This is a genomic window from Candidatus Nanopelagicales bacterium (assembly GCA_041393815.1).
Classification (GTDB): Bacteria; Actinomycetota; Actinomycetes; order S36-B12; family JAWKJK01; genus JAWKJK01.
Window position 1 is genome coordinate 56665 of record JAWKJK010000007.1, and the last position, 57671, is coordinate 114335.

Sequence of the window (57671 nt, forward strand, 5' to 3'; positions counted from 1 at the left end):
TCGTCCAGCCACGCCATCATCGGCGGTCTGGTCGGTGCCGGTATCGCCGCGGGCGGCTTCGCCGCGATCTCGTGGGAGAGCGTCGAGAAGGCCCTGATCGGCATCCTCGCCTCACCCGCGGTGGCGTTCAGCATCGCGTTCGCCGCGATGTTCGTCGTCGGCGGCCTTCAGAAGCTGTTCAAGATGCGCGACGAGCACCCCGTCTTCAAGGGCCTGCAGCTGGTGTCCGCGGCCGGGGTGTCCTTCGGCCACGGTGCCAACGACGCGCAGAAGACGATGGGCGTCATCGCCGCGCTGATGCTGGGCGCCGGCTACACGACGATGGCCGAGGACGGCAAGACGATCGTGGTTCCGGAGTGGGTGGCGCTGTCGGCCTACGCCGCCATCGCGCTGGGCACCCTGTGGGGCGGCTGGAAGATCATCGAGACCATGGGCCTGAGGCTCACGACACTGCACGCCAGCTCCGGGGTCGCGGCCAACATCGGTGCGACGACCGCGATCTTCGGTGCCACCAGCATCGGCATGCCGATCTCCACCACGCACGCCGCCGCCTCGTCGATCGTGGGCGCGGGTGTCGGCTCCGGCCGGGGAGCCAACTGGAAGGTCATCGGGGAGATGGTGGTGGCCTGGGCCATCACCATCCCGGCGGCGGCCATCGTCTCGTTCATCATGTTCCGGTTCACCCAGTTGCCGACCGCCTTCGCCATCATCACGGTGGGCTCGGTCGTGCTGGCCTTCGGTATCTGGGCCGGCTGGGCGATGCGGCACACGATCCACGCGGCCGACGTCGAGGCCGAGATCCCGTCCGAGGAGAAGCTCGACGAGCACGTGCCGGTGCACCCGCACCTGCAGGGCAAGGGTCCGGTGGAGTAGCCGAACCCGTCACGCGCGACGCCCTCGGGGGCCGGGTCACACCCGGCCCCCGAGGCGTGTCCGGGCCCGTTGCCGTCCGCGTCCCGTGCGGCGTCCTCGGCCCCTACAGTCGGCCGCATGCCCGACCTGCGCCTCGGCGGCCTCGTCGACCCGGCCGCCCACCAGCGGACCGGCACCGACGCCGTCCTGCGTTCCGCCGACCTGACGACGCACGGCGTGATCGTCGGGATGACCGGGTCGGGCAAGACCGGCCTCGGGGTCGTCCTGGTCGAGGAGTGTCTTGCCGCCGGCGTCCCGGCGATCGTGGTCGACCCGAAGGGCGACCTGACGAACCTGTGCCTGCTGTTCCCCGAGCTCAGCGCGGCGCAGTTCCGGCCCTGGGTCGACGAGGGCGCGGCAGTCGCCACCGGGATGACCCCCGACGCGTACGCCGAGGACCAGGCCACGCGCTGGCGGGAGGGCCTGGCCGGCTGGGACCTCGGCCGCGCCGACGTCGCCCGGCTGTCGGAGACGGTGCCGCGCACCGTCTACACGCCCGGGTCGACCGCCGGGGTGCCGCTCAACGTGGTCGGCTCGCTGGTGGCCCCCGCGGACCGCTCCGACGAGGAAGCGGTGCAGGACGAGATCGCCGCGTACGTCTCCTCGCTGCTCGGCCTGCTGGGCGTCGACGCCGACCCGCTGACGTCCCGCGAACACGTGCTGCTAGCGAACCTGGTCTGGCACGCCTGGTCCGGCGGCCAGGACCTGGACCTGCCCACGCTGGTCGCGTGGGTCGCGCAGCCCCCGATCCGCAAGGTCGGGGTGCTGGAGCTGGACCAGTTCTTCCCGCCGGCGGACCGGCAGGCCTTCGTGCTGCGGCTGAACAACCTGCTGGCCTCGCCGGGGTTCGCGGCCTGGTTGCAGGGGCCGCCGATCGACGTGGACGCACTGGTCCGGGGCGCGGACGGCGGTCCGCGCTGCGCGATCGTGACGACCTCGCATCTCGACGACAGCGAGCGGCAGGCGGTGACCGCCCTCGTCCTGGCCGAGGTCGTGGCCTGGATGCGGCGTCAGCCCGGCACCGCGGACCTGCGGCTGCTGCTGTACCTGGACGAGGTCGCCGGCCTGGTCCCGCCCACCGCCAACCCGCCCACCAAGCCGCCGCTGCTCACCCTGATGAAGCAGGCCCGGGCGTACGGCGTCGGTGTCGTCCTGGCGACCCAGAACCCGGTCGACGTCGACTACAAGGCGCTGTCCAACGCGGGCACCTGGCTGATCGGCCGGCTGCAGACCGAGCGGGACAAGGCCCGGCTGCTGGACGGGCTGACCAGCGCGGCCGGGACCGTCGACGTGGCTGCGCTGGGCGACACCGTGTCGGGGCTGGCGAAGCGGGAGTTCGTGCTGCGGCGCGCCGGCTCCGACCGGCCGGAGACCATGACGACGCGCTGGGCGATGAGCTACCTGCGCGGCCCGCTGACCCGCGAGCAGATCGCGCGACTGGCCGCGGACCAGCCGGCCGCGGCGGCGCCACCCGCGGAGCTGGCGCCTCCGTCGATGCCGGCCGCCCCCGACGGCGCCCCGGTCCCCATGCCGCCACCCTCCGGCGATCCCGGGCCGGCCGCTGCGGGGGCGCCCGTGTCGAGCACTGCGGACGTGACGCCGGTGATGCCGGCAGTGGCTGCGGGCATCCCGGTGTCGTACCTCGACCCGGCCGCAGCCTGGGCGGGGGTGGTCGGCGCCGTGCCGGGGACGCGGCTTCGCGCGGCCGCGGTGGCGCGGGTCCGGCTGCGCTACGACGAGACCCGGGCCGACCTGGTCCACGACGAGGAGTACGAGGCGGTGCTGTGCCCGCTGCCTGACGTGCCGGACGCGGTCGGGTTCGTCGCCGTGGACTACGACGACCGTGACCTGCTGCCCCAGCCCGTCGGCGCCGTGACGTACGAGTTCGTCGCCGCCGCGGTGTCCTCGAAGACCTGGTGGTCGGGGCTGCGGGCGGCGCTGACCGACCACCTGGTCCGGTCCCGCGTGCTGGAGGTCCCGGTCAACCGCGAGCTGAAGCTGTACGGACGGGTGGGGGAGACCGCCGAGCAGTTCGCCGGGCGGTGCGCCGCGGAGGCCGACTCCCGTGCCGACGCGGCGACGGCCGCGCTGCGGACCAAGTACGAGGCCAAGGTCCGGGCGCTGCAGGACCGCATCGACACCGCGGTGGCGGCGGTGCAGCGGCAGGAGGCGTCGCAGCAGGCCGCCTACGCCGATGCCGCCACCTCGGTCGCGTCGTCGGTGCTCGGTGGCCTCTTCGGCGGACGCCGGTCGCGGGCCTCGGTGTCGGCGCAGGCGCGGCGCATCTCCGGCGCCGCCGCCCGCGTCGACCAGGCGCGCGCGAAGGTGGACTCCCTCGCCGCCGGGCTGGCGCAGCTGGACGCCGAGCTCGCCGACGAGGTGGCGGGCATCGACCGGGAGTGGACGGAGCGCGCCGCGGCCGTCAGCACCGTTGCCGTCCCGCTGGAGCGGACCGACGTGCGGGTCGCCGACCTCCGGCTGGTCTGGGTCCCCGTCGGCTGACGCCCGCCACGCCAGCGCCCCGACCTCCCCCCGCACGCCCTGGCTCCACCCCCGCTTCTCTCTCGACGGAATGAGTCCCCACGTCGCTTGCGGGCCGATTCCGGGGCGTCAAGCAACGCCGGGACTCATTCCGTCGCCAAGGGGTGGGTGCGGGGGATGCGGTGCGGGGGCAGTGCGCGGGGTCAGCGAGGGGTCGGCTCGTCGAACAGGGCGAGCAGATGCGGCAGCGCGACCGCGACCGGGCCGAACAGCGGCACCCGGGCCAGGTCGGCGACGGTGAACCAGTCGGCCGCGTCGTTCTCCACCGACAGGGTGCGGTGGTACGCCGGCGCCTCGGCGACGTCGGCGCAGCAGGTGGTGTAGGACCAGCGCCCCGGCAGCGCGTCGTCGACGAAGTCGCCCACGCGCACCAGTCCGTCCGGCAGCCGCCCGATCTCCTCGTCGAACTCCCGCAGCGCCGCGTCCCAGGCCGACTCGTGCCGGTCCCGCGCGCCGCCCGGGATCGCCCACTGCCCGTGGCCGCGGTGCACCCACGCGGCCCGCTGCGCGAGCAGGAACCGGGACGGCCCGGTGTCGGGCCGGTGCCGCAGCAGCAGGCCGGCGGCGCCGTACACGCCCCAGAACGACCGGCCGTCGTCGGCGCGCACCCACCCGTCGCCGTTGCCCCTCACCCCGGCATCCTCCCCCGCGGACCCGGGACACGCGACGGCCGGCCACCCGGATGACGGGTGACCGGCCGAGGCTCGGGGACGGTGCTCAGATGAAGATGACCTGGGCCCCGTCGGTCATCTCGATGAAGTCCGAGGCATTGATGATGCCCTCGAGGTCGTCGCGCAGGTCGCTCTCGTCGACGTGGTTCATGTCGGCGGACAGCCGGCAGGCCCACAGCTTGCCGCCGGCGGCGACGATCTGGTCCAGGAAGTCCGGGACCTCCGGGACGCCGAGGTCGGCGATCTGCTTCTTCAGCATCTTGGTCGCCATCGGCTGCATGCCCGGCATCGGCGCGAGCGCCTGCGGGATGCGCACGTCACCGATCGGCATGTGCATCGCGGTGTTGCCGGTAGGGGTGAACTTCAGGTCGTTCATCCGGGACTTCATGATCATGTCGAAGCCCCAGAAGGTGAAGAAGATGTCGCACTGGACGCCCTCGCCCAGGGCGGCGTTGGCCAGGATCAGGGCCGGGTAGGCCATGTCCAGGTTGCCCTTGGAGCAGATGAAGGCGATCTTGCGGTCGGACTCCTCGTCGTCGCCGAAGTTGGGGACGATCGGTGCGTCGCTCATGTCAGTCGTTTCCGTCCCGCGTCTCAGACGCAACCGTGGGGCTTCGGCACGCCCGCGATGTAGGCGCTCTTCTTGGCCGGCTTCTTGGGGAAGAGCTGGAACTGCAGCTTGGTGGGGATCCCGCCGGCGGTGTCCACGCGCCGCGTGGTCGGGGTCTCGCCGTTGGCCTTGAAGTCCTCACGCAGGAAGTTGATCATCTTCCAGTGGTCGTCGGTGAGGTCGATGCCGATGTTGGCGGCGAGGGTCTTGGCCAGGTCCTGGTCCCACTCGTCGTACTCGGTGAGGAAGCCCTCGTCGTCGACGTGGACCTCGCGGCCGTTGATCGTGGTCACGGGCATTGCGGTGTTCCTTCCTACTTCTGGGTGATCTGATCCGGCCGGCTCTCGAGGCCGATGGACCTGAGCATGTGGAGCGTACGCGCGAGCCCGCGGCGCACGTCCGGGTCCCGCATCTCGCGCAGCAGCGCGAAGGTGCCGGGCGGCTTGACGTCGGTGAGCTGGTCCTCCTGGACCGTCACCATGGTGCGGCGCAGCATGGTCATGATCTCCGGCTGCGTCATCTGCTTGACCGTGTTGAGGATGAGGACGACGTTGTCGCCGAGGGCCTCGATGTCGTCCTCGTCGAACGAGGTGACGACCTTGTCGGCGATCGCCATCCCGCCCTGGGCGAAGGTGAAGTAGCCCTTCTTCTCCGCCTGGTCGAGGGCGTCGGACACCTTCGCCATCATCGCGCCGGACAGCTTGGTGGCCTCCGAGCCGAGCTCGGTCATGGTCTCCAGCTGCGCCAGCAGCCGCTCCATCTGGGGCAGCGCCCGCGCCGCGGTCCGGGCGAAGCGGATGGCGTCCTCGATCGTGACGTCCTCGCTGAGGTCCTCCATCTCCCGGGAGACGGAGTCGAAGGCGGCCCGGGTGACGGGAACCATGACCTCGTTGAGCTCCGCCCAGCGCTCGCGTGCCTCGCGCTGCGCCTGCAGCTCGGCGTACATGTCCTCGACCAGCAGCGTCAGGCGGTCCAGACGCTGCTCGAGGTTCGCCTCCGGAACGACGGCGGTCATCCGAGGTCCTCCGTGTCCTTGCCCGCCATCGACATCAGCGCCGGGAGCGGGAGCTCCTTGCCAGGCAGCAGCAGGTTCCAGTACATCCAGCGGAACATGACCTTGCCCCAGTGGTTCATCTCGGTCTCCTTCAGCAGGCTGAAGGGGCCGATCCCGGGCAGCGGGTACTTGCCGGGCAGGGGCTCGGTCTCGTAGTTGAAGTCGATGAGCAGGCCCTTGCCGTGGCCGGTCTCGATGAAGCAGTTGGCGTGCCCGTCGAACTTCTCCGTCATCTGCCGACCGGCGATGTGGTTCATGAAGTTGTCGGGGAACAGGTCCATCGCGAAGTGGGCGACCGAACCGGCCTTCGAGGCGGGGATGTTGGACGCGTCGCCGATGGCGAAGATGTTGTCGTACTTGGTCGACAGCAGTGTCTCCTTGTCGACCGGCACGTAGTTCAGCTCGTCGCCGAGGCCGGAGCGGGCGATGTACTCCGCGCCCATGTTGAGCGGCACGGTCACCAGCAGGTCGAACGGGACCTCGCGCTCGTCGTACGACACGATCTTCTTGTTCTCGTCGTCGACCTCCATGATCATGAAGTCCGACTCGAGCGCGATCTCGCGGTCCTCGAGCATCGAGCCGAGGTACTTCGACGCCACCGGCTTGGTGAACGCGCCGGGCAGCGGGGTCACGTAGGTCATCTCGACCTTGTCGCGGATGCCCTGCTCCTCGAAGAACGCGTCCGCGAGGAAGGTGAACTCCAGCGGCGCCACCGGGCACTTGATCGGCATCTCGGTGACGTGCACGACCAGCTTGCCGCCGTCCCACTCCTTGAGCTTCTCGGCCAGGGCCACGGCGCCGTCGTACGTGTAGAACTCGTGCACGCTCTGGCGCCACTCGCCGCCGTCCATCCCGGGGGTCTGGTCCGGCCGCGGCGAGGTGCCGGTGGCGATCACCAGGTAGTCGTACGGCAACTCCTTGCCGTCCGCCAGCACGACCTTGTTCTCCTCGGGGAGGACGCGGTCGATCTCGGCCTCGACCAGGTCGACGCCGCTGGGGATGTACCGCTTGCGGGGCTTGGTCACCTCGTCGGGCCGGTAGATCCCGAACGGGATGAACAGGTAGCCGGGCTGGTAGAAGTGGGTGTCGCTCTGGTCGACGACGGTGATCTTCCACTCGTCACGCGGCAGCCGCGGACGCAGCTTGTTCACGGCCATCGTCCCGGCAGTACCGCCACCGAGCACGAGCAGTCGCTTCATCTAGTCGATCTCCTTCAGCTGGCCGGGCTCGCGACGGATGCGTCGTCCCGGGAGTCGATGGTGGCGACCCGCGACAGGGTCACCGCGACCTTGCGCAGCGAGGCGAGCACCTCGGTGCGCCGGTCGGAGGTCAGGTGGTACAGGTCGTCGCCGGCGAGCTCGGGCTCCGGCGCGATGCCGCCGACGAGCACCATCCCGACCAGCTCGCTGCCGCTGCGGACGAAGGCACGGGCGCACTCGAAGCCGAGGTGCCCGGCGGCGAACCGCGGCTCGAAGTCGAGGTCCTCGGCCAGCTCCCGCCACTCCTCGGCGCACGCGGTGATCACGTCCGGGTCGGCGGCGTGCTCGGCGAAGCGGGGGCACGGGTTGGCCACGTGCGTGACGGGACGACCGGCCATGTCCGTGACCACCATCATCACGCCGAGCAGGTCGGCGGCGGCGTCGACGACGGGCTGCGCGATCTCGGTGCGCAGCCGCGGCTGGGTCGGTGCGCCGACGGCGGCCGGGGCGGGCCCGCGGCCGGGCGTCGGGCTGGGCCCGGGAATGGCGCTGTGGGGGGCCGCGTCCGGCCCCGGCACGGTCGGAATGGGGCCGGTGTCGCCGTCGAGCAGGGCGGAGATCCGGTCGGCCCGGAAGCGCCACTGGCGGCCGATCTTGACCGCGGGCAGCCGGCCGTCGGCGGCCATCCGGTAGACGGTGGAGGCGTCCACGCCGAGCAGGTCCTGGACCTGCTGCGAGGTCAGCAGCCGGGCGGTGCCGACCTCGGGGGACTGCCGTTCCTGCATGTCATGCAGCCTATGCCTGCTCCTGCGGCTCATGCCGATCCGAATGACCCGATTCTCCGGGCCCTCGGACGGGATGTGGGCCGTCGCGACCCGGGTCCAAGGTCCCGATCCCGGCATCCGCCGGCGCCCGCGGGTGACCCCCGTCACGCCCGAGGCGGGCGAGTCAGCCGTCGGCGCCGACCGGTGACCGCCACGGCAGCGGCAGCTCCTCGGCGGCCCGCGGCCGGGTGGCCAGATAGCCCTGGAACCCGTCGCAGCCGGCGGCCGCGACCGCGTCGAGCTGCTCCCGGGTCTCGACCCCCTCCGCCACCACCGGGATCTGCAGCGCGTGCCCGAGGGCGACGACCGCCCGGACCAGGGCCGCGGCACGGGGCCGGCGGTCCACCCGGGCGGTCAGCCGCCGGTCGACCTTCACCATCCGCACCGGCAGCTCCTCCAGGTGCGCCAGCGACGACAGCCCGGTGCCGAAGTCGTCCACGACCAGGCCCACGCCCATCGCGGCCAGCCGGCTGAGGGCGGCGAAGGCCTGCTCCGGGTCGTCGAGCAGGGCATCCTCGGTGATCTCCAGGTGCAGCCGCTCCGGCTCCAGCCCGGACCGGTCCAGCGCGTCGCTCACCAGGTCCACCAGGCCGGGGTCGGCCAGCTGCCGTGGGGACAGGTTCACCGCCACCGGCCGTCCCTCCAGCGCCGCGCCCCAGGCGACGGTCTGCGTCACCGCGTGGTCCAGCACCCAGGCGCCGACCCCCACGATCGCCCCGCTCTCCTCCGCGGCGTCCAGGAAGGCGTCCGGCCGCAGCAGTCCCTGCCCCGGCGCCCGCCAGCGCACGAACGCCTCCCACTGCAGCACCCGACCGTCCATCGCGACGACCGGCTGGTAGACCAGCTCGAGCTCGTCGCCCTCCACCGCCCGCCGCAGCGCCGAGGCGAGGGCCAGCCGGGCGCGCACCCGCTCCCGCATCTCGGCCCGGAACACCGTGACCCGGTTGCGGCCCTCGTCCTTCGCCCGGTACATCGCCGCGTCGGCCTCGCTCAGCAGCTCGTCGACCGCCTCCGGACCGCTCCCGCCCTCCGACAGGGCGGCCCCGACGCTCAGCCCCAGCACGGCGTCGACGGGCCCGATCCGGACCGGGTCCCGCAGCGCCCCGAGCACGCGCTGCCCCAGGGCCAGTGCCCCCGCCTCGTCGTCGACGTCCTCGGCGACCACGACGAACTCGTCGCCCCCGAAGCGCGCCACCAGGTCGTGGTCCCGGCAGGCGGACCGGATCCGGCCGGCCACCTCGCGCAGCACCGAGTCGCCCCGTTCGTGGCCGTACGAGTCGTTGATGTCCTTGAATCGGTCCAGGTCGCAGAACAGGACCGCGACCCGGGTGCCCCGGCGTGCGGCCCGGCTCAGGGCCCGGCCCACCTCGAGCTCCAGGTGCGCCCGGTTGGGCAGCCCGGTGAGCGCGTCGTGCTGTGCCCGGTGCGCCAGCTGGCGCTCCAGTGCCCTTCGGTGGGTGATGTCGAGGATCGCCAGGACGACGCCGTACGGCTCCTCCGCCAGGGGAGCGACCTGGACGTGGAAGGACCGCGGGGCACCGCTGGGATCGATCAGGTCGATGTCGACGTCGCCGCGCTCGACCCGGCCGGACCGGACGTCGGCCAGCAGGTCCAGCACCTGCTGCGTCCCGGTGGGCAGCTGCTCGAGGTCCGCCAGTGCCTCCCGCAGCGTCCGCCCGGGCGACAGGTCCATCCCGAGGGCGGCGGCCGCCCCGCGGCTGTCCTCGCTGACCGCGGACACCGTCCCGTCCGGCGTGACCAGCAGGGTGTAGGCGGGGGAGGCGTCCAGCACCGCCTGGGTGAGCCGGTGCCGGGCCTCCTGCTCCTCCTCCGCGGCGGCGGTCTCGGTGATGTCGCGGTTGACGGACGCCGCGCCGGTCGCCCTCCCGCGGGCGTCGTACAGCTGCCGGACGTGCGCCTCGACCAGGACGGCCCGACCGTCGGGCCGGCGCTGCCGGACCCGACCGCTCCACTCGCCGTGTGCCCGCAGCGCGTCAATGGCCTGGGCGGTGTCGGTCAGGTGGAACTCGCCGGGCTCGCTCTCCTCGAGGTACTCCAGGGGCGCGGCGAGCTCGGCCAGCGGCCGGCCGAGCGCCTCGGCCTCGGGCACCCCGTACAACAGCTCGGCGGCCCGGTTCCAGGAGGTGACACGGAACTCCGCGTCGGTCGCCACGATGGCGTCCGACACCTGGTCGACGAGGGAGTCCAGGTACTCCAGTCGGCCGATCAGCCGGTAGGTCTCGACCGCGGGCGCGATCCGCGCGACCACCTCCGGCAGCTGCTGCACCAGGTCCAGCGCCGCGGCCGCGGAGCGTCCGGGCCAGACCAGCCCCACGGCGCCCACGGACTCGTCCAGCACCGTCAGGGGGTGCACGGTCATGCCCTCGACGCCCCAGTCACGCATGAACTGCGCGTAGGCGGGGACGGCCCGGCCGATCGCCTCCAGGTCCAGCCGCGGGATCAGCAGCGGGGCGCCGGCGGCCACCGCCCCGCCCGCGAGGCCCTCGCCCACCTGGGGTCGCAGCCGGTCGTGCAGGGACTCCAGCGCACGTTCGACCTCCGGGTCCGCGGCGGCCGAGGCCAGCGGGACCAGCGTGCGGCCGTCGTCGTCGAGCACCCACACCGTGGCTGCGCCGCCCAACGGCCCGGCCAGGTCGTGCAGGACCTGGCGCAGCAGGGCCACGACCGCGGCCCGCGGGCCCCCAGGGGTGCCGGGGTCGCGGGGCGGGGAGGTGCCGGTCATCGCGGGGGTTCGCGCCGAGCCGGGATCCGAAAGGCCCCGACCCCGGCTAGTGGGTGCCCAGCCGGGGCGAGTCGGCCTGGTCGAAGCGGAGCCAGGACTCGCGGATCTCCTTCTCCGCGTCGGTCCGGCCGACCCAGGTCGCCCCCTCGACCGACTTGCCCGGCTCGAGGTCCTTGTAGACCTCGAAGAAGTGCTGGATCTCCAGCCGGTCGAACTCGGGCACGTGGTGGATGTCGCGGATGTGCTCCTTGCGCGGGTCGCCGGACGGGACGCAGAGGACCTTGTCGTCCCCGCCTGCCTCGTCGCTCATCCGGAACATCCCGACCGTGCGGCAGCGGATCACGACGCCGGGGAAGGTCGGCTCGTCCACCAGCACCAGGGCGTCGAGCGGGTCGCCGTCCAGGCCGAGCGTGTCGTCGATGAACCCGTAGTCGTGCGGGTAGCGGGTCGAGGTGAACAGCATCCGGTCCAGCCGGATCCGGTGCGAGACGTGGTCCATCTCGTACTTGTTCCGGCTCCCGGACGGGATCTCGATGGTGACGTCGAACTCCAGGGGTTCCACGCGACGGACCTCCTCGCGGCGCGGCGGGTCAGGTCCGCGGGCCGGACCCGGGTGGGGCATCACCTAGGGTGCTGGGCGCAGTCTCCCAGGCGGATCGCCTGGACGGGGGCCACTTGATCAGGGACGGCGGTTCGGCGTGGGCGTGAGACGGCGCGACCGGTCGCGAGTGCGCGCGATGGCCGTCCTCGTGGCGGCCGTGGTCGCCGTCCCGCTGCCGGCGCTGGCCTCGGTCCGGGGCGACAGCACGCCACCCCCGGCCAGCGGGTCCGCGGTGGACGACGGCGTGCCCGCCGCGACGCCCGGGTCGCGCCCGCCCGCCGCCCCGGCCGGGCCGGTCCTGGTTCCCACCGCCGTCGCGGGGTCGACCGCCCCCGCGCCCACGAAGGCCGGGCTCAAGGCGGCCCTGGGGCCGCTGCTGTCCGACACATCCCTCGGTCCGAGCGTGTCCGCCGCGGTGCTGGACCCTGCCACGGGGACGCTGCTGTTGGACCGGCGCGCGGGCGCCGCGACGACCCCGGCCTCCACGGCGAAGCTGCTCACCGCCCTGGCGGTCCTGGACGCGCTCGGGCCGGATGCCCGGCTGGCGACGACCGCCGTCCTGGCCCCGGCGGCATCCGGCGCAGCCGCCGGGTCCGCGTCCGCGTCGTCGTCGGCGTCTGCGTCGCAGACCGCGGCCCGCTCCGGACCCGGACGCCTGGTCCTCGTCGGCGGGGGTGACGCCACCCTGGCCAGCGGGCCGACCGACGGGGTCGTCCCGCGGCCGGCGTCGCTGGAGCGGCTGGCCGAGACCACCGCCCGGGCGCTGGACCGGCAGGGCGTGAGCCGGGTCCGGCTGGACTACGACGCGTCCGCGTTCGTCGGCCCGCTGCTCGCGCCGGGCTGGTCGGACTCCTACCCCGCCCTGGGCGTGGTGGCCCCGGTGAGCGCCCTGATGGTGGACGGCGGCCGGGCCGCTCCCGGGGGCGTGGCCCGGGTCGCCGACCCCGCCCGCGCCGCGGCGGACCGGTTCGCGGACCTGCTGACGGCCCGCGGGGTGACCGTGACCGACGTGCGCCAGGGACCGGCCGGCACCGGCGCGACCGAGCTGGCCCGGGTGGAGTCGCCGACGGTCGCCGACCTGGTCGAGCGGATGCTGACCGAGTCCGACAACACCCTCGCCGAGGCGCTGGCCCACCTCGCCGGCGGCGTGAACGGCGGGGAGGCCTCGTACGCGGGTGGGGCGCGGGCGACCCTGGCCACCCTGACGGACCTCGGCATCCCGACCGCCGCGGTCGACCTGGTCGACGGCAGCGGGCTGTCCCGTGCCGACGCCGTGCCCGCGGGAGTCCTGGTGCGCGCTCTGGCCGTGGTCGCCGACCGGCAGCCGGACTGGGCCTGGCCCGTCGCGCCCGGCCTCCCGGTCGCCGGCCTGACCGGGACCCTCGACAACCGGTTCGTGTCGACGGCTACCGCAGCCGCCGCCGGTGTGGTGCGGGCCAAGACGGGCACCCTCACCGGCGTCAGCGCGCTGGCCGGCAGCGTCCGCGACGTCGACGGCCGGGTGCTGCTGTACGCGGTCCTCGCCGACGAGGTCACCTCGGTGCTCGGCGCCCGCGAGGTGCAGGACCGGATCTCCGCCCGACTGGCCGGCTGCGGCTGCCGGTAGCCGTACCGCCGCGCACCGGACGGTCGCGACGGACCACGTAGGGTCGATGCATGCCGGACGTCGTGGACTGGGACCTCGCGGTCGCCACGGCGACCCGGTTCGCCCCGCGCGGGCCGGAGCTGCCCGCCGCGGAGGCGCGGGCCGCGGTGCGCGAGCTGCGCACGCTGGCCGCGGAGGCGGTCGCGCCGGTCCGTGAGCGCACCGGGCTGGTGGCCGAGTTCGTCCCGCACGCGACCGAGGTCGTGGACCGGCCCACCTGGACCCGCTCCAACATCGACGGGTTCCGGGTCGCGCTGCGGCCCCTGCTGGACCGGATGCGGGAGCGCCGGGCCGAGTCGCCCGCGCTGGTCTCCGAGCTGGGGTCGCGCGCCACTGCGCTGCAGATGGGCGGGGCGCTGGCCTGGCTGTCCGGCAAGGTGCTGGGCCAGTACGAGGCGCTGGTGGCCCCCGGCGCTCAGCCCCGGCTGCTGCTCGTCGCACCGAACATCGTGACCGCCGAACGCGCCCTCGAGGTGGACCCGCGCGACTTCCGGCTGTGGGTGTGCCTGCACGAGGAGACGCACCGGGTGCAGTTCGGGGCGGTGCCCTGGCTGGCCGACCACTTCGCTGCCGAGGTGCACGAGTTCCTGGTGGCCTCGGACCTCGACGCCTCCGAGCTGCTCGGGCGGCTGGTCGCGGTGCTGCGGGCCGGCACCCGGATCGTCGGGGGTGACGAGCAGGTGTCGCTCATCGAGGAGATCCAGACCCCGGCTCAGCGGGTGGTGTTCGACCGCCTCACCGCGCTGATGTCCCTGCTGGAGGGGCACGCGGACCACGTCATGGACGACGTCGGGCCGGACATCGTGCCCAGCGTCGCGGAGATCCGGCGCCGCTTCGAGCACCGCCGGTCCCACCCCGGTGCCGTCGACGGACTGGCCCGCCGCCTGCTCGGGATGGACGCCAAGCTGCGGCAGTACTCCGACGGCGCCGCCTTCGTGCGGGCCGTCGTCGACAAGGTCGGCGTGACGAGCTTCAACCGGGTATGGGAGTCGCCGCAGACCCTCCCCACCCGGGCCGAGATCGCCGACCCGCCCGCCTGGATCCGGCGGATGCGGGCGACCGGCCCGACCGCCCCGCCCGCGGTCGCGCCCCCGGCGTGACCGGCAGCGTGACGTGACCGGCGGCGTGACGTGACCGGCGGCGTGACCGGCGGCGCCGACCCCGACGCGGCCGAGCGGCCGGCGTCCGACCGGGCCGGCAGCGAGGTGCTGGCGGTGCGGACCGCCCTCCGCGCCGCGCTCGCCGACCTGCCTCCCGGGTCGCTGGTCCTGGTGGCCTGCTCGGGCGGGGCGGACTCCCTGGCCCTCGCGGCGGCGACCGCCCGGGTGGCACCGCGGGCGGGCCTTCGTGCGGGTGCCGTCGTCGTCGACCACGGCCTGCAGCCGGACTCGGCGCAGGTCGCCGCCGGTGCGGCCGCGGCCTGCCGGGATCTCGGCCTCGATCCGGTGCGCGTCGAGGCGGTCGCCGTCGACGTCCGCCCCGGTAGCGGGGGACCGGAGGCCGCGGCCCGGGACGCGCGTCGGCAGGCGCTGGACCGCGCCGCGGACGACCTCGGCGCCGCGGCCGTCCTGCTGGCGCACACCCGTGACGACCAGGCGGAGACGGTGCTGCTGCGCCTGGCCCGCGGCTCCGGCGCCCGGTCGCTGGCCGGGATGGCCGAGCGGGACGGGCGGTGGCGCCGCCCCCTTCTGCGGCTCCCCCGTGACCTGGTCCGCGCCGCGGCCGCCGAGCAGGGGCTGCGTCCCTGGCAGGACCCGCACAACGAGGACCCGCGCTATGCCCGGGTCCGGGTCCGGTCCGAGGCGCTGCCCGCGCTGACGGGCGCGCTGGGTCCCGGGGTGCCCGAGGCCCTGGCCCGTACCGCCGCGCTGCTGCGCGAGGACGCCGACGCCCTCGACGGCTACGCCGACGAGGCGTACGAGCGGCTGGCCACCGTCGAGGCGCCGGCCGGGTCGGGGCGCGACCGGGGCGACGCCACGTTGTCCCTCCCGGTCGTGTCCCTCCCGGTCGACGGCCTGGCGGCGCTGCCGGCCGCCGTGCGCGCGCGGGTCCTGCTTCGGGCCGCCCGCGCCGCCGGGTGCCCGGCGGGCCGGCTGACCGCGGACCACGTGACCGGCCTGCGCGCGCTGGTCGAGTCCTGGCACGGCCAGGGCGAAGCGGCCCTGCCGGGCGGTGTCCGCGCCGCCCGCGCGTGTGGCAGGCTGACGCTCCGCGGGACGGCTCCCTGACCGTCCCGCGTCGGGCCCCCCGAGCGGACCGCGAGGAGACCAGCGGTGGATGCCAGCGACCTGGGTGACGAGCTCGAGCGGGTGCTGCTCGACGAGGAGACCCTGCAGAACAAGATCCGCGAGCTCGCGGCGCAGATCGACGCGGACTACGCGGGTCGGCCGCTGCTGCTGGTCGGTGTGCTCAAGGGCGCGGTCATGGTGATGGCCGACCTCGCCCGGGCGCTGCGCTCGCCGATCGAGATGGACTGGATGGCGGTGTCCTCGTACGGCTCGGGCACCAAGTCCTCCGGCGTGGTGCGGATCCTCAAGGACCTCGACCGGGACATCGGCGGCCGGGACGTGCTGGTGGTCGAGGACATCCTCGACTCCGGGCTCACCTTGTCGTGGCTGGTCCGCAACCTCGGCTCGCGCGGGCCCGCGTCGGTCGAGGTGTGCACCCTGCTGCGCAAGCCCGAGGCGGTCAAGGTCAACATCGAGCCGAAGTACGTCGGCTTCGACATCCCCAACGAGTTCGTGATCGGGTACGGCCTGGACTACGCCGAGCGCTACCGCAACCTGCGGGTGGTCGGCACCCTGGCGCCGCACGTGTACGGCGGCTGACCGGCGCGACCCCGCCCTGCGTCCCGCCGTGCGTTCCGCCCGGCGACGCCCCCGGCCGGCGGCCTCCGGCCGCTGCCCCGGGAATCCCCGGGCGCCCGCCGCCGTTGTTCGCGCTGGGCTGAGGACCAGCGGCCCTTGCGCCGGGGGCGGCACCGTGGGGCGCGGTGTACCGTCGTATCCCCGGGCACCCGCCCCGACAGGCCCGACAGTCAGGAGGTTCGGGGCCCGCCGGCCCCGCCACGATGGACGCCAAGCGCCTCTTCCGCGGACCCGTGTTCTGGATCCTGCTCGCCGTGCTGCTGGTGCTGCTCGGCAGCAGCCTCGTGTCGGGCATCGGCGCGCCCCAGCAGGTCGAGACCAGCCAGGCGCTGCAGTCCCTCGACGACAACCAGGTCCAGTCCGCCAAGCTGATCGACCGCGAGCAGATCCTCGAGCTCACCCTCAAGGACGGCACCAAGACCCGGTCGGAGTACATCGACGGCCAGGGCGTGAAGCTGCAGGAGCAGCTGCAGGCCAAGGTCGACGAGGGTCAGCTCCCCGACGGCTACGACGTCGAGGTCCCGCAGGACAGCATCCTGGTGGGCCTGCTGCTCTCCCTGCTGCCGATCGCGATCGTGGTCGGCCTGCTGTTCTTCTTCATGAGCCAGATGCAGGGCGGCGGCTCGCGGATCATGAACTTCGGCAAGTCCAAGGCCAAGGTCGTCAGCAAGGACATGCCCAAGACGACCTTCTCGGACGTGGCCGGCGCGGACGAGGCCGTCGAGGAGCTGCAGGAGATCAAGGAGTTCCTGCAGGAGCCGGCCAAGTTCCACGCCGTCGGCGCGAAGATCCCCAAGGGCGTGCTGCTGTACGGCCCGCCCGGAACCGGCAAGACGCTGCTGGCCCGCGCGGTCGCCGGAGAGGCCGGCGTGCCGTTCTTCTCCATCTCCGGGTCCGACTTCGTCGAGATGTTCGTCGGCGTCGGCGCCAGCCGGGTCCGCGACCTGTTCGAGCAGGCCAAGACCAACGCGCCGGCGATCGTGTTCGTCGACGAGATCGACGCCGTCGGCCGGCACCGCGGCGCGGGCCTCGGCGGCGGGCACGACGAGCGCGAGCAGACCCTCAACCAGCTGCTGGTCGAGATGGACGGCTTCGACGTGTCCGGTGGCGTCATCCTCATCGCCGCCACCAACCGGCCCGACATCCTGGACCCGGCGCTGCTGCGCCCGGGCCGCTTCGACCGGCAGATCTCGGTCGAGCGCCCCGACCTCAACGGCCGCTTCGAGATCCTCAAGGTGCACGCCCGCGGGAAGCCGATCAGCCCCGAGGTGGACCTGATGGCGGTGGCCCGGCGCACGCCGGGGTTCACCGGTGCGGACCTGGCCAACGTCCTCAACGAGGCCGCGCTGCTGACCGCACGGTCCGGCGGCCAGCTGGTCGACCCGCGGTCGATGGACGAGGCCATCGACCGCGTCATCGCCGGCCCGCAGAAGCGCACCCGGGTCATGAACGACCAGGAGAAGAAGATCACCGCCTACCACGAGGGCGGCCACGCCCTGGTGGCCGCGGCGCTGCCCAACGCCGACCCGGTGCACAAGATCACGATCCTGCCGCGGGGCCGGGCGCTCGGCTACACGATGGTGCTGCCGGACGAGGACAAGTACTCCACCACGCGCAACGAGATGCTCGGCCAGCTGGCGTACATGCTGGGCGGCCGCGCGGCGGAGGAGCTGGTGTTCCACGACCCGACCACCGGCGCCGCCAACGACATCGAGAAGGCGACCGCGGTCGCGCGGGCGATGGTCACCCAGTACGGCATGACCGAGCGCCTCGGCGCCATCCGCTACGGCCAGGAGCAGGGCGAGGTCTTCCTCGGCCGCGACATGGGCCACATCCGCGACTACTCCGAGGAGGTCGCCGCGGCGATCGACGAGGAGGTGCGCAAGCTGATCGAGACCGCGCACCAGGAGGCGTACGAGGTCCTGGTCGACAACCGCGACATCCTCGACGAGCTGGTGCTGAGGCTGCTGGAGAAGGAGACGCTGGACAAGGACGAGGTGGCGGACGTGTTCGCCGGCCTCCGGCGCCGGCCCACGCGGCCGGCGTGGACCGGGTCCGCGCGCCGGCAGCCGTCCGACGTGGGCCCGGTGCTCACCCCGGCGGAGCGGTCCTCGGTCGGCGACCCGGCGCACCCCAACGGCAACGGCGGCCGACCCGCCGCCGGGACCCTCGGCCCCGAGGGGACGCCGGCGGGGGAGGGCAGCGAGCCGCTCGCCCCGCTGGACGAGGGGATGGTCGAGTGACCCTGTCCGGCGGCGTCGACCCGGTCACGATCGGCGACGGCGCTGTCGCGGGCGAGTTCGACGTCGTCCGTGCCGAGGCGGCCGTGCGCGAGTTGCTGCACGCCATCGGCGAGGACCCCGACCGCGAAGGGCTGAGGGACACCCCGGCGCGGGTGGCCCGGGCGTACGCCGAGATCTTCTCCGGCCTGCGGATGTCCGCCGAGGACGTGCTCACCACGACGTTCGACATCGGCCACGACGAGATGGTCCTGGTCAAGGACATCGAGGTCTACAGCACCTGCGAGCACCACCTGGTGCCGTTCCACGGCGTCGCGCACGTGGGCTACATCCCGAACGAGTCCGGGCGGATCACCGGCCTGTCGAAGCTGGCTCGGCTGGTCGAGGTCTACGCGCGCCGCCCGCAGGTGCAGGAGCGCCTGACCACGCAGGTGGCCGACTCGCTGATGGAGATCCTGGAGCCCCGCGGCGCCATCGTCGTGATCGAGTGCGAGCACCTGTGCATGTCGATGCGCGGCATCCGCAAGCCCGGTGCGAAGACGGTGACCAGCGCGGTCCGCGGGCAGCTGCGCGACCCGGCCACCCGCGCCGAGGCCATGTCGCTGATCCTCGGGTCGTGAACCCCGGCCGGCACCCCGTGGGCCTGCCGTCCGAGCTGGCCCGGCACGACCGCTGCCTGGTGATGGGGGTGCTCAACGTGACCCCGGACTCGTTCTCCGACGGCGGCCGCTGGCTGGACCCCGGGGCGGCCGTGGCGCACGGCGCCCGCATGCACCGCGACGGCGCGGACCTCGTCGACGTCGGCGGGGAGTCCACCCGGCCCGGTGCCACCCGCATCCCGGTCGACGAGGAGCTGCGCCGGGTGCTGCCCGTCGTTCGGGGTCTTGTCGCCTCCGGGGTGCCGGTGAGCATCGACACCATGCGGGCGCAGGTCGCCGCCGCCGCGGTTGACGAGGGCGCGTGCCTGGTCAACGACGTCAGCGGCGGACTGGCCGACGACGCGATGCTGCCGTGGCTGGCGGGGCAGGCGGTGCCCTACGTCGCGATGCACTGGCGCGGGCACTCCGACGGCATGGACCGGCTGGCGACGTACGACGACGTCGTGGCCGACGTCCGGGCGGAGCTCGCCGCCCGCCTGGACGCGGCCGTGGCCGCCGGCGCGGACCCGGCCCGGGTGGTGCTCGACCCCGGGCTGGGGTTCGCCAAGGAGGCGGACCACAACTGGGCGCTGTTGCGCCACCTCGACGCGCTGGCGTCCCTGGGCCGGCCGCTGCTGGTGGGGGCGTCGCGCAAGCGGTTCCTCGGGGCGCTGCTCGCGGACTCGTCCGGGCAGCCCCGGCCGCCGGAGCGGCGGGACTACGCCACCGACGCCGTGTCCGCGCTCGCCGCCGCGGCCGGTGCGTGGTGCGTGCGCGTGCACGACGTACGCGGCAGCCTGGACTGTGTCCTGGTGGCCGAGGCCTTCCGCCGCGGGCGGCAGCCGGAGGAGGGATCGTCGTGAGCGCCGACCGGATCGTCCTGCGCGGGATCCGCGCCCACGGCCACCACGGCGTCTTCGAGCACGAGCGGCGTGAGGGCCAGGAGTTCGTGGTCGACGTGGTGCTGTCCGTCGACAGCCGGCCCGCGGCCGCGGCGGACGACCTGGCGCTCACCGTCGACTATGGGCTGCTGGCCGAGCGGGTCGCCGCGGACGTGGCCCGCGACCCGGTCGACCTGATCGAGACCCTGGCCGACCGCATTGCGGCGCTGTGCCTGCAGGACCCGCTGGTGGCGGCCGTCGAGGTGACGGTGCACAAGCCGCAGGCGCCGGTCCGGGTGGCCGTGGACGACATCGCCGTCACGGTGGTGCGGTCGCGGTGACGACGGGCGACGGCACGGTCCGGCGGGCCGCGTTCTCGCTGGGGGCCAACCTCGGCGACCGGCTCGCCGCGCTGCAGGCCGCGGTGGACACGCTGGCGGGCGCGCCGGGGGTCGACCTGGTGGCGGTGTCCCCGGTGTACGAGACCGATCCGGTCGGCGGGCCCGAGCAGCCGGCGTACCTCAACGCGGTCGTCGTCGCCGACGTCACCGTGGACGCGCCCGCGCTGCTGGCGGCGGCGCACACGGCGGAGCGGGCACTGGGTCGTACCCGCGAGGTGCGCTGGGGGCCGCGGACCCTGGACGTGGACGTGCTCGCGGTGGGCGATGAGGTCCGGGACGACCCGGCGCTGACACTGCCTCACCCGCGCGCCCACGAGCGCGGCTTCGTCCTGGTGCCGTGGGCCGCGGCCGACCCCGACGCGGTCCTGCCGGGTCACGGCCGGGTCGCGGACCTCGCCGCTGCCGTCGGCGCCGACGGGGTTCGCACGCGACCCGACCTGCGTCTCACGCCCCCGCCCCGGGCTGCGAGTTCTCCTTCGGATTCCTCGGCGAGTGGAGGGTTGTGGTGGAAGTCGATCGATCGACTTCCACCACAACCCTCCACTCGCGCGGACGGCGGCGGCCGGGGCGGCGCGCATAGGGTGGAACGGTGAGGCCGACCAGCATCCGGATGCTGCTGGCGCTGTTCGTGCTGGCGGGCTCGGTCGGCTGGGGCACCCTGCAGCTGGTCGAGGCCTGGGTCGGCCGGCTGCTCCCGGTCCCCTGGACCGCCGCCGTGACGCTGTGGCTGCTCGCCGTCGCGCTGCTCTTCTGGGCGCTGCTGTCCCGGCCCCGGCTGCTGCGCAAGGAGGGGCACCGCCCGATGCCGCCGCTGGTGGCGGCCCGTACCGCGGCCCTGGCGATGGCCGCGTCGCGGACCGGTGCCCTGGTCGGCGGCTTCTACGCCGGAGTGCTCGTGGGCGTGCTCCCGTACGACAGCCCCGCCGGTCGCGAGCGGCTGTGGTCGGCGGGCGCGGCCGTCCTCGGCGCGCTCGCGCTCACGGTCGTCGCGGTGTGGTTGGAGCGGCTGTGCCGGCTGCCCGAGGACCCCGACGAGGCCGCGGCCGGGCGTCGGGCCGACGACCTCGCCGGCGAGGGCGGGGGCAACGGGTCCTGGGCGACCCCCCGGTCCGCCCGTCCGGGGTCGGCGGGTCCGGGGTCGGCCGGTCCGCCGTCCGCCGCGGGCCGCCGCTAGGCTCCCGGGCCATGGCCGAGCCGACCTCCGACCAGCCGGTTTCTGCGGACTCCGGCGGCGAGTACGAGGACCTGCCCTTCCCCGAGCTGCGCGAGCGCGCCTTCAAGCTCGCCGAGAAGCGGCACGACCTCGGGTTCTTCGTCGACCTCTACAGCCACATGCCGGGAATGGTGGCGATGGCCGACGAGGGCGGCGACCTCGGCGCGATCGGCGGCAGCATCATCGAGTCCATCCGGGCCGCTCGGGAGATGATGGGTGACGAGGGCGTCGGCCCCGAGCTCGAGCCGCTGCTGCGGGCCCGCTTCGCGACCTACCTGCGCGAGCACGAGGACGCCTGACCCTTCCGGGCGTCCCGCCTCGCTACCTTCCTGACGGCCCTGCGCCGCGGGGTGACGCCTCTCCACCGGTGCCACGTACGACCAGCCCCGAGCGCCTCGGGAGCGGTCGGAGGTTCCACCGGTGGTGACGGGTGTGGCGGGTGCGGCGAACGGGGCTGCAGGGCCCGTCGCGGGTGTGCCGGAGCCCCGCAGCGTTCAGGGCTGCGACGGCGCCGCGTCGCGGAGCATCCGGCGTACGTCATCCATGCCGAGCACGCCCACCGGGTCCCCGCCGCCGTCCGGCAGCACGACGGCGCGCCCGTCCGGTGCCGCCAGCAGTACCGCGAGCGCGTCGCGCAGCGTCGACGACGCGCCGACCGCCGGCATCCCGGTCGGACCGGCACTCCCGGTCGGACCGGCACTCCCGGCCGGGGCGCCCGCCCCGGCCGGGGCGAGGTCCGCGACGTCCAACGCGGTCACCGCCAGCAGCTTGACCAGCCGGTCGGAGCCGACGAAGTCGGCGACGAAGTCCGTCGCGGGGGCAGCAAGGACCTCCGCCGGGGACGCGTACTGCTCCAGGTAGCCGCCCTGCCGCATCACCGCGATCCGGTCGCCGAGCCGCACGGCCTCGTCGATGTCGTGGGTCACGAACACCACCGTCTTGCGAACGGTGTCCTGCAGGCGCAGGAACTCCTCCTGCAGCCGGTCCCGGGCGATCGGGTCCACGGCCCCGAAGGGCTCGTCCATCAGCAGCACCGGCGGGTCGCCCGCGAGCGCCCGCGCGACCCCCACCCGCTGACGCTGCCCGCCGGACAGCTGGCTGGGGTAGCGGTCGCCGTACGTCGCCGGGTCCAGCCCGACCAGGTCCAGCAGTTCGTCCACGCGCTCCGCCGTGCGGCGCCGGTCCCAGCCCAGCAGCGAGCAGACCGTGGCGACGTTGCGCCGCACGGTCTGGTGCGGGAACAGCCCGACCTGCTGGATGACGTAGCCGATGCCCCGCCGCAGCTGCACCGGGTCGACGCCGGACACGTCCTGGCCGGCCAGCACGACCCGCCCCCCGGTCGGCTCCACCAGCCGGTTGACCATGCGCATCGTCGTGGTCTTGCCGCAGCCCGAGGGCCCCACCAGGACGCACACCTCGCCCTCGGCGACGTCGAGCGACAGCTCGTGCACCGCGACCGTCCCGTCCGGGTACCGCTTGCTCACAGCGTCCAACCGGATCATCGCGTCCGGGGTAGCGTCCACGCGTGTCCCTCCTCGTCGCCGAGGCGCCGCCGAACCCGTGGTTCAGCGTGGACTACGTCCGGGACAACGCCGACGACCTGCTGCTGGCCGGTCGGGAGCACGTCACCATCACCGTCGTCGCGGTCGCGCTGGCGGTGGCCGTGTCCGTGCCCCTCGCACTGCTGGTACGACGCTACCGGCCGCTGGAGACGCCCGTCCTGGCCCTGTCGGGGGTGCTCTACACCGTGCCGTCGCTGGCGCTGATCACCGGGCTGTGGCCGGTGTTCGGGCTCAGCCCCATGACGGTCATCGTGGCGCTGGCGCTGTACGCGCTGCTCGTCGTGCTGCGCAACATCCTGGTGGGCCTCGACGGCGTGCCCGGGGACGCCGTCGACGCGGCGCGGGGGATGGGCTACGGCAACGGCCGGCTGCTGTGGCAGGTGCAGGTGCCGCTCGCGCTGCCCACCATCCTGGCGGGGGTGCGCGTGGCCACGGTGTCCACGGTGGGGCTGGTGACGATCGGCGCGCTGGTCGGGCACGGCGGCTTCGGATCGCTGATCCTCGGTGGCTTCGTCAACAACTTCTACCACGCGCAGATCATGACGGCGACGCTCGCGTGCGTGGCCCTGGCACTGCTCTTCGAGGGCGCCCTGGTGCTGCTCGAACGGGCCCTCACCCCGTGGGCGCGCGTCCAGCGCGCGGCGGCCGGGTAGGTCGCGATGGACGTCGTGACCGGGGTGTGGCAGTGGTTCGCCGACGGCGAGAACTGGTCCGGCAGCAACGGGATCCCGCAGCGCCTGCTGGAGCACTTCGTCATCTCCGGCTGGGCGCTGCTGCTGGCGTTCGCGGTGGCCCTGCCGGCGGGGATCGTGGTCGGCCACACGCGCCGGTTCGGGGCGCTGGTCACCAACATCGGCAACCTGGGCCGGGCGATCCCGACCTTCGCGGTGCTGGTGATCCTGGCGTCCTGGGAGGCCGTCGGCGTCAGCGACCTCGCGGCGATCCTCGCCCTGGCCGTGTTCGCCGTGCCGCCCGTCCTCACCAACACGTACGTCGGCGTGCGCGACGTGGACCCGCAGGCCCTGGACAGCGCCCGCGGCCTGGGCATGACCGGCGGCCAGGTGCTGCGCCGGGTCGAGCTGCCGCTCGCGGTTCCCCTGATCGCCGCCGGCATCCGTACGGCGACCGTCCAGGTGGTGGCGACGGCGACGCTGGCGGCGCTGGTGGGGGGCGGCGGGCTGGGCCGCTACGTGGTGGACGGCTTCGGTCTTCAGGACACCACGCTGCTGTTCGCCGGCGTCGTCCTCGTCGCGGTGGTGTGCATCGTGGTGGAGCTGGTGCTGTCCGCGGCGCAGCGCGCGGTGACCCCGCCGCCGCTGCGGTCGGGCGCCGCGGACGTGCTGGGGGACTTCTGACCGGCCCTGAGGTGTCGACCCGGTCACCTTCGACCGATAGGCCTTGCGGGGCCCCCGCGCCCGTGGTCGCATGGGGCGCAGCGGGGCGCACGGTCCCGCGCCCGACACGCCCGCGCCCGGCGCGGGGGACACAGAAGGCGGGACCGTCGTGAGGTTCACACGTTTGTCCATGTTGTCCGTCGGCGTCGTGGCGACGCTGGCCCTGGCCGCCTGCGGCGGCTCGTCCGACTCCGGCTCCTCGTCGTCCGCGGCCGCGACCTCGGAGTCGGCGGCCGCCAGCAGCGAGGCGGCGCCCGCGGGCGGGCCGATCACGGTGGCGGCGTTCAACTTCGGCGAGAGCAAGATCCTGGCTCAGATGTACGCGGCCGTGCTGGAGAAGGCCGGCTACGAGCCGGAGGTCAAGGAGCTCACCAACCGCGAGGTCGTCCAGCCGGCGCTGCAGGGCGGGGAGGTACAGGTGGTGCCGGAGTACGCGGCCACGCTCACCGACTTCCTCAACGCCGCGGCCAACGGGCCGGACGCCCCGTCCCAGGCCAGCGGCGACCTCGACACGACGATGACCGCGCTGCGCGCCCTGGCCGAGCCGGTGGGCGTGACCGTCCTGGACGCCTCGCCCGCGGCGGACCAGAACGCGTTCGCGGTCACCGCCGAGTTCGCAGACGCCAACGGTCTGACCACGCTGTCGGACCTGGCCACCTGGTCACAGTCCAACGACCTCGTCCTCGGTGGCCCCCCGGAGTGCGTGGAGCGCCCCTTCTGCCAGCCCGGGCTGGAGGAGACGTACGGCATGGTCTTCTCCGACTTCAAGTCGCTGGACGCGGGCGGCCCGCTCACCAAGCAGGCGCTGTCGCAGGGGCAGATCGGCGTCGGGCTGGTGTTCTCCTCCGACGGCGGCGTGGCCGCACTCGACCTGGCCGTGCTCGAGGACGACAAGCAGCTGCAGAAGACCGACAACATCGTGCCCGCGGTCAACTCGGCCGTCGTGACCCAGGAGCTGACCGACGCGCTGAACGCGGTCTCCGCGGCCCTCACCACCGACGACCTGATCGAGCTGAACAAGGCCGTCGACATCGACCGCAAGGACCCGAAGGACGTGGCGGTGGAGTGGCTCACGGCGCAGGGGCTGCTCTGACCCGGTCCGCGCAGGAGCGTCGCATCACGCGCCGCACCGGCCTACCCTTCGGTCCATGAGCAGGGGACGGCACGGCCGGCTGCGCGGCAAGGCCGCCCTGCGTGCCGAGGTGGAGCGCCTCGAGCGCGAGGTCGGGCGGCTGCGGGGCGACGTGACGCGCCACCGTGAGGAGGCGCTGCGCGAGCGGGCGGTGTCCCGGGTCCGCGGGGACCAGGTGGCGGGTCTGCGGGCGGAGGCGGACGCCCTGCGCGCGCGCCTCGCCGAGCAGGAGGAGTCCTCGTCGGCGGCCCGGGAGCTGGAGTCGCTGCGGGCCGAGGTGTCCGCGCTGCGCTGGCGGCTGCCCGGGCCGGAGGCGGCGGCGGAGACGGCCCGCCTCGAGGCGCACGTGACCGCGCTGTCCGAGCAGGTGGCCGACCTGCGGGTGCGGCTCGACGACGCGACGCAGCTCGTGGCGCACGTGACCCGCACCCTCGTGGACCGGTCCGCACCGCCCCCGCCGCCGGCGGAGGAGCCGGTGCCCGACGCCGCCGTGTCCGGGGGCGCGGCGGAGGAGCCGCCGCGGACGGTCCGGTTCCCCTGGGACCCGGTCCGGACGCCGGCCGACCATGACGACGACGACGGGGATCTCGAGATCGACGTGGACCCTTCCGCGGACCCGTGGGCCCGGTTGCGCCGGCTCCCGCCCGCCGGCAGCGCCTGACCGCACCCGCTCCGCCGCGCATCGGCCCGTACCCCGCCACGCGGGTTCACGTACGTCTCCACGACTGTGACGGTCTGCCGAGACTCGCCGGCGTGTCTCGGCACAATGTCACAGTCGTAGGTGCGCCCGGGATCGCTGGTACGGAGGGGTCCGGGGAGTCCGTACCGCTCCCCGTCGGCGTCAGCGGTCGATGTCGCCGACGACCAGGAAGAACCCCGCGACCGCGGCCGGCAGTGACTCCAGCGGCGTCCCGGGCAGCGCGCGGGCCAGCGCCTGCACGTGCGCGTACGACGGGGTGCGCAGCTTGAGCCGCCACGGGGTCTTGTCCCCGCGGGACACCAGGTACCAGCCGGCGACCCCGGTCGGGGCCTCGGTCCACACGTACGTCGCGCCCTCGGGGGTGCGCACCACCTTCGGCAGCCGTACCGACACCGGGGCGTCCGGCATCGACGCGAGGCGTTGCGCGCAGGCCTCCACCAGGTCCAGCGCCACCTCGACCTGGTCCAGGGCGAGGTCGAGACGGGCGGCGGTGTCGCCCGCGTCGGCGACCGCCACGCGTAGCAGTCCGGCCTCGGCAAGCTCGGGGTAGGCCAGGTACGGGTCGTCGCGGCGCAGGTCCAGGTCCAGTCCGCTGGCCCGCGCCACGGGTCCGCTGGCCGCGACGGTGACGGCGTCGTCGCGGGACAGGACGGCCAGCCCGGTGGTCCGCGGGCGCTCGGCGTCCACCCGCCCGCGCAGGTCGGGCAGCCCGGCGCGCACCTGCGCCGTGGTGTCCGTGACCTGGCGCAGCCACTCCGGTGAGGGAGCGTGCGCGAGGCCACCGACCCGCGCCAGCATCGGGTGGACCCGGCCGCCGGACAGATCCTCCAGCAGCCGCTGCAACGGCTCCCGCTCGCGCAGCCCGGGCGGCGGCTCCTGGGGAGCCCCCGGCCAGGGCTCCTCGTACGGGAACGCCCCGACGAACGTCAGCGTCGCCAGCACCCGGGTCAGCTCGGCCAGCAGCGTGCGGGTCCAGGTGGCCCGCTCCGGCGGGTGCAGGCCGAGCAGTCGCTCCACCGCCAGCGCCAGGCCCAGCTCGCCGGCGAAGGCGGACAGCCAGTCGTGCCGGTTGGCCAGCACCATGCCCTGCCGGAAGTCGCGGACCTCGAACAGCTTCTCCGCGCCCCGGTGCAGCAGGCCGACCTCCGGGTCGGCCGCGACGACGAGACCGTCCGTCAGGCTCAGGTGCAGTCGGAAGGCGCCGTGCGCCGATGGGTGCAGGTCGCCGAGCTCCAGGGCCAGGTCCGCATCGCCGGCCGCGGCGCCGGCCCCGACGACCATGTGCTGCGTCGCCTCGGGCGCGAGCGCGGCCGGCGTCGGATCCACGTCAGCATCGTGGCACCCGCTGGCTACGCTCGCGGCATGACCCGCACCGTCGACGAGGCCTTCGCCCCGCCGGGCGAACCCTGGGTCCACGTCTCCCCGAAGCTCGTGACCGCCCGGCGGATCTCGCTGGGGCTGGCGTACGTACTGGTCCTGGCCGGCCTGATCGCGCTGATCGTCGTGCCCGGCGTGCCGGCCTGGGTGCCGGCGGTCGTCGCGGGCGTGGCGTTCGCCGTGTTCGTCTGGGCCTGGTGGCTCATCGGCCGTCGGGTGCGGTCGTACGGCTATGTCGAGCGCACCGACGACCTCATGGTGACCAGCGGCATCCTCTTCCGCCGCCTGGTCATCGTCCCGTACGGGCGGATGCAACTGGTCGACCTCAAGGCCGGTCCGATCGACCGGTCCCTCGGCGTCGCGACCGTGCAGCTGCACACTGCGGCGGCCACGACGGACGCGACCATCCCGGGCCTGCCGCCGGACGCGGCGGCGGCGCTGCGCGACCGGCTCGCGGCGCGCGGGGAGCAGCGGTCGGCCGGGCTGTGACCGTCCCACCGCCACCGCCACCGACCGGTCCGCCCCCGACCGGTCCGCCCCCGACCGGTCCGCCCCCGACCGGTCCGCCCCTGGGTGGTCCGCCGCCGGCCGGTCCGCCCTCGGGTGGTCCGCCGCCGGTCGCGGGGGCGACCGCGCCCCGACGGGTGCACCCGGTGACCCCGCTGGTGCACGCGGCGAACGTGCTGCCGATCGGCTTCATCGTCGTGCTGGCCTGGGGCAACGCCGGTCTGTCGCGGCTCGGGGGCTGGGCGCTGCCCGGAGCCGTGCTGCTGTCCCTGCTGCTGGCCGGGATCGTGGGCGGCTTCCAGTACCTCGCCTGGACCCGGCTGACGTACTGGTTCGACGCCGACGGCGACCTGCGGGTCGACTCCGGAGTCGTCTCCCGGCAGCAGCGCCGGCTGCAGCTCAGCCGGCTGCAGAGCGTGGACGTCGCGCAGCCACTGGTCGCGCGCATCTTCGGCATGGCCACGGTGAAGGTGGAGGTCGCCGGGGTCGGTGACTCCCGGGTGCAGCTGGCGTACCTCACGCACGCCGAGGCCACCGCGCTGCGCAGCGAGATCCTGGCCCGGGCGGCCGGCCTGCGGCACGACGCGGGGGAGGCGCCCGAGCAGGTCCTGGCCGTGGTGCCGACCGGGGACCTGGTGCTGTCCCTGCTCATGCGCGGGGTCACCGTCATGCTGCTGCTCGTCACGGTGCTGCTCGTGGTCGCCACGACCATCGCGTCCGGTCCGGCCGGTCTGGTGCTGATCCTCCTCACCGGAGGTGTGCCCCTGATCGCGGTGTTCGGCGAGTTCACCAAGTACTTCAACTTCACCGTCGCGGAGTCCCCGGACGGGTTGCGGCTGCGCTACGGGCTGCTGCGCACGGAGGCGCAGACCGTCCCGCCGGGGCGGGTGCAGGCCGTGGAGTTCGTCGAGCCGCTGCTGTGGCGCCGCCGCGGTTGGGTCCGGGTACGTCTCAACATCGCCGGCATCGGCGGGTCTTCCGACGGCAGCGGGCAGACGCAGGAGACCGTGCTCGTCCCGGTTGCACCGCTCCCGCTGGCGACCGCGCTGGTCGGGCGGATCCTGCCCGGGGTCGACCTGGCCTCGATCCCGCTGGCACCGGTCCCGGACGCCGCTCGCCGCCGGTCGCCGATCCAGTGGCGCCGGCTGGGCGTGGGCTGGGACGACCGGGTGTTCGTCGCCCGGCGCGGCCGGGTGGTGCGCCACCTCGCGGTCATCCCGCACGTGCGTACGCAGTCGGTGCGGGTGACCCAGGGTCCGTGGGAGCGGGCGCTGGGCCTGGCCTCGATGCACGTCGACAGCACCCCCGGCCCGGTGCAGGTGTCGGCGCTGCACCGGGACGCGGCCCAGGCGCGGCGACTGGCCGAGGAGCAGCTCGAGCGCGCCCGTGCCGCCCGCGCCAGCGCCGGACCGGACCGGTGGATGCGACCGCCGGCAGTGCCGCCCCCGCCAGCAGTGCCGCCCCCGCCAGCAGTGCCGCCGGCGCCCAGCCCACTGCCCCCACCCGACCCTGGAGACCCGAGATGACCGACGGCTTCGACCCGCGGGCGGCAGAGGTCGTGCGCGACCCGTACCCGTACTTCGACCGGATGCGGGCCCACGGCGCCCCGGTGTGGAACGACGCGCTGGGCCTGTGGCTGGCGTTCCGGTACGAGGACGCGAATGCGGTGCTGCGCAACCGGAACCTCGGGCGCATCTTCCGGCCGAAGCAGCCGGACGATGTCTGGGACACGTTCAACTGGCTGCACGCCGACTCGATCCTGGACTCCGAACCGCCCAAGCACACCCGGCTGAAGACGTTGGTGTCCAAGGCCTTCACCCGCGGCCACATCGAGCGGCTGCGCCCCCGGGTGGAGTCGCTGTGCGCGACGCTGCTCGACGATGCGACGGACCGGATCGAGGACACCGGCTCCTTCGACCTGATCGCGGACTACGCCGAGCCGCTGCCCGTCCTGGTCATCGCCGATCTGCTCGGCTTCCCCGAGGCGGACGTGCCACTGCTGCGGCCGTGGTCCCAGGCGATCGTGAAGATGTACGAGTACGAGCGCACCGAGGAGCAGGAGGCGGAGGCGCGCCAGGCCTGCGCCGAGTTCGCGGACTACGTGGGGGCACTGGCTGCCGACCGGGTGAAGCACCCCGGTGACGACCTGGTGACGCACCTGGCCCAGGTGGAACAGGCCGGGGAGCGGCTGTCCGAACGTGAGCTGGTCGCCACCTGCGTCCTCCTGCTCAACGCCGGGCACGAGGCGTCGGTCAACGGCTTCGGCAACGGCGTCGTGCAGCTGATGCGGCACCGTGACCAGTGGGACCGGCTGGTCGAGGACCCGTGGGGGCTGGCACCGACAGCGGTCGACGAGATGCTGCGCTACGACTCGCCACTCCAGTTGTTCGAGCGCACCGCCACTGCGGAGACCGAGGTCGGCGGAGTGGTGGTGCGCGAGGGGGAGAAGATCGCGGCGCTGCTGGGCTCGGCCAACCGCGACCCCTCGGCCTTCGACCAGGCGGACGTGCTCGATGTCGGCCGGGAGCCCAACCCGCACATCGCCTTCGGGGTGGGCATCCACTACTGCCTCGGCGCGCCGCTGGCGCGGATGGAGCTCGGCACGTCGCTGCCGATGCTCGTGGAGCGAATGCCCGGGCTGCACGAAGCGGCCGAGCCGGTGCAGCGGCCGACGTTCGTCCTGCGCGGCTGGGAGCGGGTCCCCGTCAGTTCCTGACCGATGCGTCAGGAGCGCCCGGCGCGTGCCCTGGAACCTCCGCCACCAGCCACAGGTGCGCGCCGAGGCCGTCCGGGTCGAGTAGCCGACCGGCCCGGGAGGCTCGGGCCAGCCCCGCCGCGTACGCCGTGGGGTCGGACCGGGCCACGGCTGGCGTCGGGAGCGCCGCGTCGAGACCCAGGCCCTGCAGGGCTGCTCGCTGCGCGGTCACTGCGGTGCGCACCGGACGACCGCAGCCGCCCTCCAGGGCAGCCGCGCAGGCGTCGAGGGCCACGTGCGCCGTGACGTTGCAGCCGCCGTCAGGGACCGGCGGCACCCGGTGGCCGTCGCGGTACCCGGTGAGGGTCCCCGCGGTGGTGCCGATCCGCTCCTCCCGCCGGTGCGCGTAGTCCACGACCAGGACCGTCCCTGCGGACACGGCGTCCACCAGCCCCCGGAGCGCGAGGTCGCGCGTGCGACCGACCTCCGCCCGATCCGCGGGCGACGACAGGGGCCACCACCGGTCCAGCCAGGCGCGGTCCGCGTCGGACGGCGGTTCCCCGTACGACTCGTCCCCGGTCCTGGGGTCGACGAGGACCGTGCGGAGCCGGCCGTCGGGGTCCACCTCGACCACGTCGCAGGGAATGTCGTCCAGGAGCTCCAGCGCGAGCAGCAGGCCGCGTACGCCGTCGGGGAAGGCGGCGTGCACAGCTGGCGGCGCGGCCCCGCGCACCCACCGGACCCTCGGATCGAGGTCGGGCGGGCGCTGGCGTACGTCGACCGCGGTCGCGATGACGCGGCCGGTCAGCACCGGCGCGTGCCGGTCGAGGCGCGCGAGCAGAGCGGCGAGCAGTGACCCGTCACCGGCGCCCACGTCGACCAGGTCCAGCCGCGGCGGGTGGCCCAGCGCCCGGTCGGTGCGCGCCAGCAGTTCGACGAGCGGCGCGGCCAGGACGTCGGCGTACCCGGCCGACGTGGCGAAGTGGCGGCTCGGGGTGCCGTCCGCCCGGCGGTAGAAGCCGTCCGGTCCGAGCTGCGCGCGCGCCCACGCCTCGCGCCAGGGGACCGAGGCGGTGGGCACCGCTCGACGGTAGCCCCGTCGGGGTCACCGCCCCGGGACTACCCTGGGCGACGCCCACGACCACGTGCCGCAACGCCGACGGGACCCTCGCGGCCCGGAACGAACCGGAAGGCCACCGTGACCCAGCCCCCCGCGCCCGAAGCCCCGGACGGGCCGCCGCGGCTGTCGGTCGGCGTCGTCGGCACCGGCCGGGCGGGCAGCGTGCTCGGTGCCGCGCTGCGTCGAGCCGGTCACCCGGTGGTCGCGGCGTACGGCGTGTCCGACCTGTCCCGGGTGCGCGCGGAGGCGCTGCTGCCCGGCGTGCCGCTGGTGGCGCTGCCCGACGTGCTCGCGGCCGCCGACCTGGTCCTGCTCACCGTTCCGGACGACGCGCTCCCCGGACTGGTCGCCGGGCTCGCCGAGGCGGGCCACGTCCGCGCAGGACAGTTCGTTGCCCACGCGTCCGGCCGGTACGGCACGCACGTGCTGGCGCCGATGACCGCGCGCGGCGCGCTGCCTCTCGCGCTGCACCCGGTGATGACGTTCACCGGCACCAGCGTCGACCTGACCAGGCTGGACGGGTGCCCGTTCGGCGTGACCGCGCCGGACCCGCTGCGCCCGGTGGCCGAGGCTCTCGTGGTGGAGATGGGCGGGGAGCCGGTATGGGTTCCCGAGGACCGCCGGGCGCTGTATCACGCCGCGCTCGCGGGCGGGGCCAACCACATGGTCACGCTGGTCGCGCAGACGCTGGACCTGTTGCGGCGAGCCGGGATCGACGAGCCGGCACGCCTGGTCGCGCCGCTGCTGTCGGCCGCGCTGGACAACGCGCTGCGGCACGGCGACCAGGCGCTGACCGGTCCGGTGGCCCGCGGCGACGCGGCGACGGTCACCGCGCACGTCGACGAGATCGGGCGGGTGTCGCCGGAGGCGCGTGCTGCCTACGTCGCACTCGCCCGGCTCACCGCTGACCGCGCGCTCGCGGCCGGGCTGCTGCGGGCGGAGAAGGCCGAGGCGCTGCTGGACGCGCTGGCCCGGCGTACGGACGAGGTCGACGAGGGGGGTGCCCGGTGAGCGACGAGGAGGCACTGGCCGAGGCGCGCCGGGTGCTGGGCGTCGTCGACGGACCACGGGTGGTGCGCTCCGTCGCCGAGCTGCGAGAGGTCCTCGGCAGCGCGCGGGACGGGCGGACGCGCTCCGGCGGCCTGGACGGCTATCCGCGTGCGGTCGTGATGACGATGGGCGCGCTGCATGAGGGCCACGCGATGCTGATGCGCGCGGCGCGGGACTGGACGGCGCTGCGCTACGACATCGAGCCGTCCGACGTGAGGGTGGTGGTGACGCTGTTCGTGAACCCCACGCAGTTCGGACCGGGCGAGGACTTCGACCGCTACCCACGCGCCTTCGACGCCGACGTCGCGCTGTGCGGTCGGGAACGGGTGGACCTGGTCTTCGCGCCCGACGTCGAGCAGGTCTACCCGGACGGGACCCCGGTGGTCACGGTCGACCCGGGCCCGCTGGGGTCGGAGCTGGAGGGCGAGTTCCGGCCGGGGCACTTCGCCGGGATGCTCACGATCGTGGCCAAGCTTCTCGACCTGACCGAGCCGAGTGCGGCGTTCTTCGGGGAGAAGGACTACCAGCAGCTCACCCTGATCCGGCGGATGGTGCGCGACCTCGACATCCCCGTCGATGTGGTGGGGGTGCCGACGGTGCGCGACGACAGCGGGCTGGCGCTGTCCAGCCGCAACGCGTACCTCAGCGAGGAGCAGCGTCGGCAGGCGCTGGCGATCGTGGTCGCGCTCGCGGCCGCGCAGGAGGCCGCGGAGGAGGGGATCGCTCCGGCCACGTTCGTCCCGATGCTGCGCGAGCACCTGGAGTCGCAGCCGGGGATCGACGCGGTGGACTACCTGGAGGTGCGTGATCCCGACCTCGGCCCGGCCCCCTCGTCGGGGGAGGCGCGGATCCTGGTCGCGGCCCGCGTCGGCGGGGTCCGTTTGCTGGACAACGCATTCCTGGAGCTGGTGACGTCGTGACGGATCTGGTGCTGCCACGGCGGCTCGTCGCACCCGCACCCGGGTGGACGGCCGAGGCCGACGTCATCGTCGTGGGGTCCGGCGTGGCCGGCCTGAGCGTCGCGCTGCAGGCACGGCAGGCCGGGCACACCGTGCTGCTCGTCACCAAGGCGCAGGTCGACGAGGGGTCAACCCGCTGGGCCCAGGGTGGTATCGCCGCGGCGCTGGCGGACGACGACTCGCCGGCCGCCCACCTGCAGGACACGCTGGTGGCCGGCGCGGGCCTGTGCGACGTGGAGGCCGTCCGCGCGCTGGTGACGCAGGGACCGGATGCGGTGCGGCGCCTGATCGACCTGGGGGCGCGCTTCGACGTGGACGCGACCGGGGGGCTCGCGCTGACGCGCGAGGGCGGCCACCTGCACGACCGGATCGCGCACGCCGGCGGGGACGCGACCGGCGCCGAGATCTCCCGCGCGCTGGTCGCCGCCGTGGCGCTCGACCCCGGCATCGAGCTGGTCGAGCAGGCGCTGGTGCTGGACCTGCTGCTGGACGCCACGGGCGCGGCGCAGGGCGTCACGCTGCACGTGATGGGTCAGGGCCAGCGGGACGGGGTGGGGGCCGCGCTCGCGCCCGCGGTGGTGCTCGCCACCGGTGGGCTGGGGCAGGTCTTCTCACAGACGACGAACCCGTACGTCGCCACCGGCGACGGGGTGGCGATGGCGCTGCGCGCGGGCGCGGACGTGGCGGACCTGGAGTTCGTGCAGTTCCACCCCACCGTGCTGTGGCTGGGCCCAGCCGCGCGAGGACAGCAGCCGCTGGTGTCGGAGGCGGTGCGCGGCGAGGGCGCGGTGCTGCTCGACGCCGACGGCCAGCGGTTCATGCCGGAGGTGCACCCGCTCGCCGAGCTGGCGCCGCGGGACGTCGTTGCCAAGGCGATCATGCGACGGATGCGCGAGTCCGGTGCTCCGCACGTGTGGCTCGACGGCCGCGGGCTGGGCTCGGACACGTGGCAGCGCCGCTTCCCGACGATCCTGCAGTCGTGCCGGGACCACGGCGTGGACCCGGTGACCGACCTGATCCCGGTGGCACCGGCCCAGCACTACGCGTCCGGTGGCGTGCGTACGGATCTGCACGGGCGAGCCACGGTGCCCGGGCTCTTCGCCTGCGGCGAGGTGGCGTGCACCGGCGTGCACGGCGCCAACCGCCTGGCGTCGAACTCACTGCTGGAGGGGCTGGTGTTCGCCGAGCGGATCGGCGCGGTGCTGGCTGCGGGGGTGCCGCCGCGGCGGGAGCCGGTCGAGCCGGGGGCCGGCGCTGCCGGGCTGCTGGCCAACCGATGCCGGCGACCGATCCAGCGGGTCATGGACCTCGACGCCGGGGTCCTGCGCAGCGCCGGGTCGCTGCAAGCGGCGGCGGCCGCGCTCGTCGCGCTCGACGACGCGTCCGGCTCGCAGCCGTGCACGGAGGACTGGGAGACGGCGAACCTGCATGCACTGTCGTCGGTCCTGGTGCGGCACGCGTGGCTGCGCGAGGAGACCCGGGGGTCGCACTGGCGAGAGGACTTCCCGGACAAGGACGATGAGCGCTGGCGGGTGCGCCTCGTCGCCTCGCTGGATCCCGAGGGCCGGGTCGTGTCGCGCGAGGAGCCGGTGGCCGCGCACGACGCGGAGTTCCGACCGGCATCGTCATGACCGGGGGCCACCGCACCCGGTGCGAGGGGAAGGGACTGTCATGAGCCTGCCGCCCGATCTCAACGACCGGCTGCACCGGTCGGGGCTCGATCCTGCGTACGTGGCGCGGCTGGTGCGCGACACGCTCGACGAGGACCTGGACGGCGGGGTCGACGTCACGTCCCACGCCACGGTGCCTGCCGAGCAGGAGTCCACGATGGACCTGGTCGCGCGCGGCGACGGCGTGGTCGCGGGGATCCTGGTGGCGCAGGCGGTGTTCGAGGTGGCGGCCGGCTGGGAGGTCACGGTGGTCCGGTCGGTCGCGGACGGGGACCCGGTGACGCGCGGCGACGTGATCATGTCGGTGACCGGTCGGACACGGGACCTGCTCACGGCGGAGCGGTCGGCGCTGAACCTGCTGTGCCACCTGTCCGGCGTGGCGACGGCGACCCGCCGTTGGGCCGATGCGCTGGACGGGACCGGCGCGGCAGTACGGGACACGCGCAAGACGACGCCCGGGCTGCGGGCGCTGGAGAAGTACGCCGTGCGCTGCGGTGGCGGGGTGAACCACCGGATGTCGCTGTCCGACGCTGCGCTGGTGAAGGACAACCACGTCCTGGCCGCTGGGGGAGTCGCAGAGGCCTTCGACGCGGTGCGCCGGATGTGGCCGGGCCTGCCGGTGGAGGTCGAGGTGGACTCACTGGACCAGCTGGCGGAGGTGCTCGACGCAGGGGCAGACCTGGTCCTGCTGGACAACTTCGACGTCGACGGACTGCGGGCGGCGGTCGCTCTCACCGCGGGGCGGGCGCGGCTGGAGTCATCCGGTGGGTTGACTCTGGAGTCAGCACGGGCGGTGGCGGAGACGGGGGTCGACTACCTGGCCGTCGGGGCGCTCACCCACTCGGCGGCGGTGCTGGACATCGGTGCGGACCTGCGGCCGGTGGCGGGGGTGTCCTGATGCTGCTGGCCATCGACGTCGGCAACACCAACACCGTGCTGGGCCTGTTCGACGGCGAGACGCTCGAGCACTCCTGGCGGATCAAGACGGACGCGCGCAGCACCGCGGACGAGATGGTCCTCACGTTCCGCGGGCTGCTGACCACGACGCCGGAGGTCACCGGCATCGCGTTGTGCTCCACGGTGCCGGCCGTCCTGCGCGAGATGCGCTCGATGCTCGACCGCTACTACGCCGACGTCCCGACCGTGATCGTCGAACCGGGTACGAAGACCGGCGTGCCGGTCCTCACCGACAACCCGAAGGAGGTGGGTGCGGACCGGATCGTCAACACGATCGCGGCGCACCACCTGTTCGGCGGGCCGTGCATCGTCGTCGACTTCGGGACTTCGACCAACCTGGACGTGATCTCCGAGCGGGGTGAGTTCCTGGGCGGGGCACTGGCGCCCGGGATCGAGATCTCCATCGATGCGCTGGCCGCGCGGGCGGCGCAGCTGCGCAAGGTCGAGCTGGTCCGGCCGCGTTCCGTCATCGGCAAGAACACCGTGGAGGCGCTGCAGTCCGGGACGCTGTACGGCTTCGCCGGTCAGGTCGACGGCCTGGTGCGCCGGATCACCGCCGAGCTCGGCGGGGTGCAGGCGGTGATCGCGACCGGAGGTCTCGCGCCGATCGTCGTGCCCGAGTCGGAGACCATCACCGACCACGAGCCGGACCTCACGCTGGTGGGCCTGCGGCTGGTGTACGCCAAGAACGCCACAGAGGCCTAGGGCCTCAGCGGTTGACCAGGTCATGCACCACCCAGACGTTCGGCTCGTAGTAGAGGCCCACGTCGGAGTCGCGGTCGATGCGCACGGTCGCCAGGCCGTGCGGGAACACGTACTCGGCCGACTCGGGGAACGCCATGCCCGTCCAGTCCTCCCACTCCGCAACGGTCCCCGAGATGCGCAGCGAACGCGGAAGTGGCGTCGCGACCCGGCCCCCGATGCGTTGGTGGACGCGGATCCACGGATCTCGGGAGTAGCCGTCCTCGCGCTGCCAGGTGACGTACCGCTCGATCGGGGTCAACGGGTAGCGCTCCTTGTGCGAGGGTCGCACGGGCGCGATGAGCCGCTGGTAGCCGTGTTCGCGGGCGATGTCGGCCATCGCGCGCAACGCGATCTCGGCGAGCCCGCGCCCGCGCGCGTGTGGTGAGACCTCTGCGGCGAGGGCGCACAGGGTGTCCGTGGGGTGACCGGCGCGGCTGCCGCTGACCACCTGCTCGAGCGCGTCATCGATGCCGGTCGGGAGGTGGTCGTCATGTCCGTCCCAGGACAGCGGACCCGTGTGGATCTCGGCCAGGACGTTCTGGGAAGGACCGGACACCTTCTCCACCAGCACCGCCTGGAACGCGGGTAGCTCGTCGCACAGTGGCCCCCAGAGTCGGTTGAGGACGTCGCCGTGCAGGTTGTACTCGGGCCAGACCTCGGCCGAGGGGATGCCGACCGAGGCCAGGTCGGGCCGGCTGGCGAAGGTGTGCGCAATGACGACCACGGTCGGGAGCATGCCGGAGGGGATCCGGGGACAGCGTGCGGCGGGGGCCTACCGGGCCGTCGGGGCTCGGTCAGTCGCGCGCTCGCGGGGTGGACAGGTCACGGACGAGCCTTGGGGATTTCGCCTGCGGCGTAATGGATTTCGTGTGCACGGGGTCTTGCGCGGCGCCGGACCGGTCCGATAGACTCGTACACATGTTCGATCTCGTGGTTCCCGGTTCGCGGACCTCCCGCGCGTGGGACGCCGCCCTGCTCGCGCAGGCGGTGACGGTGGGCCCGGGGCCGGTGGCGATCGGGCTGCTGGAGCAGGTCGACCCCGAGGCGCTGTGCGGGCATGACCGGGTGGCGTTCCTGACCGCGTGGCAGGCGCAGGCGGCGTGGGTGACCGCGCGGTCGTTCGCCGCGATCCTCCCGGTGGTCGGGCCGGAGCCGGCGCGGGATCCCGACCCGGACGAGGCGGGCCTGGTGGACGTCGGTCCGTTCGAGTGTGTGGAGGAGGCCCGGCACGCCGAGGTCGCCGCCGCCTGCCGGCTGTCCACCACCGCGGCGTCGGACCGGATCAGTACCGCCCGGTTCCTCGCCGGTCCCGGTGCCCCGGTCGCTCGGCTGCTGGAGACCGGTGCGTGGGGGTACGGACACCTGTCCGCGGTCGTGTCCGAGACCGCCGAACTCGCCCCGAACCTGACCCTGCAGGTCGTGCAGGTCGTCGTCGCCGAGACGCTGCCCGACGCGGACGGGCAGCCCTCGCGGTATGCGGAGGAGACCCCGGGCCGGCTGCGGCACCGGATCCGCCGCACCATCCTGCGCATGGACGCCGCCGCCGCCGCGGAGCGGGCCAAGAAGCGGAAGCGGGAACGCTCGCTGCGGATCAGCCCGCTGCCGGACTTCCGCGCCAGGATCACCCTGGAGGCCTCCCAGCCGATGGCGTCGTGGGCGTGGCGGCAGTTCGACACCTGGGCCCGGAACCGGCAAGCCACCCTGAAGGACCCCACCGCGGACCTGACCGGACTGCTCGGCCCCTGCACCTGCCCCCGCGACACCGACGCCGCCGGCACTTCACTCGCGGGATCGGTCGGCACCCTCGCCGCCCTGCGCGGACACCACCGGCGCCAGCCCGACGGGTCAGGGACCGGTACCAGCGCCCAGCCGGACGCCGAGCGGACGCACCTGCTGGGTTGCCCGCACCACCCCGACACCACCCTGGATGCGCTACGCGCCGACGCCGTCATCGAAGCCGCCCGCCTGCTGGCCCGACACCTCGGCCTGGACACCGGCGACACCCCGCCCACCGGCGGCATCACCAGCGACCGCTCCAACGCCGCGGCCTCGACCACCGGGGCCGCGGGCACCGGGACCGCGGGCGGTGCCGGCGGCGCAGGGGCGAACGCCGGTGCTGGCGCTGGTGCGGGCACAGGGGCGGGTGCGGGCGGCGGTGCCGGCGCGGGTGCGGGGCGGGGACGGTCGTGGTCGTCCGCGGTCGTCATCGTCGACGCGCCCACCCTGCTCGGGCTGGCCGACAACCCCGGCTGGGTCCCCGGCCACGGCTGGGTCCCCGCACCCCTCGCGCGTGAGCTCGCCGCCACCGCGGACGCGTGGCGGGCGTTCCTCACCGACCACGGCCGCCTGCTCGCCACCGGCACCACCCGCTACCGGCCCACCGACCGGCTGCGGGAGCTGGTCACCGCCAGGGACACCACCTGCACCTTCCCCGGCTGCACCATCCCCTCGGTCCACACCGACCTCGACCACGCGGCCACCTACGACGGGGCGAACACGACCGCCGGGAACCTGCACCCGGCCTGCCGGCGGCATCACCGGATCAAGACCCGCACCACCTGGGACGCGTCACCCGACCCCGGCAGCGGGCAGATCACCTGGACCAGCCCCACCGGACACACCTACCCCACCCCGCCGGACCCGATCTGGGACACCGGACCCCCGCCCGTTCCGATCGAGCCCGAGACGAGCGCGGACGCGGGCGTAACCGTGGACGCGGACGGCGGGGTCGACGACGGGGTCCACGACGAGGTCGAGCTGCACCACCCCGCCCGTACTGACTCGACGGGCAGCGCCCTCGAGGCCTGGCTCTCCCACGCCCTCGCGGCGTAGCGGTCGACAGCTTTCCCTGGGGGACAGGGCCTCCGCGCGCCTCCGAGCGCCGTGAGCCGTCACGCCAGGGCCGACCGCGGCGTTGCCCCGACCTCGCGGACCATGCCGCCGTCGCTCGGCGACCCGGCGGTCGAGAGCACGAGGCTGGCCAACCGTCGACGCGACCACGCGGCGGAACCGCGGCCCACGCGAGGGCGCGCCCGGCTCGACTGGCGTGCAATCGTAGGCGCGTGGGCTGGGTCCGGCGGGCGGTGCGCTTCGAGCTGGACATCTACCGCAACCTGTACCGCTGGATCCGCGGCACCACCGTCGGGCTCACGCCGGATGCTGTGCCGTTCAGCTACCACCGAGCCAACGAGTTCACCGTCTGGGGCTTCATCGGCGTCGCGGTCGTCGAGCTCCTGCTGATCACTTCCTGGTCCCCTGGGAGACGGTCCGGATCGTGCTGCTTGTCCTCGGGCTGTGGACCCTGGTCTGGATGGTCGGCTACGCCGGTTCGCTCCGCGTCCACCCGCACCTGGTGTCCGACCGAGGAATCCGGGTCCGGTACGCCACCGGCCTCGACCTGCTCCTGCCGTGGGAGAAGGTGGCCGTCGTCCGCTGGGACTCGACCAACCACCTCGAGGACGCCACCTACCAGGTCGCACCCATCGACCCGGAGCGACTCGATACGGGGGACATCCTGTCGGTCGTCGTGATGAGCCAGACCAACGTCGAGGTCGATCTCAGCGCGCCGGTCGACGTGGACAAGTGCAAGGCCAGGGGCCGGCGGATCCAGCGGGTCCGGTCCGCGCCGACGACCCCCGCGCACTCGTCGACGAGGCCAACGACCGCCTCGCGGCCGCAAGAAACCTGCGTCAGGCTTGAGGCGCGCGCGCCCCGTCGCACAGAGACACCACGACGCCCAGCCCGTGCACCGGCCCGCGCGTCCGCGGCAGCAACAGGGTGCGGATCCCCAGCGCCGTCGCCCCCGCGTCGTCCTTCGCGGCATCTCCCACCATCAGGCAGCGCGACGCCGGCACCCCCAGCGCTGCAAGCCCCGCCTCGAAGATCCCCGGGTCCGGCTTCACCACGCCCACCTCGCAGGACAGCACCACCGCGTCGACCAGGTCCAGCAGCCCGCCCCGGGCCAGCACCGGACGAACGTCGACGCCGACGTTCGACAGCACCGCGGTCCGGATCCCGCGGGCCCGCAGCGCGCGCAACACCGGGGCACTGTCCGAGTACGCCGTCCAGGTGTCCAGCAGCGTCGCGTACAGCGCGTCAGCCAGCCCGTCGTCGACGTCCGGCCCTTCCTCCAGCAGCAGGTGGAACACCCGACGGTGATCAGCGGGGGAGAGGTCGCGCAGGCTGTCCGGGTCGTGCACCCTGCCGTGCTCCCAGATCTGGTCCAGGAACTCGACCAGCGCATCGCGGTGGTCAGCGGGCAGCTCCCGCGGGCACGCGGCCAGCGCCAGCCCCAGCCAGTCCCGCGCCGACCCCTGGTCGACCAACGTGGAGTGCAGGTCCAGCAGCACCCCGTCGATCGGTTCGGGCGGGGGGATGCGGTCCACGTCGGCAGCGTACGGGGCGCGCCCGGCCGAGGACGGCCGCCCGCCCCGGCCCTCGGTAGCCTTGCCGACCGTGACCGATGAGCAGCACCCCGCCGACGCCCCCTCCGCACCGGAGGACTCGCTCGAGGACTCCTTCGAGGACCTGCCCGAGCAGATGCGCGTACGCAGGCAGAAGCGGGACGAGATGCTCGCCGCCGGCGACGATCCCTACCCGGTGAACCTCCCCGTCACGCACACCATCGCCGAGGTCCGCGCCGCCCACCCGGACCTGCCGGCGGACCACGCGACCGGGCAGCGCGTGGGGATCACCGGCCGAGTCATCTTCCTGCGCAACACCGGCAAGCTGTGCTTCGCGACCCTGCAGGCCGGCGACGGCGAGCACATCCAGGCGATGCTCTCCCTCGCCTCCGTCGGCGAGGAGTCGCTGGCCCGCTGGAAGCACTTGGTCGACATCGGTGACCACGTGTTCGTCGAGGGCGAGGTCATCACCAGCCGCCGTGGCGAGCTGTCGGTGATGGCCGACCGCTGGCTGATGGCGTCGAAGTCGCTGCGCCCGCTCCCCGTCACGCACCGGCCGATGTCGGAGGAGAGCCGGGTCCGGCAGCGCTACGTGGACCTGATCGTCCGGCCGGACGCCCGCGAGATCGCGCGCACCCGCATCGCCACGGTCGCCAGCCTGCGCCGCAGCTTCGCGGAGCGCGACTTCCTGGAGATCGAGACCCCGATGCTGCAAACGCTGCACGGTGGTGCCGCGGCGCGCCCGTTCGTCACGCACATGAACGCGTACGACATCGACCTCTACCTGCGGATCGCCCCCGAGCTGTTCCTCAAGCGCGCGGTCGTCGGGGGCATCGACCGGGTCTACGAGATCAACCGGAACTTCCGCAACGAAGGCGCCGACTCCAGCCACTCGCCGGAATTCGCGATGCTGGAGTTCTACCAGGCGTACGCCGACTACGACGTCATGGCGACCCTGACCCGGGAGCTCATTCAAGAGGCGGCGCAACGGGTCTGCGGCGGCCTGCAGGTCACGCACCACGACGGCACCGTGCACGACCTGTCCGGCGAGTGGGCCACGGTCCGTATGTACCCGGCGGTCTCCGCGGCCGTCGGCGAAGAGATCACGCCCAGCACGCCGGTCGAGCGGCTGCACGCGCTGTGCGACGCCGTCGGCATCGAGCCGCAGCCGGTCTGGATCCCGGGGAAGTTCGTCGAGGAGCTGTTCGAGTTCCACGTCGCACCGACGTTCACCGGACCGACATTCGTGCGCGACTTCCCCGAGGACACCTCCCCGCTGGTCCGCGCCCACCGCACCGACCCGGGCACCGTCGAGAAGTGGGACCTGTACGTCGACGGCTTCGAGCTGGCCACCGGCTACTCCGAGCTGGTCGACCCCGTGGTGCAGCGGGAGCGCCTGGTCGCGCAGTCCCAGCTGGCCGAGCGCGGCGACCACGAGGCGATGCGTCTGGACGAGGACTTCCTGCGCGCGCTGGAGCACGGCATGCCGCCGTCCGGCGGAGTCGGCCTGGGTATCGACCGACTGCTGATGGCCCTGACCGGCCTCGGCATCCGCGAGACGATCCTGTTCCCGCTGGTGAAGCCGGAGCACCGCCCGTGACCCTCGAGGTCCCGCTGCTCCGCCCCGCGCGCACCTCCGACGTACGCGACATCCGCTCGCTCGTCGACGACTACGCGCCCGAGCGCCGGCTGCTGTCCAAGGCGACCGTCACGCTGTACGAGGACGTCCAGGAGTTCCTGGTCGCGGAGATGTACGGCGAGGTCGTCGGCTGCGGGGCCCTGCACGTGATGTGGGAGGACCTCGCCGAGGTCCGCACGCTGGCCGTGGACCGGTCCACCCTCGGGCGCGGCATCGGCTCGGCGCTGCTGACGGCGCTGCTCGACCGCGCCCGCGCGGTGGGGGTCAAGCGGGTCTTCTGCCTGACCTTCGAGACCGGCTTCTTCGGCCGGCACGGCTTCGTGGAGATCGACGGGACCCCGGTCGAGCACGAGGTGTTCGAGCAGCTGCTGCAGTCGTACGACGAAGGCGTCGCGGAGTTCCTCGACCTTGAGCGGGTCAAGCCCAACACCCTCGGCAACCACCGGATGCTGTGCGTCCTCTGACCGACGCCGCGCACCGGATGAGGCACCATGGCCGGGTGCGACGCATCGCCGCGGCCCTGGCCGCCGTCCTCGCCCTCGGAGTCGCGGCGCCTGCGCTCGCGACCCCCGCCCCCGACCGCGGGCCTACGTCGGCGGCCTCGGACGTCAGGGCCAAGGGCCCGCTGTCCGGCATCGTCATTGCGCTCGATCCCGGTCACCAGCTGGGCAACTCCAACCCACGGTTCCGGCGGCAGCTCGCCCAGACCCGGTGGAACGGCACGATCGTCAAGGGCTGCAACACCAGCGGCACCGCGACGAACTCCGGCTACCCGGAGTCGACGTTCACCTGGAAGGTGGCCAACCGGCTGCGGGTCCGGCTGGAGGCACTCGGCGCCACCGTACGGATGACCCGGAGCACCAACTCCTACGACGCCTGGGGCCCCTGCACGTGGGACCGGGGCAAGTTCGGCCGCAAGGTCGGGGCCCGGCTGATGGTCTCCATCCACGCCGACGGGTCCGCCCCCTCCGGCCGCGGCTTCTTCGTCATCGCCCCCGGCTCCCTGAAGGGGTGGACCGACGACATCGCCCGGCCCTCCCAGCGGCTGGCCCGCGACCTCATCGCCGGGATGACGAAGGCCGGCGCGACGCCGTCGACGTACATCCGCAACCAGCTGCTGGTCTGGAAGGACCAGAACACCCTCAACTTCAGCGACGTCCCCACCGTGATCGTGGAGCTGGGCAACATGCGCAACGCGAGCGAGGCCCGGCTGATGGCCTCCTCCTCCGGTCAGAAGCAGTACGCGGACTGGCTGCTCGCCGGAATCCGCCGCAATCTCCGCCGCTGACGGCCCCGCCCTGTCCTCAGCGCCCCCGTTCCGTTCCGCGACGGAATGAGTTCCCACGTTGTTTGACGGTCCGAAAACGGGCCGCAAACGACGCCCAGACTCATTCCGTCGAGACAGAAGGGCGGAGGGGGGCGGGGGAGCGGTGGCCGCGGATCAGCGGGTCAGCCGGTGTTGCGCAGGCCGGTGGCGATGCCGTTGATGGTGAGCGACATGGCCCGGGTCAGCGCCGCATCCACCGCGCCGTCGGCCCGGGCCCGCCGCACCCGTTCCAGCAGCGACAGCTGCAGGAAGTGCAGCGGCAGCAGGTAGGTGTCGCGCACCTCCAGGGTGCGGGCCAGCGTCGGGTTCGAGGCCAGCAGCGCCGGCTCGCCGGTCACCGCCAGCACCTCGCTCACCGTCCGCTCGTGCTCGGCCACGATCACGTCGAACAGCCGGTGCAGCTCCGCGGGCACCAGCCGCTGCACGTACCGACGAGCCACCGTGAGGTCCGTCTTGGCCAGCGTCATCTCGACGTTGGACACGAAGTTGCGGAAGAAGTCCCACCCCTGGTGCATCTCCCGCAGCGCGTCACCGTGCCCGGCGGCGCGCGCGGCGGCCAGGCCGGTCCCCACGCCGAACCACCCCGGCACCACCTGGCGCGACTGGGTCCAGCCGAACACCCACGGGATGGCGCGCAGCCCGTCGATCCCGGCCCCGGTGTCGGGTCGGCGCGAGGGGCGTGACCCCATGTGCATCCCCCCGAGCTCCTCCACCGGCGTGGACAGGGCGAAGTACGCGGGCAGCTCCGGGTCGTCGACCAGCGCCCGATAGGCCCCCTGGGCGGCGATCGACGCGACGTCCATCACCGAGTCCCACCGCGTGAGCACCTCCGGGGGTGTCCGGGGGCTGCGGTGCAGCAGCGACGCCTCCATCACCGCGGCCAGCGTCTGCTCCAGGTTGTCCCGGGCGAGCGCCGGCAGCAGGTACTTGTCCGAGATGACCTCGCCCTGCTCGGTCACCTTGATCTCGCCGTCGAGCACGCCCCACGGCTGGGCCAGGATCGCGTCGTACGTGGGCCCGCCGCCGCGCCCCACCGTGCCGCCCCGGCCGTGGAACAGCCGCAGCCGCACGCCATAGCGGGCGGCGACGTCGCGCAGCCGGCGCTGCGCGAGGTGGATCTCCCACTGGGACGTGGTGATCCCAGCGTCCTTGGTGGAGTCGGAGTAGCCGAGCATCACCTCCTGCACGTCGCCGCGGCTGGCGACCAGGGCCCGGTAGGTGCGGTCGGACAGCAGGTCCTCCAGCACGGTGTCCGCGGAGCGCAGCTCGTCGACCGTCTCCAGCAGCGGCACGAAGCCGATCCGCGCGGTCCCCGCCACCGGGTCGACGAGCCCGGCCTCCCGGCCGAGCACGACGGCCGCGAGGACGTCGTCGGCGCCCTTGGTCATGGACACGATGTACGACTCGATGGCGCGCCCGCCGTGCCGGTCCAGCGCGGCGCGGACGGTATCCATCGTGCTCCAGGTGCGCAGGCCCTCCGCGTCCAGCGGAGGCGGCGTGGATGCCAGCGGCCGGGGGTTGGCCAGCTCCCGGCGCAGCAGGTCGATGCGGTAGCGGCGCGGCATGTCCTCGTAGCGCCAGCCGTGCTCGCCGAGCCGGTCGATCAGCTGGCCGAGCGCGTGGTGGTGCTTGTCCGCGTGCTCGCGCACGTCCAGGGTCGCCAGTGGCAGTCCCACCGCGGCGATCGCCCGGATCGCCCGGTCCAGGACTCCGTGCGCGGCGAGCTCCGCGCGGTGCTCCAACAGCGACCGCCGTACGACGAGCAGGTCGTCGAGCAGCTCGCGGGTGGTCAGGTAGTCGCGGCCCGGCTCGTGCGGACCGCCGCGCGCCGCGCGGTCACGGGCCAGCCGCAGCCGCATCCGGACGCAGGTCAGCTTCAGCCGGACCGGCTCCTCGGCATTGAGCCGACGGAACCGGGGGTCCAGGTCGGGCAGGTGCGCGAGGTCGTCCTCGACGCTGGCCAGCAGCTCCGGCGAGGCCCCCGCGATCCGCTCCGACGTGGACAGGTCCTCCAGCAGCCGGTCGACCAGCGGCAGCAGGTCGGACACCGCGTGCTCGCGCTGGAACGCCAGCACCTGCGCGGTGACCTCGGGGGTGACGAACGGGTTGCCGTCGCGGTCCCCGCCGATCCACGACCCGAACGTGAGCGGGCGGGCGTCGGGCTCCAGCGTGACGCCGAGGGCTGCGAAGGAGTGGGCCAGGTCCTCCAGCACCCGCTGCAGCGGACCGCGGGCCAGGTCGTCGAGGTAGTACAGCGCGTTGCGCGCCTCGTCCAGGACCTCCGGGCGCTCCAGCCGCAGCTCGTCGGTCTGCCACAGCAGGTCGATGACCTCGGCCAGCGCGCGGTCGGTCCGCTCGTCGTCCGGCTCGTCCAGCAGGTCGGCGACCCGGCGCAGCTTGGTCAGCACCGAGCGGCGCGCCGCTTCGGTCGGGTGTGCCGTGAACACCGGCCGGACCGCCATGGACGCGGCCAACCGCGCCACCTGCTGCTGATCGACCCGGGCCGCCATCGCCTGGGCCGTGACCGACGCCAGCGGTCCGGGGCGTCCCGACGCCGCGCGGGCGCGAACCCGGTGCACCTGCTCGGCCACGTTCGCCAGGTGGAAGTAGGCGGCGAACGCGCGGGTCAGCCGGGACGCGGTCGGCAGGTCCAGCGCGTCGAGCTCGGCCGCCACCGCCGCCGGGTCCTCGCGCACCAGTGCCCGGACCCGCTCCACCCGGTCCAGCAGCGGCTCGCCCTCCTGCCGGGCCAGCGTGTCGCCGAGCAGCGCGCCGAGCCGGCGGATGTCCGCGCGCAGCGCGGCGTCGCCGGCGAGGCCCTCCTCGTCCTCGCTCACGACGCAGACGCTATCCGGATCCGGTGAACCCCGCCTCGTCCGCGCAATGGCCGGGCACGGAAATGCCGATCGAACGAATGGATTTGGGCACCGAAGTGATCCGTTTTGCGGTTCGATTCTGGCGCTCCCCGGCATTTCCCGGCTATTCTCGGTGCCGCGTAATAGGGCCTTCCGGGGGAAAGCGCCTCATTTCCTTATTCACCGCGATTCGTGGGCGGGTCCGAACCCGCCGGGAAAGGGACATCCGGATGGCACGCAAGGTGCAGATCGTGCTCGAGGACGACCTCGACGGCTCGGCCGCCGAGGAGACCGTGTCCTTCGCGCTCGACGGCGTCGGGTACGAGATCGACCTGTCCGCCGCCAACGCCGCGGGACTGCGGGACGCGTTCGCGCCCTACGTGGGGGCCGCGCGCAAGGCCGGCCGCGGCGGGGGCGCCAAGCCGCGCGGCCGCTCGCGGGCCAAGGCCGACGGCCCCGCCCCCGGCAGCCCGTCGGAGATCCGCGCCTGGGCCAAGGCGCAGGGCCTCGACGTCAGCGAGCGCGGCCGGATCCCGGCCGAGGTCGTGGCCAAGTTCGAGGCCGCCCAGGCCTGACCCACCGGTCGCGCACGCCCCGTCGTTCGCCCTCGGCGTACCGCCCCGCGGAACAGTTCCGCGGGGCGGTGTCGTTGTCCCCGGCAGACAGGGGTCTCGCGTGGGCGGAACGAGGACGGGCCGCCCGCCGGGACCCGGGCTAGCATCGGGGTCGGCACGGGGTCCGCGTCGGGTCCCGCACGTGGACGGAGCGTGAGTGATGTTCGAGAGGTTCACCGACCGCGCGAGGCGGGTGGTCGTCCTGGCCCAGGAAGAGGCCCGGATGCTCAACCACAACTACATCGGGACCGAGCACATCCTCCTCGGGCTCATTCACGAGGGCGAGGGCGTGGCGGCCAAGGCCCTGGAGAGCCTCGGCATCTCGCTGGAGGCGGTGCGCCAGCAGGTCGAGGAGATCATCGGCCAGGGCCAGCAGGCGCCCTCCGGCCACATCCCCTTCACCCCGCGCGCCAAGAAGGTGCTCGAGTTGAGCCTGCGCGAGGCGCTGCAGCTCGGCCACAACTACATCGGGACCGAGCACATCCTGCTCGGCCTGATCCGCGAGGGCGAGGGCGTCGCGGCCCAGGTCCTGGTCAAGCTCGGCGCGGACCTCAACCGGGTCCGCCAGCAGGTGATCCAGCTGCTGTCGGGCTACCAGGGCAAGGAGCCGGCGGCGGCCGGCGGCCCGGCCGAGGGGACGCCGTCCACGTCCCTCGTGCTGGACCAGTTCGGCCGCAACCTGACCCAGGCCGCCCGCGAGGCCAAGCTCGACCCGGTGATCGGGCGCGAGAAGGAGATCGAGCGGGTCATGCAGGTGCTGTCCCGCCGTACCAAGAACAACCCGGTCCTCATCGGCGAGCCCGGTGTCGGCAAGACCGCCGTCGTCGAGGGCCTGGCCCAGATGATCGTCAAGGGCGAGGTGCCGGAGACGCTGAAGGACAAGCAGCTCTACACCCTCGACCTCGGCGCGCTGGTCGCCGGCAGCCGCTACCGCGGCGACTTCGAGGAGCGGCTGAAGAAGGTCCTCAAGGAGATCCGCACCCGCGGCGACATCATCCTGTTCATCGACGAGATGCACACCCTCGTCGGCGCCGGAGCGGCCGAGGGGGCCATCGACGCCGCCAGCATCCTCAAGCCGATGCTGGCCCGCGGCGAGCTGCAGACCATCGGCGCGACCACGCTGGACGAGTACCGCAAGTACGTCGAGAAGGACGCCGCGCTCGAGCGCCGCTTCCAGCCGATCCAGGTCAACGAGCCGACCCTCGCCCACACCATCGAGATCCTCAAGGGCCTGCGCGACCGCTACGAGGCGCACCACCGCGTCTCCATCACCGACGGCGCGCTGGTGTCCGCGGCGACGCTGGCCGATCGCTACATCTCCGACCGCTACCTGCCGGACAAGGCGATCGATCTGATCGACGAGGCCGGCTCGCGGCTGCGCATCCGCCGGATGACGGCACCGCCGGACCTGCGCGAGTTCGACGAGCGCATCGCCGACGTCCGCCGGGAGAAGGAGTCCGCGATCGACGCGCAGGACTTCGAGAAGGCGGCGTCCCTGCGCGACAAGGAGAAGCAGCTGCTCGCGGAGAAGGGGCAGCGGGAGCGGGAGTGGAAGGCCGGCGACATGGACGTCGTGGCCGAGGTCGACGAGGAACTCATCGCCGAGGTGCTCGCGACCGCCACCGGCATCCCCGTCTTCAAGCTGACCGAGGAGGAGTCCCAGCGGCTGCTGCGGATGGAGACCGAGCTGCACAAGCGCGTCATCGGCCAGGAGCAGGCCATTCACGCGCTGTCGCAGGCGATCCGCCGCACTCGCGCCGGGCTCAAGGACCCCAAGCGCCCTGGCGGCTCGTTCATCTTCGCCGGGCCGTCCGGCGTGGGTAAGACCGAGCTGTCGAAGACGCTGGCGGAGTTCCTCTTCGGCGACGAGGACGCGCTCATCCAGCTCGACATGTCGGAGTTCTCCGAGAAGCACACCGTCTCGCGGCTGTTCGGCTCCCCGCCCGGCTACGTCGGCTACGAGGAGGGCGGCCAGCTCACCGAGAAGGTGCGGCGCAAGCCGTTCTCCGTGGTCCTCTTCGACGAGGTCGAGAAGGCGCACGCCGACATCTTCAACTCGCTGCTGCAGATCCTCGAGGACGGTCGCCTGACCGACTCGCAGGGTCGCGTCGTGGACTTCAAGAACACCGTCATCATCATGACGACCAATCTCGGCACCCGGGACATCGCGAAGGGCGTCAACCTCGGCTTCGCCGTGGGCGACGAGACGAAGACCGGCTACGAGAAGATGAAGGCCAAGGTCAACGAGGAGCTCAAGCAGCACTTCCGGCCGGAGTTCCTCAACCGCATCGACGACATCATCGTGTTCCACCAGCTCAGCCGCGAGGAGATCGTCACGATCGTCGATCTGATGATCGCCAAGGTCGACGAGCGGCTGAAGGACAAGGACATGGGCGTCGAGCTCACCCAGGCGGCGAAGGAGCTGCTGGCCGAGCGCGGCTACGACCCCGTGCTCGGAGCCCGGCCGCTGCGGCGCACCATCCAGCGCGAGATCGAGGACCAGCTGTCGGAGAAGATCCTGTACGGCGACATCCGACCCGGCTCCATCGTGGTCGTCGACGTCGAGGGTGAGGGCGAGGAGCGCTCGTTCACCTTCGCCGGCGAGGCCAAGGCCGAGCTTCCGGACGCGCCGCCGGTGGAGACCGCCGGGCAGGAGTGACCCGACCCGAGGAGGTCCCGTGCCGGCCGGGCCGCTGATCCCCGGGCTGCGCGAGTACGACGCGCCGCGTCGTCGGCGCGGCGGCGCGCTGCCCTGGATCCTGCTCGCCCTCGGCCTGGTCGCGGCCCTCACCCTGCTGGCCGGGGTGATCGGCGGGGTGGGCCCGCTGCGCGCCCTCGGAGCGGCGGAGTCGCCGATGGAGCCGGTGGCCTGGCGGCCGACGTCGTCCGAGCTGGTCATCCAGGTCGCGGTGGCGGTCCCGCCATCCGGTCTGTGCGCCGGCGACGAGGTCAAGGCGATCGCGGTCGAGCGCGGGCCGCGGATCGAGGTCAGCGCCTCGCGGACCCAGCCGCGCAACACCGACGTGTGCTCCGGGGTGGGCATCGCCGGCGATCGTGTCTGGGTGGACGTGGCCGTGGACGTCCCCGTCGCGGGGCGGCCGGTGATCCGCACCACCGACCGGCAGCCGCTGCCTCAGGAGGCCGCCGCCGCGGAGGAGCCGGTGTCCGAGCCGGCGTCCCCGGCCGCGTAGCCGGCATCCGGGGCCCGGCCGCGGCCGGTCTCGCCAAGCTCGCCGGTCTCGCCGGGCAGTGCGTAGCGGCCGTCCGCGGTCAGCTCGACCAGGCGGTCGTCCAGCAGGGCGTCCAGCGCCCGCTCCCGCTGGACCGGGTCCGACCAGACCGCGTCGAGCAGCGGCTTGCGGACCGGACCGGCGTGCTCGCGCAGGACCGCCATCAGCCGGCCCCGCACCTGCCGGTCGGTGCCGGCGAACCGCTGCGCGGGCCGGACCGGGCCGTCGTACGCCGGCCGGCCGGCGGCCCGCCACGCGCAGCGGGTCCGGACCGGGCAGCGGTCGCAGGCCGGCCCGGTCGCGGTGCAGACCAGGGCCCCGAGCTCCATCACCGCCACCGACCACCGTGCCGCGTCCGCATCATCGCGGGGGAGCAGGGCGTCGGCGGCCCGCCGCTCGGCCACCGTCACCGAGGGCCCCGGCCGCTCCTGCCCCTGCGCCGCCCGTGCCAGCACGCGCCGCACGTTGGTGTCCAGCACCACGGCCCGCCGGCCGTACCCGAACGCCAGCACGGCCGCCGCGGTGTAGTCGCCGACCCCGGGCAGGGCGCGCAGTTCCTCGTACCCGTCCGGCACCCGGCCGTCGTGCCGGTCGCGCACGGCCGCGGACGCCGCGTGCAGGCGCAGCGCCCGGCGGGGGTAGCCCAGCCGGCCCCAGGCCCGGACGGCTTCGCCGGGGGGCGTCGCGGCCAGGTCCGACGGGGTCGGCCACCGCTGCAGCCACTCCGTCCAGGCCGGGACCACCCGCGCGACGGGGGTCTGCTGCAGCATGACCTCGCTCACCAGCACCCCCCACGGGGTGCGGTCGGGGCTGCGCCAGGGGAGGTCGCGGCGATGGCCGTCGTACCAGGCGCCGAGGAGGCCGGCGTCCAGGGGCGAGGCCGTCGACGACGGCAGGGGCGTGCCCGTGGCCAGGTGCGGCCGAGGGGCCTGCCGGGACGGCACGTACGTCATGTCGGGGCGCATCGTCGCACGTGTGGCGGCGACGCACAGTAGCGTGCTGCCGTGAGCAGTGTCCTGTATCCGGTCGGACCGGAGCCGCCGGGGGTCTACTGGCGTCGCCGCGCGGCGATCCTGCTGGTCCTGCTCCTCATCCTGGCCCTGGTGTGGTGGTTCTTCGGCCGCGGTGGGGGCGACGGGGCGGAGCCGGCGGCGTCGGCCAGCGCGACGGCGACGGCGGAGCCCAGCGAGACGCCGACGGAGCCCACGCCGACCACGGAGCCCAGCGAGAGTCCCTCCGCGAGCGACTCGGCCAGCTCCGGCGAGGCCGGTGCCTGCGCCGACGACGTGATCGAGGTCGACGCCAGCACCGATGCCTCCAGCTACCCGGCCGGGTCCACCCCCAAGCTCACCCTGAAGATCACCAACGGCGGCAGCGAGGCGTGCGAGCGCGACGTCGGGCCGAAGGCGAACGAGCTGATCATCACCTCGGGCGGCTACCACGTGTGGTCGTCGGACGACTGCAACCCCAGCGACACGGTGGACGTGCGGACGCTGGAGGCCGGGGAGTCGGTGTCGGTCACGGTCACCTGGGACGGCCGGCTCAGCGCGGAGGGCTGCCCGGCCAACCAACCCGCGGCCAAGCCCGGCGGCTACGACCTCGAGGGCCGCAACGGCGACGTGGTGAGCGAGAAGCAGGCCTTCGCCCTCACCTGATCCCCCGTTCCCCGGATTGTGGTGCCGGTTGCGTGGGCTACAACTCACGCAACCGGCACCACAACGCAGGTGCGGGTGGGTGGGACGCGGTCGGGCCGAGGGTGGTCAGACGTAGCGCTCGAGGATGCTGGACTCGGCCAGCCGGGACAGCCCCTCGCGGATCGAGCGGGCCCGGGCCTCGCCGACGCCCTCGACCGCCTGCAGGTCGTCGATGCCGGCGGCCAGCAGCCGCTGCAGCGACCCGAAGTGGTCGATCAGCCGGTCGATCACCGGCTCGGGCAGCCGGGGGACGCGGGCCAGCAGCCGGTAGCCGCGCGGGCTGACCGCATGCTCCAGCGAGTCCGACGCCGAGGGCAGGCCGATCGCGCGTACGACATGACCGAGGTCGAGCAGCTCCGAGCCGCCGAGGGCGTCGAGATCGGCCAACGCATGCTCGACCCGACGCCCCTTCTTGCCGGTCGGGGCGGGCAAGTAGTCGCGGACCACCAGCCGGCGGTCGGTGTCGACCCCGGCCACCAGCTCCCCGAGCTGCAGCGACAGCAGGCGGCCGTCGGTGCCGAGCTCGACGACGTAGCCCTCGATCTCGCTGGCGATGCGGCGCACCATCTCCGCCCGCTGGGCGACCGCGGCCACGTCGCGGACCGTGACCAGGTCCTCGATCTCCAGCGCGGACAGGGTGCCGCTGACCTCGTCCAGCCGCAGCTTGTAGCGCTCCAGCGTCGCCAGCGCCTGGTTGGCGCGGGACAGGATGGCCGCGGAGTCCTCCAGCACGTGCCGCCGACCGTCCACGTACAGCGCGATGATGTTCATCGACTTGCTCACGCTGATGACGGGGAACCCGGTCTGGCGCGACACGCGGTCCGCGGTGCGGTGGCGGGTCCCGGTCTCCTCGGTGGGGATCGACGGGTCGGGCATGAGCTGGACCGCGGCGCGCAGCAGCCGGTTGGCGTCCCGGTCCAGGATGACGGCGCCGTCCATCTTGGACAGCTCGCGCAGCCGGGTGGCCGAGAACTCGACGTCGAGCACGAAGCCGCCGCCGGCGATCTGCTCCACGACCTTGTCGTGGCCGAGCACCACGAGGCTGCCGGTACGCCCGCGCAGGATGCGCTCGAGGCCGTCGCGCAATGCGGTACCGGGGGCGACCAGGGCCAGGGTGCCGCGCAGCCGCGCGTCACGGTCGCCGTCCGGGTGGGCGGGGGACATGCGATCTCCGGGGGTTGCGGGGGAGGCCGGGCCGCCGGGGGTGGCCGGCGCGACGCGCGCGCCAGCCTACCCACGAGTGGCTGCCCGCACCGGACGTCGGACCGCGCGGGTACGGTCCTGGCCGGGTCGTGGCTCGCGGCGGCGCTGTGGGTTCCCGCTCGGCGGGACTGAGGCGACGCCGGGGGGTCTGGCGACGAGCCCGACCAGGCCGCGAGACCCGCGGGAGAGGAGGCGGTGATGGCCAGGACGGCCGCGACGTTCCGCTGCACCGCCTGCGACGCCGTCTCGGTGAAGTGGGTCGGGCGGTGCCCCCGGTGCGGCGCCTACGGCACGGTGGCCGAGGTCGCCACCCCGACCCCGGCACCCGGGCAGCGGGCCTCGGCTGCGGCGCGCCCACCGGGCCGTCCGGCCCGGCCGGTCACCGAGGTCATGGGCGACGGCCCCGTACGCCGGATCGAGACCGGGCTGGGCGAGTTCGACCGGGTCCTCGGCGGGGGACTGGTGGCGGGGCAGGTCGTGCTGCTGGCCGGGCCCCCGGGGTCGGGCAAGAGCACCCTGCTGCTCGCGGTGGCCGACGCCGTCGCCACCCGGCACTCGCGTCGGGTGCTGTACGTCTCGGGCGAGGAGTCGGTCGAGCAGGTGGCGGTGCGTGCGCGGCGGGTGGGCGCGGAGTCCGCGCACCTGCTGCTGGCGGACGACACCGACCTGGCGGTCCTCCTGGGCCACCTCGACGAGCACGCGGCCGACGTGGGCCTGGTCATCGTCGACTCCGTCCAGACGATCGCCTCCGCCGAGGTCGAGGGCCGGGCGGGCGGGGTGACCCAGGTGATGGCGGTGGCGCAGGTGCTCACCCGGGTCGCCAAGTCCCGCGGGCTGCCGATGATCCTGGTCGGCCAGGTCACCAAGGACTCCACGGTCGCCGGCCCGCGCGCGCTGGAGCACATCGTCGACGCCACGCTGAACCTCGACGGCGACCGGCACACCTCGTTGCGGCTGCTGCGCTCGGTGAAGAACCGGTTCGGGTCGCTGGAGGTGGCGGCCTTCGAGCAGACCGACGCCGGCATGCGCGAGGTGGTCGACCCCAGTGTGCTGTTCCGCGGCGAGCGGGACGCCCCGGTGCCGGGCACCTGCGTCACGGTGACGGTCGAGGGCCACCGGGCGCTGCTGGCCGAGGTGCAGGCGCTGGTGGCGCCGACGACCAACCCCAACCCGCGCCGCGGCGTGTCCGGCCTGGACTCCTCCCGGATGGCGATGCTCATCGCCGTGGCGGAGCGGACCGCGGGGCTGCGACTGCACGACAAGGACGTGTTCCTGGCGACGCTCGGGGGGATGCGGCTCGTGGACCCCGCCGCCGACCTCGCGGTGTGCCTGGCCGTCGTGTCCGCCGGCACCGGTACCCCGCTTGCGCTGGACGTCGCGGCGATCGGCGAGGTCACCCTGTCCGGCGACGTCCGCCCGGTTCCGATGATGTCCGAGCGGGTGGCGGAGGCGGTGCGGCTGGGCTACCGGCGGCTGCTGGTGCCCGAGGGGACCGCGGCCCGCGTCAACGACCGCGCCCGCGGGGCCGACCTGCGCGAGGTGGGCGGCCTGGCACCTGCCCTGTCCGCGCTGCTCGGCGGCGGCTGACGGGAGAGGCCCGGCCCAGCGCCCGGGTCCTCACATGAAGACTTGAACGATTCTTCATTTCTGCAGTACGGTCCCCCACGGTCGCGCCACCGCCCCTCCCGGCGGACTGAGGCCGGCACCGTGGAGGACCCGTGACTGTCCCGCTCTACCAGGCCAAGGCCGAGTTCTTCCGCACCCTGGGCCATCCGGCCCGGATCCGGGTCCTCGAGCTGCTCAGCGAGCGCGACCACGCCGTGCACGAGTTGCTGGACGCGGTCGACATCGAGCCGAGCAACCTCTCCCAGCAGCTGGCCGTCCTCCGGCGGGCCGGGCTGGTGGCGCAGCGCCGCGAGGGCGGGGAGGTGGTCTACTCCCTGGTCGTCCCCGAGGTGCGCGACCTGCTGCTCGCCGGTCGGGCCATCCTGACCCGGCTCATCGACGACCAGCTCGCCCTGCGGCGCGAGCTCGGCCGTGGCGGGCGGCGCGGGTGAGCGGGACACCGTGCGCGGCCGCGACGTGGGCCAGGCTGCGCGCCGTCCTCCCCCGTCGGCGCGACCTCGTCGCGATGGGTCGAAGCCCGCGCAGGGACCTGGTGGCGGGGGTCACCGTCGCGGTCGTCGCGCTGCCGCTGGCGCTCGCGTTCGGGATCTCCTCCGGCCTGGGCGCCGGTGCAGGCCTCGTGACCGCGATCTTGGCCGGCGGGCTGGCCGCCTTCTTCGGCGGCAGCAACCTGCAGGTGTCCGGACCGACGGGGGCCATGACCGTGGTCCTCGTCCCGATCGTGGCCCAGTACGGGACGACGGCGGTCCTCACCGTGGGGCTGCTCGCCGGGGTGCTGCTGCTCGGCCTGGCGCTGGCCCGGGCCGGCCGGGTGATGCGCTACATCCCGCTGCCGGTGGTCGAGGGCTTCACCCTCGGGATCGCGGTGATCATCGCCCTGCAGCAGGTCCCGGCCGCGCTCGGCGTGCCCGGCGAGGGCGAGAAGGTGCTGCTCGCCGCCGTGGACGCCGTGGTCACGTGGGTGCAGCAGCCGCAGTGGCTTCCGGTCGCCGTGGCTGCCGGGGTGGCCGCCGTCATGCTCGTGGGGGCGCGCCTGCGACCCGGCCTCCCGCTGTCCCTGGCCGCCGTCGTCGTCGCGTCCGTGGCCGTGGGCGTCTCGGGTGCCGCCGTCGCCGTCATCGGCCCGGTGCCCTCGACCCTGCCCGCCCCGCAGCTGCCGCCGCTGTCGCCGGCGCTCGTCAGCGCCCTGGTCGTGCCGGCGGTGGCGGTCGCGGCCCTGGCGGCACTGGAGTCGCTGCTGTCGGCCACCGTGGCCGACGCCATGAGCGTGGCCGAGCGGCACGACTCCGACCGGGAGCTGTTCGGGCAGGGGATCGCGAACCTGGCCAGCCCGCTGTTCGGGGGGATCCCCGCGACGGCGGCGATCGCCCGCACAGCGGTCAACGTACGGGCGGGGGCCCGCTCGAGACTGGCCGCCATCACGCACTCGGCGGTCCTGCTGCTCATCGTGCTGGTCGGCTCGCGCTGGGTGGCCGAGATCCCGTTGGCCGCCCTGGCGGGCGTCCTGATCGCGACGGCGGTGCAGATGGTCGAGGTCTCCAGCCTGCGGGCGCTGCTGCGCTCCACAAGGGGCGACGCCCTCGTTCTCGTGGTCACTGCGGTGGCGACCGTCCTGCTGGACCTCGTGACCGCCGTGATCCTCGGTCTCGTCGTCGCCGGGTTCGCCGCTCTCCGCCAGGTCGCCAGGACCGCGCGCGTGGACGAGACGCCGCTGGACGAGGACCACGGCGACGAGGAGAGCCGGCTGCTGGCGGACCGCATCGTGGCCTACCGGCTGGACGGCCCGCTGTTCTTCGGCGCCGCGCACACCTTCCTGCTGGAGCTGTCCGAGGTCGGCGACGTACGGGTGGTCGTGCTGCGGATGTCCCGCATCCTGAGCCTGGACGCGACCGGTGCCTCGGTCCTCGCCGACACGATCACCCGGCTCGAGGGACGGGGGGTGACCGTGCTCATGTCGGGCGTCCGGCCGGGGCACGACCGAGTGCTCCGGCAGCTCGGCGTCTACGACAGCCTCGCTCACGAGGGTCACCTGTTCGCGACCACGCCCGAGGCCATCGCGCACGCGCGGGTGCATGCCTCCGGCGCGGCGCACCCCCGTCCCGGGTGACCCGGTCGCGCTGCGACGGGCCCGGTCGGAGTGCCACGATGCCGACGGAAGGAGGCGGGGGTGAGG

General features: G+C 73.9%; 53 protein-coding genes (2 of these 53 only partly in view). 37 read left to right on the forward strand and 16 right to left on the reverse strand.

Annotated elements, in window-relative coordinates; genetic code table 11:
• Window positions 1-873, forward strand: the 3' portion of a protein-coding gene (locus R2737_16610; GenBank protein MEZ5117885.1) for an inorganic phosphate transporter. 279 nt of this gene lie to the left of the window's left edge; only the last 873 of its 1152 coding nucleotides appear in the window; the start codon falls outside the window, past its left edge; its stop codon occupies window positions 871-873.
• Window positions 874-990: 117 nt separating this feature from the next.
• Window positions 991-3414 carry a helicase HerA-like domain-containing protein gene (locus R2737_16615; GenBank protein MEZ5117886.1) on the forward strand — a complete coding sequence of 808 codons (2424 nt, stop codon included), beginning with the start codon at window positions 991-993 and terminating at the stop codon, window positions 3412-3414.
• A gap of 182 nt (window positions 3415-3596) precedes the next feature.
• On the opposite strand, the gene R2737_16620 is transcribed toward R2737_16615, so the two are convergent.
• From R2737_16620 to R2737_16655, 8 genes are all read right to left on the reverse strand, one after another.
• Window positions 3597-4085, reverse strand: coding sequence for an NUDIX hydrolase (locus R2737_16620; GenBank protein ID MEZ5117887.1), 489 nt, complete (start codon window positions 4083-4085; stop codon window positions 3597-3599).
• 85 nt (window positions 4086-4170) lie between these two features.
• Window positions 4171-4695, reverse strand: coding sequence for a DsrE/DsrF/DrsH-like family protein (locus R2737_16625; GenBank protein ID MEZ5117888.1), 525 nt, complete (start codon window positions 4693-4695; stop codon window positions 4171-4173).
• A 23-nt stretch (window positions 4696-4718) separates the two neighbouring features.
• Window positions 4719-5033 carry a TusE/DsrC/DsvC family sulfur relay protein gene (locus R2737_16630; GenBank protein MEZ5117889.1) on the reverse strand — a complete coding sequence of 105 codons (315 nt, stop codon included), beginning with the start codon at window positions 5031-5033 and terminating at the stop codon, window positions 4719-4721.
• 14 nt (window positions 5034-5047) lie between these two features.
• Window positions 5048-5749, reverse strand: a complete 702-nt coding sequence (locus R2737_16635; protein MEZ5117890.1) for a DUF1641 domain-containing protein — start codon at window positions 5747-5749, stop codon at window positions 5048-5050.
• A complete protein-coding gene (locus R2737_16640; protein ID MEZ5117891.1) occupies window positions 5746-6987 on the reverse strand; it encodes an FAD/NAD(P)-binding oxidoreductase in 1242 nt (413 codons plus the stop codon). Before R2737_16640 ends, R2737_16635 begins: the two co-directional genes overlap by 4 nt.
• 14 nt (window positions 6988-7001) lie before the next feature.
• On the reverse strand, window positions 7002-7772 hold the full coding sequence (locus R2737_16645) for a helix-turn-helix domain-containing protein (GenBank protein MEZ5117892.1): 771 nt from the start codon (window positions 7770-7772) through the stop codon (window positions 7002-7004).
• 163 nt (window positions 7773-7935) lie between these two features.
• Window positions 7936-10554, reverse strand: a complete 2619-nt coding sequence (locus R2737_16650) for an EAL domain-containing protein (protein MEZ5117893.1) — start codon at window positions 10552-10554, stop codon at window positions 7936-7938.
• Window positions 10555-10600: 46 nt separating this feature from the next.
• On the reverse strand, window positions 10601-11107 hold the full coding sequence (locus tag R2737_16655; protein ID MEZ5117894.1) for an inorganic diphosphatase: 507 nt from the start codon (window positions 11105-11107) through the stop codon (window positions 10601-10603).
• Between the two features lie 184 nt (window positions 11108-11291).
• Here R2737_16655 and dacB point away from each other — a divergent pair, with 184 nt between their 5' ends.
• From dacB to R2737_16710, 11 genes are all read left to right on the forward strand, one after another.
• Window positions 11292-12761 carry a D-alanyl-D-alanine carboxypeptidase/D-alanyl-D-alanine-endopeptidase gene (gene dacB / locus R2737_16660; GenBank protein MEZ5117895.1) on the forward strand — a complete coding sequence of 490 codons (1470 nt, stop codon included), beginning with the start codon at window positions 11292-11294 and terminating at the stop codon, window positions 12759-12761.
• A gap of 50 nt (window positions 12762-12811) precedes the next feature.
• Entirely contained in the window at window positions 12812-13900 is a 1089-nt protein-coding gene (locus tag R2737_16665) for a zinc-dependent metalloprotease (GenBank protein ID MEZ5117896.1), read from the forward strand.
• 30 nt (window positions 13901-13930) lie between these two features.
• Window positions 13931-15028: a tRNA lysidine(34) synthetase TilS gene (gene tilS, locus R2737_16670; GenBank protein ID MEZ5117897.1), complete on the forward strand. Its 1098-nt coding sequence runs from the start codon at window positions 13931-13933 to the stop codon at window positions 15026-15028.
• Window positions 15029-15073: 45 nt separating this feature from the next.
• On the forward strand, window positions 15074-15628 hold the full coding sequence (hpt, locus tag R2737_16675; GenBank protein MEZ5117898.1) for a hypoxanthine phosphoribosyltransferase: 555 nt from the start codon (window positions 15074-15076) through the stop codon (window positions 15626-15628).
• A 242-nt stretch (window positions 15629-15870) separates the two neighbouring features.
• Entirely contained in the window at window positions 15871-17910 is a 2040-nt protein-coding gene (gene ftsH / locus R2737_16680; GenBank protein ID MEZ5117899.1) for an ATP-dependent zinc metalloprotease FtsH, read from the forward strand.
• Window positions 17907-18527, forward strand: a complete 621-nt coding sequence (folE, locus tag R2737_16685; GenBank protein ID MEZ5117900.1) for a GTP cyclohydrolase I FolE — start codon at window positions 17907-17909, stop codon at window positions 18525-18527. Before ftsH ends, folE begins: the two co-directional genes overlap by 4 nt.
• Window positions 18524-19408, forward strand: a complete 885-nt coding sequence (gene folP / locus R2737_16690) for a dihydropteroate synthase (protein MEZ5117901.1) — start codon at window positions 18524-18526, stop codon at window positions 19406-19408. The genes folE and folP overlap by 4 nt, the downstream gene beginning before the upstream one ends.
• Window positions 19405-19767, forward strand: a complete 363-nt coding sequence (gene folB / locus R2737_16695; protein MEZ5117902.1) for a dihydroneopterin aldolase — start codon at window positions 19405-19407, stop codon at window positions 19765-19767. Before folP ends, folB begins: the two co-directional genes overlap by 4 nt.
• On the forward strand, window positions 19764-20420 hold the full coding sequence (gene folK, locus R2737_16700) for a 2-amino-4-hydroxy-6-hydroxymethyldihydropteridine diphosphokinase (GenBank protein MEZ5117903.1): 657 nt from the start codon (window positions 19764-19766) through the stop codon (window positions 20418-20420). Before folB ends, folK begins: the two co-directional genes overlap by 4 nt.
• Window positions 20417-21001 (forward strand): DUF3180 domain-containing protein, encoded by a 585-nt coding sequence (locus R2737_16705; protein ID MEZ5117904.1) that lies wholly within the window; start codon window positions 20417-20419, stop codon window positions 20999-21001. Before folK ends, R2737_16705 begins: the two co-directional genes overlap by 4 nt.
• Before the next feature lie 11 nt (window positions 21002-21012).
• A complete protein-coding gene (locus tag R2737_16710) occupies window positions 21013-21339 on the forward strand; it encodes a hypothetical protein (protein MEZ5117905.1) in 327 nt (108 codons plus the stop codon).
• Between the two features lie 195 nt (window positions 21340-21534).
• Here R2737_16710 and R2737_16715 read toward each other — a convergent pair whose 3' ends face one another.
• Window positions 21535-22563 (reverse strand): ATP-binding cassette domain-containing protein, encoded by a 1029-nt coding sequence (locus tag R2737_16715; GenBank protein ID MEZ5117906.1) that lies wholly within the window; start codon window positions 22561-22563, stop codon window positions 21535-21537.
• A gap of 2 nt (window positions 22564-22565) precedes the next feature.
• Between R2737_16715 and R2737_16720 the strand changes: the two genes are divergently transcribed.
• The 4 genes from R2737_16720 to R2737_16735 all read left to right on the forward strand — a co-directional run bounded on the left by R2737_16720 (window position 22566) and on the right by R2737_16735 (window position 25789).
• The gene (locus R2737_16720) at window positions 22566-23255 is read left to right on the forward strand and encodes an ABC transporter permease (GenBank protein ID MEZ5117907.1); all 690 of its coding nucleotides are present in this window, start codon (window positions 22566-22568) and stop codon (window positions 23253-23255) included.
• Window positions 23256-23261: 6 nt separating this feature from the next.
• The gene (locus tag R2737_16725) at window positions 23262-23957 is read left to right on the forward strand and encodes an ABC transporter permease (GenBank protein ID MEZ5117908.1); all 696 of its coding nucleotides are present in this window, start codon (window positions 23262-23264) and stop codon (window positions 23955-23957) included.
• 148 nt (window positions 23958-24105) lie between these two features.
• Window positions 24106-25089 carry an ABC transporter substrate-binding protein gene (locus R2737_16730; protein ID MEZ5117909.1) on the forward strand — a complete coding sequence of 328 codons (984 nt, stop codon included), beginning with the start codon at window positions 24106-24108 and terminating at the stop codon, window positions 25087-25089.
• Between the two features lie 55 nt (window positions 25090-25144).
• A complete protein-coding gene (locus R2737_16735) occupies window positions 25145-25789 on the forward strand; it encodes a hypothetical protein (protein ID MEZ5117910.1) in 645 nt (214 codons plus the stop codon).
• Window positions 25790-25969: 180 nt separating this feature from the next.
• Here the strand turns inward: R2737_16735 and R2737_16740 are convergent, their stop codons facing one another.
• Window positions 25970-27154 (reverse strand): hypothetical protein, encoded by a 1185-nt coding sequence (locus R2737_16740; protein MEZ5117911.1) that lies wholly within the window; start codon window positions 27152-27154, stop codon window positions 25970-25972.
• 36 nt (window positions 27155-27190) lie between these two features.
• Here R2737_16740 and R2737_16745 point away from each other — a divergent pair, with 36 nt between their 5' ends.
• The 3 genes from R2737_16745 to R2737_16755 all read left to right on the forward strand — a co-directional run bounded on the left by R2737_16745 (window position 27191) and on the right by R2737_16755 (window position 30428).
• Window positions 27191-27694 carry a PH domain-containing protein gene (locus R2737_16745; GenBank protein MEZ5117912.1) on the forward strand — a complete coding sequence of 168 codons (504 nt, stop codon included), beginning with the start codon at window positions 27191-27193 and terminating at the stop codon, window positions 27692-27694.
• A 164-nt stretch (window positions 27695-27858) separates the two neighbouring features.
• Window positions 27859-29238, forward strand: coding sequence for a PH domain-containing protein (locus R2737_16750; protein ID MEZ5117913.1), 1380 nt, complete (start codon window positions 27859-27861; stop codon window positions 29236-29238).
• Window positions 29235-30428, forward strand: coding sequence for a cytochrome P450 (locus tag R2737_16755; protein MEZ5117914.1), 1194 nt, complete (start codon window positions 29235-29237; stop codon window positions 30426-30428). The genes R2737_16750 and R2737_16755 overlap by 4 nt, the downstream gene beginning before the upstream one ends.
• On the opposite strand, the gene R2737_16760 is transcribed toward R2737_16755, so the two are convergent.
• Entirely contained in the window at window positions 30418-31488 is a 1071-nt protein-coding gene (locus R2737_16760; GenBank protein ID MEZ5117915.1) for an SAM-dependent methyltransferase, read from the reverse strand. The genes R2737_16755 and R2737_16760 overlap by 11 nt on opposite strands.
• Before the next feature lie 117 nt (window positions 31489-31605).
• On the opposite strand from R2737_16760, the gene R2737_16765 reads away from it, so the two are divergent.
• Genes R2737_16765 through R2737_16785 form a run of 5 tightly spaced genes read left to right on the forward strand, consistent with a single transcriptional unit; the run spans window position 31606 to window position 36868 of the window.
• A complete protein-coding gene (locus R2737_16765) occupies window positions 31606-32538 on the forward strand; it encodes a DUF2520 domain-containing protein (GenBank protein MEZ5117916.1) in 933 nt (310 codons plus the stop codon).
• On the forward strand, window positions 32535-33497 hold the full coding sequence (gene panC, locus R2737_16770) for a pantoate--beta-alanine ligase (GenBank protein ID MEZ5117917.1): 963 nt from the start codon (window positions 32535-32537) through the stop codon (window positions 33495-33497). Before R2737_16765 ends, panC begins: the two co-directional genes overlap by 4 nt.
• Window positions 33494-35167 carry an L-aspartate oxidase gene (locus R2737_16775; GenBank protein MEZ5117918.1) on the forward strand — a complete coding sequence of 558 codons (1674 nt, stop codon included), beginning with the start codon at window positions 33494-33496 and terminating at the stop codon, window positions 35165-35167. Before panC ends, R2737_16775 begins: the two co-directional genes overlap by 4 nt.
• A gap of 40 nt (window positions 35168-35207) precedes the next feature.
• Complete coding sequence (gene nadC / locus R2737_16780) at window positions 35208-36104, forward strand: carboxylating nicotinate-nucleotide diphosphorylase (GenBank protein ID MEZ5117919.1); 897 nt, start codon at window positions 35208-35210, stop codon at window positions 36102-36104.
• The gene (locus R2737_16785; GenBank protein MEZ5117920.1) at window positions 36104-36868 is read left to right on the forward strand and encodes a type III pantothenate kinase; all 765 of its coding nucleotides are present in this window, start codon (window positions 36104-36106) and stop codon (window positions 36866-36868) included. Before nadC ends, R2737_16785 begins: the two co-directional genes overlap by 1 nt.
• A gap of 4 nt (window positions 36869-36872) precedes the next feature.
• On the opposite strand, the gene R2737_16790 is transcribed toward R2737_16785, so the two are convergent.
• Window positions 36873-37643 (reverse strand): GNAT family N-acetyltransferase, encoded by a 771-nt coding sequence (locus R2737_16790; GenBank protein MEZ5117921.1) that lies wholly within the window; start codon window positions 37641-37643, stop codon window positions 36873-36875.
• Between the two features lie 182 nt (window positions 37644-37825).
• Here R2737_16790 and R2737_16795 point away from each other — a divergent pair, with 182 nt between their 5' ends.
• A complete protein-coding gene (locus R2737_16795) occupies window positions 37826-39739 on the forward strand; it encodes a DUF222 domain-containing protein (protein MEZ5117922.1) in 1914 nt (637 codons plus the stop codon).
• An 857-nt stretch (window positions 39740-40596) separates the two neighbouring features.
• Here R2737_16795 and R2737_16800 read toward each other — a convergent pair.
• Window positions 40597-41292, reverse strand: a complete 696-nt coding sequence (locus R2737_16800) for an HAD family hydrolase (GenBank protein MEZ5117923.1) — start codon at window positions 41290-41292, stop codon at window positions 40597-40599.
• 70 nt (window positions 41293-41362) lie between these two features.
• Between R2737_16800 and lysS the strand changes: the two genes are divergently transcribed.
• Genes lysS through R2737_16815 form a run of 3 tightly spaced genes read left to right on the forward strand, consistent with a single transcriptional unit; the run spans window position 41363 to window position 44237 of the window.
• The gene (gene lysS, locus R2737_16805; protein ID MEZ5117924.1) at window positions 41363-42910 is read left to right on the forward strand and encodes a lysine--tRNA ligase; all 1548 of its coding nucleotides are present in this window, start codon (window positions 41363-41365) and stop codon (window positions 42908-42910) included.
• Window positions 42907-43413: an amino-acid N-acetyltransferase gene (locus R2737_16810; protein MEZ5117925.1), complete on the forward strand. Its 507-nt coding sequence runs from the start codon at window positions 42907-42909 to the stop codon at window positions 43411-43413. The genes lysS and R2737_16810 overlap by 4 nt, the downstream gene beginning before the upstream one ends.
• Before the next feature lie 35 nt (window positions 43414-43448).
• A complete protein-coding gene (locus tag R2737_16815; GenBank protein ID MEZ5117926.1) occupies window positions 43449-44237 on the forward strand; it encodes an N-acetylmuramoyl-L-alanine amidase in 789 nt (262 codons plus the stop codon).
• A 161-nt stretch (window positions 44238-44398) separates the two neighbouring features.
• On the opposite strand, the gene ppc is transcribed toward R2737_16815, so the two are convergent.
• Window positions 44399-47113: a phosphoenolpyruvate carboxylase gene (ppc, locus tag R2737_16820; protein ID MEZ5117927.1), complete on the reverse strand. Its 2715-nt coding sequence runs from the start codon at window positions 47111-47113 to the stop codon at window positions 44399-44401.
• A gap of 248 nt (window positions 47114-47361) precedes the next feature.
• Here ppc and R2737_16825 point away from each other — a divergent pair, with 248 nt between their 5' ends.
• The 3 genes from R2737_16825 (at window position 47362) to R2737_16835 (ending at window position 50936) form a co-directional block, all read left to right on the forward strand.
• The gene (locus R2737_16825) at window positions 47362-47706 is read left to right on the forward strand and encodes an Lsr2 family protein (GenBank protein ID MEZ5117928.1); all 345 of its coding nucleotides are present in this window, start codon (window positions 47362-47364) and stop codon (window positions 47704-47706) included.
• A gap of 199 nt (window positions 47707-47905) precedes the next feature.
• Window positions 47906-50404, forward strand: a complete 2499-nt coding sequence (locus R2737_16830; GenBank protein ID MEZ5117929.1) for an ATP-dependent Clp protease ATP-binding subunit — start codon at window positions 47906-47908, stop codon at window positions 50402-50404.
• Between the two features lie 19 nt (window positions 50405-50423).
• Window positions 50424-50936, forward strand: a complete 513-nt coding sequence (locus tag R2737_16835; protein MEZ5117930.1) for a hypothetical protein — start codon at window positions 50424-50426, stop codon at window positions 50934-50936.
• On the opposite strand, the gene R2737_16840 is transcribed toward R2737_16835, so the two are convergent.
• The gene (locus R2737_16840; protein ID MEZ5117931.1) at window positions 50879-51928 is read right to left on the reverse strand and encodes an A/G-specific adenine glycosylase; all 1050 of its coding nucleotides are present in this window, start codon (window positions 51926-51928) and stop codon (window positions 50879-50881) included. The genes R2737_16835 and R2737_16840 overlap by 58 nt on opposite strands.
• A 51-nt stretch (window positions 51929-51979) precedes the next feature.
• Between R2737_16840 and R2737_16845 the strand changes: the two genes are divergently transcribed.
• Window positions 51980-52630, forward strand: coding sequence for a hypothetical protein (locus R2737_16845; protein MEZ5117932.1), 651 nt, complete (start codon window positions 51980-51982; stop codon window positions 52628-52630).
• A gap of 105 nt (window positions 52631-52735) precedes the next feature.
• Here the strand turns inward: R2737_16845 and disA are convergent, their stop codons facing one another.
• Window positions 52736-53833 (reverse strand): DNA integrity scanning diadenylate cyclase DisA, encoded by a 1098-nt coding sequence (gene disA / locus R2737_16850; GenBank protein ID MEZ5117933.1) that lies wholly within the window; start codon window positions 53831-53833, stop codon window positions 52736-52738.
• A gap of 237 nt (window positions 53834-54070) precedes the next feature.
• Between disA and radA the strand changes: the two genes are divergently transcribed.
• The 4 genes from radA to R2737_16870 all read left to right on the forward strand — a co-directional run.
• A complete protein-coding gene (gene radA / locus R2737_16855; protein MEZ5117934.1) occupies window positions 54071-55459 on the forward strand; it encodes a DNA repair protein RadA in 1389 nt (462 codons plus the stop codon).
• Between the two features lie 131 nt (window positions 55460-55590).
• Complete coding sequence (locus R2737_16860) at window positions 55591-55929, forward strand: metalloregulator ArsR/SmtB family transcription factor (GenBank protein ID MEZ5117935.1); 339 nt, start codon at window positions 55591-55593, stop codon at window positions 55927-55929.
• 74 nt (window positions 55930-56003) lie between these two features.
• On the forward strand, window positions 56004-57605 hold the full coding sequence (locus tag R2737_16865) for a SulP family inorganic anion transporter (GenBank protein MEZ5117936.1): 1602 nt from the start codon (window positions 56004-56006) through the stop codon (window positions 57603-57605).
• 60 nt (window positions 57606-57665) lie between these two features.
• Window positions 57666-57671, forward strand: the 5' end (the start) of a protein-coding gene (locus R2737_16870; protein ID MEZ5117937.1) for a PAS domain S-box protein. 2832 nt of this gene lie beyond the right edge of the window; 6 of the gene's 2838 nt are visible here — the first part of the coding sequence; its start codon is at window positions 57666-57668; its stop codon lies beyond the right edge, outside the window.

Bases quoted from the DNA above. Each gene is read 5' to 3' on its own strand.
- R2737_16615 (MEZ5117886.1), top strand. From the start codon at position 991: ATGCCCGACCTGCGCCTCGGCGGCCTCGTCGACCCGGCCGCCCACCAG.
- R2737_16625 (MEZ5117888.1), bottom strand. From the start codon at position 4,695: ATGAGCGACGCACCGATCGTCCCCAACTTCGGCGACGACGAGGAGTCC.
- R2737_16630 (MEZ5117889.1), bottom strand. From the start codon at position 5,033: ATGCCCGTGACCACGATCAACGGCCGCGAGGTCCACGTCGACGACGAG.
- R2737_16635 (MEZ5117890.1), bottom strand. From the start codon at position 5,749: ATGACCGCCGTCGTTCCGGAGGCGAACCTCGAGCAGCGTCTGGACCGC.
- R2737_16640 (MEZ5117891.1), bottom strand. From the start codon at position 6,987: ATGAAGCGACTGCTCGTGCTCGGTGGCGGTACTGCCGGGACGATGGCC.
- R2737_16645 (MEZ5117892.1), bottom strand. From the start codon at position 7,772: ATGCAGGAACGGCAGTCCCCCGAGGTCGGCACCGCCCGGCTGCTGACC.
- R2737_16650 (MEZ5117893.1), bottom strand. From the start codon at position 10,554: ATGACCGGCACCTCCCCGCCCCGCGACCCCGGCACCCCTGGGGGCCCG.
- dacB (MEZ5117895.1), top strand. From the start codon at position 11,292: ATGGCCGTCCTCGTGGCGGCCGTGGTCGCCGTCCCGCTGCCGGCGCTG.
- R2737_16665 (MEZ5117896.1), top strand. From the start codon at position 12,812: ATGCCGGACGTCGTGGACTGGGACCTCGCGGTCGCCACGGCGACCCGG.
- ftsH (MEZ5117899.1), top strand. From the start codon at position 15,871: ATGGACGCCAAGCGCCTCTTCCGCGGACCCGTGTTCTGGATCCTGCTC.
- R2737_16710 (MEZ5117905.1), top strand. From the start codon at position 21,013: ATGGCCGAGCCGACCTCCGACCAGCCGGTTTCTGCGGACTCCGGCGGC.
- R2737_16725 (MEZ5117908.1), top strand. From the start codon at position 23,262: ATGGACGTCGTGACCGGGGTGTGGCAGTGGTTCGCCGACGGCGAGAAC.
- R2737_16735 (MEZ5117910.1), top strand. From the start codon at position 25,145: ATGAGCAGGGGACGGCACGGCCGGCTGCGCGGCAAGGCCGCCCTGCGT.
- R2737_16745 (MEZ5117912.1), top strand. From the start codon at position 27,191: ATGACCCGCACCGTCGACGAGGCCTTCGCCCCGCCGGGCGAACCCTGG.
- R2737_16755 (MEZ5117914.1), top strand. From the start codon at position 29,235: ATGACCGACGGCTTCGACCCGCGGGCGGCAGAGGTCGTGCGCGACCCG.
- nadC (MEZ5117919.1), top strand. From the start codon at position 35,208: ATGAGCCTGCCGCCCGATCTCAACGACCGGCTGCACCGGTCGGGGCTC.
- R2737_16785 (MEZ5117920.1), top strand. From the start codon at position 36,104: ATGCTGCTGGCCATCGACGTCGGCAACACCAACACCGTGCTGGGCCTG.
- R2737_16790 (MEZ5117921.1), bottom strand. From the start codon at position 37,643: ATGCTCCCGACCGTGGTCGTCATTGCGCACACCTTCGCCAGCCGGCCC.
- R2737_16795 (MEZ5117922.1), top strand. From the start codon at position 37,826: ATGTTCGATCTCGTGGTTCCCGGTTCGCGGACCTCCCGCGCGTGGGAC.
- R2737_16825 (MEZ5117928.1), top strand. From the start codon at position 47,362: ATGGCACGCAAGGTGCAGATCGTGCTCGAGGACGACCTCGACGGCTCG.
- R2737_16830 (MEZ5117929.1), top strand. From the start codon at position 47,906: ATGTTCGAGAGGTTCACCGACCGCGCGAGGCGGGTGGTCGTCCTGGCC.
- R2737_16840 (MEZ5117931.1), bottom strand. From the start codon at position 51,928: ATGACGTACGTGCCGTCCCGGCAGGCCCCTCGGCCGCACCTGGCCACG.
- disA (MEZ5117933.1), bottom strand. From the start codon at position 53,833: ATGTCCCCCGCCCACCCGGACGGCGACCGTGACGCGCGGCTGCGCGGC.
- radA (MEZ5117934.1), top strand. From the start codon at position 54,071: ATGGCCAGGACGGCCGCGACGTTCCGCTGCACCGCCTGCGACGCCGTC.
- R2737_16865 (MEZ5117936.1), top strand. From the start codon at position 56,004: ATGGGTCGAAGCCCGCGCAGGGACCTGGTGGCGGGGGTCACCGTCGCG.